The following is a 57671-nucleotide window of genomic DNA, read 5'->3' as shown; positions in this document are numbered from 1 at the left end:
ATGAGATGAAGTAAGGACTTAGGCCTTGACCATTGTTGTCAATTTAAGATTGAACCTTGAGTATCTCTTGTTTGTATCAAAGTCTAGATCCCCCCTAACCCCCCTTAATAAGGGGGGGACAAGAAATATCCTCAAAGTCCCCCTTCTTAAGGGGGATTTAGGGGGATCTAGACTTAGTGTAAAAACGAGATTTCTCAAGGCTTTTAGGCTTAAGTTGACACTCCTTGGGCATTTCCTTGTTATCAATACCAAAGAAGAAGAAAGGTGGAAAGAATGATGCAAAGTCTTAATCTCGATCAAACAATTGTTGGTTGGTCATCCATTGCTAAAATGGTTTTTGTTCCTCACACCGAACAGGAATATGAGCGTTTAGTCGAACTACTAGATAGCCTAATCGATCAAGTGGGCGAGAATGAAAGCCATCCTCTTGCTTCGATGATGGATGTTATTGGTGTTTTAATCGAAAACTATGAATCTGAATATGTTGCTGAGTTAGAAGAGGTTACGTAACCTAGTATTCCACATTGTGGATTACTAATCGAGAAAGGGATTGAAAATTTTGGCGATTTTTGGAATGGGCGATCGAATTGAGTGCGATCGGGATTTACGCACTCCGACAAAGAAACCGGGTTTTTTGCAGTTTTGCTGACTGTAGCGAAGTTTTATCGAAAAAACCCGGTTTCTGGTCACTCATATGTAAGTTCTATTCTGGAATTTGATAAACTGAGAGTAATGTTTTTTGCCGGGAGGCAAGTTTGTTATGTCTCTTGCTAAAGATTTAGAGTACACAGACGAACTACGAGAAGTAATAGTAGTTCCACCTGCTGATTTATGGAGTGATGAACCACCTTTGGAAAGTGATTTACATCGGCTGCAAATGCAGCTACTTATCGATTGTCTGGTTTGGCTGTGGCGAAGTCGCAACGATTTCTATGCCAGTGGGAACTTGACAATTTATTATAGTCCCCAACAAATTAAGTCGCAGGATTTTCGCGGGCCTGATTTTTTTGTTGTTTTGGGAACGGAACGCAAACCTCGTAAAAGTTGGGTGGTTTGGGCTGAAAATGGTCAGTATCCTAATGTAATTGTAGAAATTCTTTCTCCGAGTACGGCGGAAGTTGACAAGGGGTTGAAGAAAAAAATTTATCAGAATATTTTTCGGACACCGGAGTATTTTTGGTTTGATCCGAATGGGTTGGAGTTAGCTGGTTTTCTTTTAGTTGGTGGTCAATATCAAACGTTAGAAACTAATCCTCAAGGTTGGCTATGGAGTGAGCAGTTAGAGTTATTTTTAGGGGTGCAAAATGGTCAGTTGCGCTTTTTTATGAAGGAAGGGCAATTAGTTCAGACTCCGGCAGAAATTGCTGAAACTTTGGCGGCGCAATTGCGAGAATTAGGCATTGAACCGAATGCTTGAATGTGAGCGCTCGGGCCAGGGCGGGTTTATGATGTTGTTGGTTTCCCCCATAGATGGTTGGTAAAACCCGCCCCTACAGCCCCTGAACGTAATATTAACCCCCATTTTCCCCAAAAAAAATTTAAAGCGCGCTGACGCGCGCAAAAGGGTAAAGAGGAAAGAGAGAAAAGGGAAAAAGGGCAAAAGAGTAGAGAAGAGTCCTCGCGGGGAGACTACAGCACAGAACCAACAACCGGAGACTACGCAGAAGCCAGAGCTACGCGAAAACCGATGAATGAGTTACGATCGCCCGCCGAAAGCCCGTTACGAAAGGCACTACGGCAATTGACCGCATCGCTGTCCCAGGAGCCGCCACGCCGCACTCGGTTATTATCTGTTCCAGTTTCCCAGGAACTTCCATCAGTCGGTGCGCCACTATAATTACCATGCCACTTATCGCTGCACCATTCCCAAACATTCCCGTGCATATCGTATAAACCAAAGGAATTCGGCGGAAAACTCCCGACATCCGTTGTTTGTCCGCGATAAAGTCCCTTCGGCGCAGCACCGTAGGGATAATTGCCGTCATAATTAACTAAATCTGGCGTAATCGTATCACCAAAATAGAAAGGTGTTGTCGTTCCCGCGCGACAAGAATATTCCCATTCCGCTTCCGATGGTAAACGATAAGTCTTGCCTGTTTTTTGAGTAAGTTTGCGGCAGAATTCCACAGCCTCATCCCAACTTACTTGTTCTACAGGACGTTTCGCACCTTTGAAACGAGATGGGTTGTTTCCCATCACTGCTTGATATTGTGCTTGAGTGACTTCATATTTACCCATAAAAAAAGGGGCCACAGTAACAGTACGCTGCGGCCCTTCATCGCTATCTCGCCCTGCTTCCGTACTGGGGGAACCCATCACGAAACTGCCACCTGGAATTGCTATCATATCTATAGTGATGCCATCACCGAGATTATCTGTAAAAACCTGTACTTGTCCTTGACTTCGGTTAGCAATCTGCCCCGTTGAGTTGACTGTCACTGTTTCAAAATCAAAAGTTTTTAGGGAATTTGACGATGCTTTTGGGGCTGGAGTTTCTGGTGATGGTTTTGGAGATGCTTGAGGTGATGGACTTTCTGCTATGGGTTCTGGGGATGATTTTCGAGCCGATGATTCAGGAGATGGCGGCTCATTATCTGATGGAGGTGGAAGATTTGGTGAAGATGAAGAAGATTTGTTGTTCAACAAACTTTGACTCAGCACAGCTAATGCAAATCCTCCCCCAGCAAAACCCGCTAATTGCAATAAACCTCGCCTGGTTGTGTTAGTCGGTAACGGCCAAGTGTGCTGTGGAATCACAGGAATTGTTTTAACTTTGCTCCCGGAAGGATTCGTCGATAAAGATAAAAGTGCTTGCAAAGCTTCCCCTGCATTCTGATAACGCTGACTGAAATGGTCGCGCACCATTTTATCTAAAACATCAGCAAATCTAGCGTCAATTCTTGGCACTAAATGCCGCCAAATTACTTCCCCAGTCATCGGATCTTCCTGCAATAGTTGCGGCCCAATTCCTGTTAATGCTTGAATCCCAATCATCCCCACAGCATAGACATCGCTGCACAATTTTGGTTTTCCTTTAGCTTGTTCGCTGGGTGCATATCCGGGAGTGCCTATAGCTATTGTTGTCGTGACATTTCCATTAACATTCACAATTAATTGATTGATTTGCCTAACTGCACCAAAGTCAATCAAGACTATTTTACTATCTTGGCGACGGCGCATTAAATTCGGTGGCTTAATATCTCGATGAATGACGGCATTTGGTTGGTGTTCGTGAGGAACTGTTAAAACTTCTAAGATGTTTTTTAATAAGGTAATAACGTAGGATTCGCTTAACTTTTTTCCGGCAACAATCTCTGTCTTTAAATCATGTCCATCTATGAATTCCTGAACTAGATAGAATTCGCCATTTTCTTCAATGTGAGCAAACAAAGTCGGAATTTGCGGACATTGCTTGCCTAAATTGTACAAAACTTGTGCTTCGATATCGAACAACTTTCGGGCTAGCTGCAAAACAACGGGACGATTGTCTTTCGGTTTCAGGTGTTTGACGACGCAGTGGGGTTTTCCGGGTAAGTCTAAATCTTTGGCTAGGTAGGTGTCACCAAAGCCACCACCCGCCAAGTATTTGATTATTTGATAGCGGTTGTCGAGGATTGTATCTGTGGGAATCATGGGTTTTAGGTGGATGGGTGGAGATTAAGCTTATTTTGACACAATCCTTGTTTTAGTTTGTAGTTGCGCTGTCTTAGTCGCCCGGTTCGCAGTTGCACTGTCTTCGCTGGGGGCAATCTTTTTTACTTTATATGACTTTACTTTATATGACGCCACAGATTCCCATTATTTAATGATATGTCAAGTCTGCATAAAAATCAAGTATTCGATCGCCCATTAATACCAATTTCATGAAGTAGCGTGACATAGCTAACCCCCCCCAACCCCCCCTTGCTAAGGGGGGGCTTTGAACTGCATCTCTAGCAAATATTTATGAAAACAGATATCTGGCATTTGCTGCCAGATTCCGGCAGGGGTTTAAACCCCTGCCTCATAGCGAAAGTCCTCTCAAAGAGGACTGAAGATAAGGATTGAAAAAAGGATTGAAATAGAGATTAATCGATCGCCTTTTCAGTCGTCTTTAGACGACTTGAGCTATGAGGCGGGGGTTTAAACCCCCGACGGACTGTTGCAACAAACGCAAAAAACCGACGCGAGCGACAAATCAGTTTATTGTTCCAAAATCTCAACCAAATCTTCGATCGCAATATCGAACGCACGCGCCATCTTGTCCAAAGCTGTGTAATCTACAGTTGCCATACCTGGAGAATTAGCATAGGTGGCGATCGTGGTATATGCAATACCTGTTCTGTTGGAGACTTCCCTTAGAGTCCAACCCTTCTCTTGAGCAAATTCTCGAACTCGCAGCCTAATTCGTCCCATATTCCCAGCTAAAAATCAGCCTACTCTTCCAAAATCTCAACCAAATCTTCGATCGCAATATCAAACACGCGAGCCATTTTGTTCAAAGCCGTATAATCCACAGTTGCCAGCTTGGGAGAATGGGCATAACTTCTAACGGTACTGTAAGGAATGCCCGATCGCTCGGAAACTTCCTTTAATGTCCAACCCTTCTCTTGGGCTAGTTCTCGAACCCGCAACCGAATTAACCCCATTTTCCCGCTGACAAATCAGTTTACCGTTCCAAAACCTCAACCAAGTCTTCCACCATCACATCGAAGACTTCAGCAAGTTTCTGCAAAGCCGTATAGTCCACCGTTGCCATTTTGGGAGCTTGGGCGTATTTTTTAACCGTGCTGTAGGGAATTCCCGTTCTGTCAGAGACTTCTTTCAGCGTCCAACCCTTCTCCTCAGCTAGTTCTCGAACTCGCAACCGAATTAATCCCATTTATGCTTGACAGCAGCTATGCTCATATCTTTTAATAGATACAGATACAGCGATCGCCCTCGGACCTGAGAAATCTAGAGCGATCGCCTTTCATTCACCACCCACAAAAGTGGGAAGGATTTTCCTATGATACCAAAAGAACCGACATATCGCGATCGACTTCAACCGTGGCATCTGATTCGCCACCTCCCCAACTGTCAGCGGTTAACAGTCGCCCGCTTCACCCGCCGCCGCGATGCGGAATCTTACCTAAACGCACTGCGCCGTTTAATGCCCACAGTCCCGCATACAATTGTGTTCGTAAATGCGGTGTCTGTGTTGGATGAAAACAGCGTGCCAATTCCGATGCAATTGGCGATCGAAGTTTAATGCGATCGAACTGATATCTTGTATTTGTTGTCACATTCCGGCAGGGATTTAAATCCCTGCCTCAAAGCAAAAGTCCACTTAAGTGGACTAAAGAAAGGATTGAAAAAAAGATTGAAATAGAGATTTATCGATCGCCTTTTTCAGTCGTCTTTAGACGACTTGAGCTATGAGGCGGGGGTTTAAACCCCCGACGGACTGAGGATTGAAACAGAGATTAATCGATCGCCTTTTTCAGTCGTCTTCAGACGACTTTAGCTTTGAGGCGGGGGTTTAAACCCCCGACGGACTATGGCAATAAGTGCAAAATGTGCGATCGATTAATCTCTTACAGCATTCGCGCCAAAAAAATATTGCTAAACTGTAAATAGACTTAAGTCAAGGAGTCAAATCAATGCCATCTCCCTTTCCCGGTATGGACCCGTATTTAGAGCATCCTAACCTATGGCCTGAATTGCATCACTGGTTTATTAGTGAAATTGCCAGATTTTTATCTCCGCAACTGCGTCCTAAATATCGAGTTGCCGTAGAGTTGCGAATGTATGAAACCAGCAGCGAAAATTCAGTGCTTGTCGGTATTCCCGATGTGATTGTACAGCGTTCTCAGACATCAAATAACCCATCTACAAATGTAGCTGTTTTGTCACCTCTAGTACAACCAGTGAACGTGACACTTCCTATGCCTGAAATTATCAAGGAAGGTTATTTAGAGATAAGAGGTGTGGAAACTAAAGAAGTAGTCACAACAATCGAAATACTTTCGCCTACTAATAAACGACCGGGAAAAGGCAGGCAAATATATGAGAAAAAACGCGAAAGAATACTGGGCAGTCGCACTCATTTGATTGAGATTGATTTGCTGCGACACGGCGAACCAATGCCATTTTTTGGCAATAATATTGAGAGTCAATATCGGATTTTGGTTTGTCGGGGAAATCGCCTTCCTTCCGGTGATATGTATCCTTTTAATATTCAAAATTCAATTCCTGCTTTCCCAGTTCCTTTGCGTCCCGAAGACTCTGAACCTATTGTTGATTTACAAATGCTTTTCAATCAAGTATATGATATTGCAGGCTACGATATGGAAATAGATTATTGTCGAGAGCCAATACCAGCACTGTCTGAAACGGATGCGGCTTGGGCAGATGCTTGGTTGCGCGATCGCTGATTGCGGGAAAGTTGCTAAACTATAAATAGACTTAAGTCAAGGAGTCACATCAATGCCATCTCCCTTTCCCGGTATGGACCCGTATTTAGAGCATCCCGAACTCTGGCCAGCCCTACACCACTTGCTGATTAGTGAAATTTTTAGATTTTTATCTCCTCAACTGCGTCCTAAGTATTTAGTGTCGCTGGAAGTGAGAATCTATGAAACCGCTGACGATAATTTATCAATTGGTATTCCTGACGTAAATGTAATTCAACCAAAAACCAAGACCGAATTAATAACATCAAACGTAGCCGTTGCAGAGCCACCGACACAACCGTTAACAGTAAATATTCCCATGCCATACCAGGTTCGGGAAGGCTATTTAGAAATTAGAGAAAGGGGAAATGAAGAATTAATTACAGTTATTGAAATTCTCTCGCCTACGAATAAGCGCACAGGTAAAGGACGACAAATGTACGAGGAAAAACGAGAAGAAATTTTATCGAGCCGTACTCATTTAATAGAAATAGATTTATTGCGGCGTGGTCAAAAAATGCCAATTGTTGGCAATAACGTGGAAAGTCACTATAGCGTTTTGGTGTGTCGGGGAAATCGCCGTCCCAAAGCAGATTTGTACGCTTTTAATGTGCAGAACCAGATGCCAGCTTTTCCTCTACCATTGCGATCGGGCGATACTGAACCTATCATAAACTTGCAGGAATTATTCACTCAAATTTACGACATCGCAAGTTACGACCTCAAGATAGATTATCGCAACTGGGAAGTCATACCACCGCTGTCAGAGGCGGATACAATTTGGGCAAATGCTTGGTTGCGCGATCGCAACTTGCGCGAATAATTCAAATTACTAGCAAAATGCAAACTCAACCACTCCTGACTTGAGTTTATAGTCAACAAGCCACCCTACCCACACCGCGTCAAGGCGATCGACTTCTTTTTCAAGTCAGAACCAAAAAGTCTTAAAATATACAATAAGTCACGTATATTAAAAACAGTCGCCAATTTGCAATCATTCTTTACATATTTCAGTACAGCATACCCACCCCTAACTCTTCCTGACAGGAGAGAGCACAGTCTAGTTGGATCGAAGACAATAAACATGGCGACTTCCATGCAAGCTCGTGCAGTTTCTCTAGTCTCAGGTTTGTTCAGGTTATTTGCAGCCAGTTACGAGGAGAGTTGACCACCCGTGCTCCAACGCATCAAACAAGACTTAAAAAACGACCTGATCGCAGGTCTTTTGGTAGTGATACCCTTAGCTACCACCATCTGGCTGACAATCACTGTCGCCAGTTGGGTCATTAATTTTCTCACCAAAATTCCCAAGCAAATTAACCCTTTTGACGGCCTCAACCCGATTTTGGTGAATTTTCTCAATCTCTTGGTAGGGTTGGCTGTACCCCTGCTGAGCATTACGATTATTGGTCTGATGGCCCGTAATATCTTCGGGAAGTGGTTGTTAGACTTGGGCGAACGTCTATTACAGGCAATTCCCCTAGCAGGTTCGGTTTACAAAACCCTCAAACAACTGCTGGGAACTATCCTCAAGTCCAATGACAAATTTCGCCGTGTGGTTTTGGTAGAGTATCCCCGGCGCGGAATCTGGACTTTGGCTTTTGTGACCGGTACGATCGAGAATAATGATATTCCGCCTTATCTTTCAGGCGAAAGTCCCATCGGCATTTTCATTCCCACTACTCCCAATCCCACTACTGGATGGTACGCTATTGTCCCGGAAGCAGATGTGGTTAATCTGTCAATGTCGATCGAAGATGCGTTTAAAGTCATCATCTCCGGCGGCATAGTCAACCCCAGCAACTCAGCTATAATAACGGCCCAAAACACCAATGGGACAAAATTTGAGCCCTTGATGCCCGATGCGAGATATCATCCTGTTCCAGTGGAAGAAGAGTGAATCAACACATCAATAATCTTGCATAAAACCGGCCCAGACGGAAATCGTGACTGAGGGCGGTTTTTTTTTACAAGTTTTTCTGCTAAAGTCCAAGTCTGTACTGTGAACTAACCTCTAGCAATCTCAAGAATTCCTAAATTCCTAAACTCCCAATTCCTATTTAAAAAATATGAAAAAAGCCCGCGAAACCGCACGCGAACTCGCACTCCTCGGCATTAGCCAACTCCCAGCTAATCCAGAACTCTTAGAAGCCAAGAAACTCCAAGATGTCGTCCTCGCCGCCATCCGCACCCTGACTACGGAAGTTCAAGAATCTCTAGAAACCGCAGCCTCAGAAGTGCAACGAGGTAGCGACAAGCTGCTATCGAGCGAAATCCGCGCCTCCGATGTCGAAAGTGCTAGAGCAATGGTACGGGAAGCTGTGGAACTTACTCAAACGGCGATTAACCGTCTCGGTTCAGCTATGGAGTTTCCCGAAATCATCCAGCTAGCTAACCAGCAAGATGTCCGCAATTATGCTTTGCAAATCCTAGCAAAAGTCAGTGCGAACCGCCCGGAAATTGATGACTTGCTCAAAGAAGCCCTCGTGGACTGGCAAATCGAACGTTTGCCCAGGATCGATCGAGATATCATGAGAATTGCGATCGCGGAAATTCTATTTCTAGGCTTACCCGAACAAGTCGGTGTCAACGAAGCTGTCCAACTAGCAAAACGGTACAGTGGCGATGACGGACATCGGTTTATCAACGGAGTATTGCGCCGAGTTGTCGATCGCATTAATGCACAACCAGTTAGTCATTAGTCAGTAGTCATTAGTCAGTAGTCAGTAGTCATTAGTCAGTAGTCATTGGTCATTAGTCAGTTGATAGTTGTAAACAAATAACAAACAACAACTATCAACTGACAAATAACAAATAACAAATAAGAACAGTCAACAGTCAACAGTCAACTAACTATATTCCCCATTTTAATTTTATGGTTTTTAATTGGTTTCGTCGCCAGTACAGCGAAAGTGTATCTTCTGAACAAGAAAATATTCCCGTACAGCCCCAAGAAGAGTCACCAACAGAATCCGCGCCCGTTGAGCCTCAAACAGATGCAGCAGATCCAAGTTCCCCCGCCATAGCAGAGGATTATTTGAATTGGGCGAAAGCTGCTTATAAAAATATTCAAAAACAGCAAAAACCGGAAACACCGGAAACAGAAGTTACCCAGACACCAGCAACTGAGGTTCCAGCAGCCGAAACAGATATTGCTGAATCCGCAACGGTCGAACCAACTGATGCGATCGAACTTGAGGCTCCCATAGCACAAGTGGTGGCAGAAACATCAGAAATTTCTGCACCTGCCATTGTCGAAGCAACCGATGCTTCACCGACAGCCGAGTCGATCGCCATTCCTGAACCGATAGCTCAACAATTAGAAGTTTCAACCCAACAGGGAGAAATTCCCGAACCTGCCATTTCTGTTCCCGATCCAGAATCGATCGCATCAGAACCAAATCCCGCTGTCACAGAAGTTAGGGCCGAAACAGCAGAAGCCCTGCCCTTTTGGGCCAGAGCTCAAGCAGATCGCATGGAACGGATCGAACGGCTCAAAGAAACCGCCCTCGAAGAACCAGAGGTAATTGCAGCAGCAGCAGCCAGAGCTGCAATTATCGAAGAAATTCCTGGTTTTGCCTTTGACGAAGGCTTCCTGTGGTCCTCAGAAATCCTCGCCAGTCAAGGCCGGCGGCCAGATCAAGTATCTGTCGAAGAAATCACTTGGCTGCAAAAGCTGCGAAAAGGCTTAGAAAGAACCCGTCGTAGCTTAATTAATCGACTTAAGGCGATCGTCGGTCAAGGCCCGCTCAATCAAGACGCAGTAGCGGAAATTGAGACTTTATTGCTCCAAGCCGATGTCGGAGTCGCAGCCACAGACATTATAATCAGTCGCCTCCAAGCCAAACTCTCACAAGAAGTCCTACCCCCAGAACAGGCCCTAGCCTACCTCAAAACCATTCTGCGGGACATCCTCGATGCACCCTGTGCCCAAACTGCCGCCGGAAATCCCGCTTACAGTCTGAATTTTGCCCCCGAAAAAGACACCTTCAATATTTGGTTGATTGTCGGAGTTAATGGCGCGGGAAAAACTACGACCATCGGTAAACTTGCCCACATTGCCCAAAAATCAGGATACAAAACTCTGATAGGTGCTGCGGACACTTTCCGGGCCGCCGCCGTCGAACAAGTGAAAGTTTGGGGAGCTCGTAGCGGAGTCGAAATTATTGCCAATCCTGGAAAAAACACCGATCCGGCTGCTGTGGTGTTTGATGCGATCGCCGCGGCCCAGGCCAGAGATACAGAACTCTTGATCGTAGACACCGCAGGTCGTCTGCAAAACAAAAAAAACTTGATGGATGAACTCAGTAAAATCCGTCGCATAGTAGATAAAAAAGCTCCTGGTGCTACCGTAGAATCTCTACTGGTTTTGGATGCCACACTAGGTCAAAATGGTTTGCGACAGGCCGAAGTTTTCGCAGAGGCTGCAAAATTAAGTGGAGTAGTCTTGACAAAACTCGATGGATCTGCTAAAGGTGGTGTTGCCCTAGCAGTAGTGCAGCAATTGGGTCTGCCGATCCGGTTTATTGGAGTCGGGGAAAGCATCGAAGACCTGCGCCCGTTTTCTAGCTACGAGTTTGTGGAAGCCCTGCTGGATTTTAGATTCTAGATTTCTGATTTTTGATTGATGAGGTATCTGTAACCGTCCCAATTTTTTTGAGGCGGACAGGCAGCATAAACATCCAAAATCCTCAACCTAAAACTAAAATCGTAGGAATTACCTACAGGAACAGGGTTTTCGATCGACAAAGGCTGTGGAAAAGACTAGATTAAGTTGTCGCGCATTGAATTTGTAGGGTAATTTGAATTTAAATTCTTGTGGCTGGTGTTTCAACTAACCACCAAGATACAAATTGTTAAATGCAAAACAGATAATCTAGAAAATCATCGACAAAAAAATCTGGTTTCAGTTCTGCTTCTGTGTAAATGCTGAATCATTCTTCTTTAATTTAAAATCGAAAATCACAAATCTAAAATGACTGCTGTGCCTTTGCCTCGCCCCTCACCTCAACCTGCTGACCGCCCTTCTGGTCGCAATTCCATCGACGTGACGCCAGTCTTCGCGCTCAAAGAACTGGTGGCCCGCTTGCATCGATACCAGCATAATGTTCAAGATATGTTAAGTTCCCTGGGATTTGCCCTGCGGACTTTTAATAATCTCAATCAATTTTTGGAGTTGGTTCCTTTGGTAGCGACTCGCGTTACCGATGCCGATGGCGGAGCTTTGGTACTGTTCAAGCCCAATGGTCAAGTCAGGTTTCAGCAGTTGCACTGTCAATCAGGACGGCAGTGTCAAGATATGCGAAAAGCACTGGAAATTGCCACTAAGCAAGTGACAACAGGTGTGGGAACCGGGGCAGAGTTTATGTCGGGTAACTCCGGGCAAACTTCTAGTCTAGATATTCAAGTCAGTCGCTTTTTAGGCCCGGATGTTCACTTGTTTGGTGCACCAATTTTACTGAATAATTTGGAACGGGGACGGCTGTACGTTTTTAGCAGCGAATCCCAATATTTGTTCACGGCTGGGAGACAGAAATTAGTCCGGTTGGTGGCAGATCAAACCGCAGTTGCGATCGCCAAAGATGAGCTAAATGTTAAATTGGCAGAGAAAGAGCGTTTAGACAGAGAGTTGGAAATTGGTGCAGAAATTCAAGTGCGACTCTTACCTCGTAGTTGCCCCAAAATTCCCGGTCTAGATGTGGCCGCCCGCTGTCAAACAGCTAGCAGAGTTGGCGGAGATTATTATGATTTTATTCCCGCCGACTATGACCCCATAGGCAAGGAACAGGAGTCAGAACATACCCCATCCTTGATCGAAAATCTCAAATCAAAAATGGACAAGGGTCGCTGGAGTGTTGTCATCGGCGATGTCATGGGTAAGGGAGTACCCGCTGGTCTGTTGATGACGATGACACGGGGTATGCTGCGGGCAGAGGTTTTGAACCGCCACTCCCCTGCCAGAATTCTGCAACATTTAAACCGGGTAATGCACGCGGATTTGGAAAATTCCCACCGTTTCGTGACTCTGTTTTATTCCGAGTATGACCCGAAAACTCGGACTCTTTCTTACAGTAATGCTGCTCACCACCCGCCTTTGCTTTGGCAAGCCGCCACTAATTCTATTGAGAGGCTTGATACTCTCGAAGGGATGCTAATTGGCTTGGATGCTGATTCGCGCTACCAAGAGGCACAGGTACAATTGCAGCCTGGAGATACTATTATTTATTACACCGATGGTTTTACTGATGCTGCCAATCAAGTAGGGGAGCGGTTTGATGAGGACAATTTGACGGAGGCTTTTCAATGGGCTTGTCAAAATTATCAGGAGTCTGAGCAAATTTTGAACTATTTGTTCGATCGAGTTCACCAGTTTATCGGCATGGGCAACCAAAATGGAGACGATATGACCCTGGTGGTAATGAGAGTAACACCTGCTACAGAAGAAAATCACCATGATAGTTAATTTGATGATTGAAACAACGGTTGGATTGAGTAGCGGGATTAATTGGAACGATGCGGTGGATTTGTTAGTTTGGAAATCTCATTTAAGTTCGACTGTGATTTTGGGTCAAAGCTATGAGATTTTTAGTAATATTCAGAAGTCTTGGAACCATTTTGTCTCTAGTGGTCAAATAGCTGCTTTTGGTATAGGGCTATTTGTGGGCTGGTTCATTAAGGGAATATTCCGTTAGTAAGTCAGCCAACTTCCAAAAAATGAAGGCCCAGAAACCTGACTTCTTCCTTATTCCTTCTTTTCCCCCCTTGGGGGGGGCAGGGGGGGTGGGGGGGCTAGGGGGCGGTGATACCAAATCCTCTCTTCACCGGAATTATTAAACTCTCTCTTCTCTTCCTTCGCGTCCTTCGCGCCTTCGCGGTTAAATCATTCCGATACAACCGGAATTGATATGACTTCTTCGTTCTTCCTTCTTTATTCAAAAATGACAAAACAACAAACAACTTGGAGTCAAAGATTTGAATCGGCTCTGCACCCAGCTATCGTGCGATTCAATGCGAGTATTGGCTTTGATATTGAACTGATTGAGTACGACTTGACTGGTTCGGTAGCTCACGCTAAAATGCTGGCCAAAACCGGGATTATTTCAGATGCAGAAGGTGAACAATTAGTCAATGGTTTGGAACAGATTCGTCAGGAATACCAAAAAGGACTGTTTGTACCGGGTATTGATTCAGAAGATGTTCACTTTGCAGTAGAAAAGCGACTGACGGAAATAGTCGGTGATGCAGGCAAAAAATTGCACACGGCTCGATCGCGCAACGATCAAGCAGGTACTGATACTCGTTTGTATTTGCGCGACAAAATTGCCCAAATCCGCCAGCAGTTGCGGGAATTCCAAGGGGTTTTGCTAGATATTGCTGAGCAAAATGTGGAAACTTTAATTCCAGGTTATACGCACTTGCAGCGCGCTCAACCAATTAGCTTGGCTCATTACCTGTTAGCTTATTTTCAAATGAGCGATCGCGACTGGGAACGCCTCGGCGATGTTAGCAAACGTGTTAATATTTCGCCTCTGGGTTGCAGTGCGCTGGCGGGGACTACTTTCCCGATCGACCGGCACTATACGGCCGAACTATTGCATTTTGACAGAATTTATGATAATAGCTTAGATGGAGTTAGCGATCGAGATTTCGCCATCGAATTTCTCGCAGCCGCCAGCTTGATCATGGTACACCTGAGTCGCTTGTCAGAAGAAATGATTCTCTGGTCGTCTCACGAGTTTGGATTTATTTCACTCAAAGATAGTTGCGCTACCGGTTCGAGCATTATGCCACAGAAAAAAAATCCTGACGTGCCCGAATTGGTGCGGGGTAAGGCAGGGCGAGTTTTCGGTAACTTGCAGGCGATGCTGGTAGTGATGAAGGGACTCCCTTTAGCCTATAACAAAGACTTACAAGAAGATAAAGAAGCTTTGTTTGACACCGTGAAAACGGTACAAGCTTGTTTGGAAGCAATGACGATTTTGCTGCGGGAAGGCATCGCGTTTAACAGCGATCGCCTCGCCGCGGCCGTTACAGAAGACTTTTCCAACGCTACAGATGTAGCCGACTATCTAGCCACTAAAGGTATTCCCTTCCGGGAAGCTTATAACCTCGTGGGCAAAGTTGTCAAAACTTGTCTGTTGGGGGGCAAACTCCTCAAAGATTTGACACTTGAGGAGTGGAAAGAATTGCACCCAGCTTTTGAAACCGACATTTACAGCGCGATCGCACCTCAGCAAGTGGTAGCGGCTCGCAATAGTTACGGGGGTACCGGGTTTGAACAAGTGAGGAAATCACTGACTGCTGCGCGCGATCGGCTCAACGATTAATCTTCAGCGGCAGCCATATCTTTGTCTCTGCCGCTACCAGTCATGGCGCCCATGCCACCACCGTTGCCTCCGTCAAATCGCCTTCTCTTGTTAGAGAACATATCTTGATTTCTGCGCTTGCGAAACTTGCGGGCGTATGCTTGATTTCGTTGTGCCTTCTCTTTCTTGAGATTACGGCGTTTAGCCATTCTGACCTCACTAATAAACATTGACAGTCCCCGGTCTAAAGACACGGGGATTCTTAAGACTTTGCAGCCTGAATATCCCTATTGCTAAGGTTTCCGGGCGCAATCCTTTCGCCAAAAAAACTGGCGGTCTGCTATCCTAGCATTGCAACTAGCTCCTCGGTCGTAACTTTCCCCCAGTTGGAGGGTAGGTTTTAATGTCTTGTACTGACAATTGCAATTTTACCACGCCAAAACAAGGTGTTAACATGATTTGGCCTGATAGTCAATCAAGGCAGGATGAATCATGGAACTGCCTTTGTCTCCCTGAATTAACATCCAGGGGGTTTTCAGGCTATTCTTTATAACTGAATTCAGGAGATACATTTAACAGATAGCGTGACTTGTAGATCATAGCAGGCTATAGGCAAAACTGAAAAAAAAATCAAAAAACTCTTGACAAATACGACAAATGATAATACAACCGGGTGACTTAGCTCCTGAGTTCTGTTGGCCCGATGGTGGGAGTAATTTTATGCCTCTGGCAGATTTTCGATAGCATCAAATTATACTCTAGTTTGAGCGAGAGCTGCTACGGATTCCCCAAAAAATATGGGAAAAAAATTTAGAGACATTACTCAAACTACGTTGGCGATCGACCCTGATGGTACGATTGGAAAAGTTTAAAATTTCCGAACCCTCTTCCCAAAGCTTGTGAGTTTATGCGTCGATTGTGGCAGATTGGACAAACCGTGCTAGGACTAATATTTCGACATCCCGTCACTGGTACTGGCATTATCCCCCTATTACCTGATGGTCGAATTGTCCTAATTCGTCGGCGTGACAACGGTTGCTGGGCACTGCCGGGAGGTATGGTTGATTGGGGCGAAAATATTACGACTACAGTCCGCCGGGAATTGGCTGAAGAAACAGGGCTAGAGCTGGTAAAAATCCGCCGTTTGGTGGGGGTATACTCAGATCCCGATCGCGATCCTCGACTTCACTCTATTTGTATCGTTGTCGAAGCAGAAGTCCAGGGAACAATTCAAATTCAGGATACACTCGAAATCAGCCAAGTAGAAGCTTTTTTACCCACATCCCTACCGAGCGGCGAATTCAGCCACGATAGCGACAAGCATTTGCAGGACTATTTTCAAGGTCTGACAATTGTAAATTGAAACGAAGTGCAGCTAGATTTTAGTCAAATTTTGAATCAATTTTTATAACAACCACTCAACCTTGGATGAAGGTTCTTTTGATTAATGAATATTTAACCGGATGTACTCACAGCTACGAAATTCTCGCATCAAACTTTCTTTAGGACAAATATTCTGGCACGAAGTCGGTCAGGGGCCAAACTTGGTGTTTTTGCACGGTTCTTGGGACAACAGCAATCAGTGGCTGAAGACGATCGAATATTTATGTCCCCAGTACCACTGTTTCGCACCAGATTTACTGGGATTTGGCGATTCAGAACGCCCTAAGATGAATTATTCCATCGACCTCGAAGTAGAATGTCTCGCCCAATACTTAGACACGTTAAATCTGCAAGAGGTTTATTTGATTGGTCACTCCTTGGGTGGCTGGGTAGCCACTAGCTACGCCCTCAAATATCCCGATCGAGTCAAAGGTTTGGTGTTGTTAGCGCCCGAAGGAGTGAATGCCGGCACTAGGCGAGGACGCTGGCAGATGGCTAGGTTGCTGACGGGTACACCTCCTGTGGCTTACTGGCTGCTGCGATCGCTCTATCCCATTGCTAAGTTGTTTGGGGGTCAAAATAAGATTGAGGAACTACTCAAGTTCAGAAAACAGTTGATAGGTTCCCCAGTGGCGATGAAATTGCTATTTAGGCGGCGAGGAGCCGAAATTAAGGCAGAGTTGGTTGACGAGAAGTTGTGTGAGCTCACAGCTCCTTTATTGTTGTTACAGGAATCTCAAAATCCGGCTCCTGCTTCGTCGTCTCTGTGTCAGTCCTATGCTGCTCTGGCGACGAGGGCAGAGATTGAATTTATCAATTCTGAGAGCATAAATTTATTGGTAGAATACCCCGATCTGGTTGCTAAGTATATTCGGGAATTTGCCAAGCAGTGAAATCTCAAATCAGAAATTGATTGAGACCCCAAAAAATAGCTTCTGGGGTGTCAATTACCCTGGCGGCGGTGTCAGGAAAGGTGCTGGCGAGATATTGTAACAACAAAGTGCGATCGCCCCCTGTCAAGGCTATGTGGCTATGAGGAAACAAGCCCAGCCAATCTTCAATAAAATCATTGACGGCTGCTACCACACCGCGCACCACTCCGCTGACAATGGCGCTCTCTGTATCCCCAGCCCAGCGCCCAGTCAGATTATCTGGTAACATCACTACAGGTAAACCAGCAGTTTTCTGTCCCAGAGACCACAATTGCAACCCTAAACCCGGTAGAATAGCGCCCCCAACTAAACGCCTATTGACATCGGCTCCAGTAAATGTTAAAGCTGTACCAGCATCTATAACTAATATTGGCCAACCTAATTGGGTGCCAGCGCCCAATAAAGTCAAAGCTCTGTCAATTCCCAGCGTCGGATAGAGTCCCTCGATGGGTAACTGGTCTAAAGTAATAATTCGGCTATCAGGATAACTCTGCCAAAGTTTGGTTTGATCTGGCACTACTGAAGCCAACACTAAAGGTAATACGCCCAACTCTGGTTTGCGAAGTGACGCAAGTTCAGGATTAGTAGAAATGAGCTTTTGAGCAGATTGTTTCTGGATCGACTCGATTACTGTCTGGACTAGAACTTCTGTCATTTCATCCTGAGATAGATGCTGCACAGCCTGAATACTCAAATGTTTTGTATCCCATGTTGTTTGGAGAGTTTTGCTATTGAATAATCCCCAGTGCAAACGGGAATTGCCGATCGCCAAAGCTATTGTCATCTCCGTTTTACTATTTAATCCAGAGATAAAATTGACAGTATTTGTTTGCGGGCAGAAAATTTCAGCACTTGGGTTTGTCATCTTGATTAACAGAGTAGGCGTAAATAAAAATTGAACTAAAGATGGATTTTAGGTAGTTTTTTCAATCTAAAATCGGCGGTTAAATCTCATATACCTCTCCCATATTTTTTGTGGAACAGCCACGAAAATATTTTAAAAATAGGATTTTAAAGAGAGGGATAATGGACACCTTATATTCAACTAGCGCAGGTTGATAATTAGCAATAACTACTACAGACTGTTGGTGAAAGCGTTATTATAAGTATAATGTAAAGCGATCGTAGCTAAGCTAGAGCTGCATCCTTTATAATATTTAAGAAGAGACAACAGTCCGGGTAAGTTTGCTAAGGCTGTTGGCGGGGTAAGCATAGGTATAAAAGACCAGACTAAATAAAGATAGTTCACAAAATCTGAGTAAATATGTCTTTAAAGATACATCAAAAAAAAACCTCGCCAAAATCAACTTCCACGTTGCCTGAAGCAGACAAATGGAGACAAGAAGCAGGTCTTTCGTTACCCGAAATAGACGAACAAAAAGCCCTGATCGTGCAGATGCAGCAGCAAGTTCAATTATCAAATTTGCTGAACCAAATTAACAACGAAATTCGTAGCACTCTTGACATAGAACAAATTCTGACATCGGCGTGCCGATTGCTTGGTCAAGCGCTAAATTGCAGCCGAGCGAGTATTTTAGTCAAAGAATCAAATACAGACAAAACCTTGATTACACGAGGAGAATACAACGCGGGAGACTATCCCATACAGTTAGGTATGAAAGTACCCGTGGTTGGCAACCCGCACTTGGAAGCGATTATATCTCAACAAGAGTCCCTAGCCGTAACCAAGTTTATCGATTTTCCAGGATTGAACGAACGCAGTAGAAAAATTGCCATAGATTTAGAGATTAAGTCTATGCTGGCAGTAGCTACTCGTTACCAAGGAGAAGTGAATGGAGTAATTGGGCTGCACCAGTGCGATCGGGAACGCGAATGGACGGATTGGGAACGACAGTTGTTAGAAGGGGTGGCTTCCCAATTGGCGATCGCCATCAATCAAGCTAAATTGTATAGCCAAACCCTGCGCCAAGCCGAACAGGAATCGCTGTTGCGGCTGATCGGCAACCAAATTCGTAGTACCCTAGACCTCAATACCATCCTCGACACAGCAGTCAGAGAAGTCCGTCAACTTTTACAGTGCGATCGGGTAATTATCTATCAATTTCAAGACAACTGGCGGGGAAAAGTAGTTGTTGAAGACATGAGTGTTCCTTGGCCTTCAATTTTAGGAGATATGGGAGCAGACAAGTGTTTTAAGGGGGATTATGCAGATTTTTACCAACAAGGACGAGTCAGAGCAATCAATGATGTGTTTAATGCCAATTTAGAGCCTTGTCACATAGATTTTTTAGATAGCTTGCAGGTAAAAGCGAATCTAATAGTACCAATTGTCACATCCCGAAATCCCGAAAAATCACCCAAAAATTCCCTAAACTTCGATCCAGAATTACCCGGTAGGCTGTGGGGCTTGCTAATTGCTCACGAGTGTGGCGATATTCGGAATTGGGAGCAGCAAGAAATGGAGTTACTGTCGCAGATAGCGGACCAAATGGCGATCGCCATTCAGCAAGCCGAACTCTACAGCCAAGTCCAAGAAGCAGCCGTAAAATCGCAAGCTCAAACCCAACAGTTGCAGGCTACATTAGAAGAACTGCGATCGACTCAACAGCAATTAATTCAAAGTGAAAAAATGTCCGGTTTGGGGCAAATGGTGGCAGGTATTGCCCACGAAATTAACAACGCCAATAATTTTATTCACGCTAATTTGTTTCACACCCAAGAATACGTCAAAACCTTAACAGAAGCCCTGGAATTCTGTGGCAAAGCTTGCCCTGAAGCGGGAGATGCGATCGCCCAAATCAATGAAGAACTAGAACTAGATTACATTCGCCAAGACTTTCCACCCTTGCTCAATTCAATGATAGAAGGCAGCAACCGGATTCGGTCAATCGTGACAACACTACGGAGTTTTTCTCGCTTAGACCACTCCGAATTTAAAGCTGTGGATTTGAATGAAGGTTTAGAAAATAGTTTGTTGATGCTGCAAAACAAAGTAAAATCAGAGATAAAAATCAATAAACTCTACGGCAAATTACCAACCGTTAAATGTCATGCAGCTCAAATCAATCAAGTATTTTATAATTTGATTGACAATGCTTTAGATGCCATAAATTCCACTAAAAAACCAGGAGAATTAACAATTTATACCCAGGTCAAGGAAACTGGGTGGGTAACAATCTCTATCAGCGACAATGGCCCCGGCATTCCTGCGGAAATTCAGCACAAAATTTTCGATCCATTTTTTACTACTAAACCTGTAGGAAAAGGCACTGGTTTGGGACTATCAGTATGTTACCAAGTGATTGTTCAAGCTCACGGTGGCAAGATTAACTGTGTCAGTAAAGTTGGTGAAGGAACCGAATTAATTGTGGAGTTACCCATCGCAAATCAGAAAGGTTAAATTCCTAAAAATCTTCTGGAACAAACCGGGAGAGCGCCACCCAAAGCCGCACCAAAGCCCCTAGAGTTGATTACCAAACCCTCACACCAGGGCTATCAGGCCGCATTGGTCAGATTTTGACATTCGGCAAAATTTCCGGATCAAAGTTATTGATGATGAAAGTTAGGTATCTCTATTAGACATCTCCCATAATTATTGTGGAATAGGCTGGATAGCCTGTTCGACCCAGGCTTTTTGGGAGAAGTCTATTAAGTATGTGCAAGTAATTACCTACAACATTTCAACAGGGGCAATTAAGCCTTCAAATGCTTATTGGGCAAGCATTTTGGTTGTAAAAGCATAGTTAATTAATTTACGTACACGTACTTAGAGAGAATTTTTTGGGGCAGTAACTGACAACTATAAAGAAAGCCCAAATTAGGGTTTTCAGTGACTGCTAATGCTTAATTACTCATCCTCAAAATAGAAACTATGGCTACTTCCTTGACTGGTACTTTGGGTCAAACCAATAATTACAGCAGCGTCAATGACCTAATCGCAAAATGGCCGACTATCGCCCGGAATCTAGGCATCAAACTATCTGGGGTAGCTTTTGATGGCGTGGAAACAGACTATCTAAATCCTACTGAAATCAGCAACCTCACCTTGGCAACTAACGAAAACCCTAAAAGCTGGTTAAGTTACGGCAATAGTGCTGGTATTGGTGTCGCATCTTCTTATAGTGGTTGGTTCACAGACCCCAATAAAATTCGGGCGGAGATCAACTATGACCCCAACACCAATCAATCTCAAGCCCTGAAGGTGAAATGGGCAGATAACCAAGATATCAGTAGCGCCACGATCGACCTCAGTGCATTGAGTCCCAAAACAAGTCCAGGACTAGGCGATCAAGGTAATGAAGTTGGTTTGCTGCAAATCTTCAATAATGGAGTTTTGGTACCGGCTACCAATTTTACTATTAGTCGCCTCAACGCTCCGATCGCATCAAAACCCCTCTCTGTGTCTTCAAATGGAGTGACTTTCACGGGCGATCGTACCGATGGCACTTTCCAATTCAAGGTACAATCAAATTCCACTAGCGTCGCTTTTGACGAACTGCGGTTCTCCGCCAAAGCCTACGATAGCCCCACCGCCGCCTACCAAGCCACCACCTTCAAAGACGATAGTTCCGACTACCTAGTGCGGAGTATTCAATATCAAGGCCTCAATGTAACACCAACTCCAACTCCGACTCCGACTCCGACTCCAACCCCTGCAAATATCTTCCAGTTTCAGCAATCAAGTTACACAGTGAATGAAGGTGGCGTAGCGACGATTAACGTTACTCGCACAGGTGGTACGGGGGCTGCATCGATTAACTACGCTACTGTTGACGGTTCGGCAAATGCTGGTGGGACAGCAGCCGATTACACTGCGGCGGCGGGGACGTTGAATTTTGCTGCGGGGCAAAATATCGCTAATTTCACGGTGGCTGCTCTGAGCGACATGATTTTGGAATCGCCCGAAACAGTGAATTTGGTGCTTAGCGGTGGGAATGTCGGCAGCAATCCGTCGATTTTGACGATTAATAATGTGGTGCCAACTCCGACGCCAACCCCTCCAAGTATCTTCCAGTTTCAGCAATCAAGTTACACCGTGAATGAAGGCGGTGTGGCGACGATTAATGTGACTCGCACAGGTGGTACGGGAGCTGCATCGATTAACTACGCTACTGTTGACGGTTCGGCAAGTGGTGTCGGGACTGCACCCGATTACACTGTAGCGGCGGGGGCGTTGAATTTTGCTCCAGGGCAAAATATCGCTAGTTTTACGGTTACTGCTCTGAGCGACATGATTTTGGAAGGGCCGGAAACAGTGAATTTGGTGCTTAGCGGTGGGAATGTCGGCAGCAATCCGTCGATTTTGACAATTAATAATGTGGTCCCAACTCCCACACCGACACCAACACCGACCCCAACACCGACACCCGGTCAAAGCACGTTTTTCTTCAGTGCGGCTACTTACAGCGTCAACGAAGGTAACACTGCGCCGATTACAATTAATCGCAGTGGCGACCTTTCAGCACCAGCGACGATCGTGTTCCGTACAGGTGACGGTACTGCTCTAGCTACGGGTTCTATTCCTGATTACAATAGTGTGGCTCAAGCGGTCAATTTTGCGCCCGGACAAGCTAGCGCCCAAGTTCCGGTTCAAACTTTATTTGATAGTCTCACAGAGCCCAATGAGACAGTGAATTTGTTCTTGAGCGGCGGCAGTTTGGCAAGTCCGTCAGCAGCGGTTTTGAGTATTATTGATACTACTGCTGTGCCTCCGACTTTCTTCTCCTACGGTTCGTCTTCTGGTCCTATTGCTGATAGTAGTTTTGGAAGTTTTACGATTAACCGGAGTGGCAATACTGCGGTTTCGGCTTCGATCGACTTTTTGATTGCTGCCCCTGGTGGCGCTCAACCTGTCAACAACGCAGACTTCAATATTTTCGGTCAATATATTCCGACTGCTTCTGGAGGGACGGTGAACTTTAATCCCGGTCAAACTACCGTTAGTCTGACGATTACCAATAATCCAGGTTTGACTGCTGGGGTGGTGAATTTAGGCTTTGGCGCAGGTCCGATCGGCGCTCCGGCATCGACTGCAATTACTCTGCTTTAACGCTGTTAGGAGGGCAAAGATCGCGAACCCTTTCAAGGTCGTACTCTTAGATGCTACACCCGTTATTCGAGTACGACCTTGAACCCTTGTATCTTGAAAGAAGTAGATTGCGATTTACCCTTGGGTGGGGGCGGGTTTTTGAGATTGTCAGTTTTTGGCAATTATTGTTGGTAAAACCCGCCCTTACAATTCTCGAATCGAAGCGATATAGTGTGGGGATTCCCGTCTGGTCAGCTAAAATCGATTCGATCGACATCAGTTTTAAAATGTTTAACTGATTGATAGGAAATTTGATAAAATTTTACAAAAAAAACGTGCAAGAATGTAAGTAATAAGGTAAGAATCACTGACTAGGAGGCACGCCATGGTAGCGCTGACTGAACGAGTCCAACGCAGATTGACGGTGGAAAAAGTCGAAATTGCCCCTGACACAACGGCAATTCGATGCTTGGACTGGGATAGAGACCGCTTTGATATTGAATTCGGACTCAAAAACGGTACCACTTATAACTCATTCATCATTCGCGGCGAAAAGACAGCCCTCGTCGATACCTCTCACGAGAAATTTCGCCAACAATATTTAGACACTCTCACGGGGGAAATCGACCCGAAACAGATTGACTATATAATTATCAGCCATACCGAGCCAGACCATAGTGGCTTGGTTAAAGACGTGCTAGCTTTAGCACCCCAAGCCATTGTCGTCGGTGCAAAAGTAGCAATTCAATTTTTAGAAAACCTGATACACCAGCCCTTTGAGCGACTGATAGTCAAAAATGGTGAGAAACTAGATTTAGGAAACGGCCACATTATCGAATTCGTATCGGCACCGAATTTGCACTGGCCCGATACTATTTTCAGCTACGACGCTAAAAGTCAAGTGCTGTTCACCTGCGATGCTTTCGGGATGCACTACTGTTCCGACAGTACCTACGATGACGATTTAACAGCAGTAGAAGAAGATTACCACTTTTATTATGAGTGCTTGATGGCTCCCAATGCTCGATCGGTCTTGAGTGCCATGAAGCGGATGGCAGAATTGGGAGAAATTGGTACTGTTGCGACTGGTCACGGTCCCCTACTGCGCTACAACGTATTAGAACTAACCGGGCGCTACAAAAAGTGGAGCCAAGAACAGACCAAGACAGAAACCACAGTAGCAGTATTTTACACATCCGACTACGGATTTAGCGATCGCCTCAGCCAAGCCATCGCCCACGGAATCACCAAAACCGGTGTAGCCGTAGAAATGATGGATTTAAAAATCGCCGACTTACAAGAAGTACGCGAACTCGTCGGTACAGCCGCCGGGATTGTAATTTGTTCCCCACCAAGTACCGGCCCTGCTGGGGCGAATGCCGAAGCGGCCATCAACACAATTTTAGTAGCAGCCAACAACAAACAATCCTTCGGTTTGTGCGAATCCGGTGGCGGAGACGACTCATCAATTTATCCCCTACGAAACAAGTTCAAAGAATTGGGTTTAAAAGAGATATTTCCCAATATTTTGATTAAAGAAACGCCCACCGAAGCAATTTATCAACTGTGCGACGAAGCCGGCACCGACTTGGGACAGTGGCTGACGCGGGACAAAGCCGTCAAACAGATGAAATCTCTTGACAGCGACCTCGATAAAGCCTTGGGAAAAATCAGCGGCGGACTGTATATCATCACCACTCAAAAAGGCGATATTAGCGGTGCGATGCTAGCTTCTTGGGTGACACAAGCCAGCTTTAAACCCCTAGGTTTAACCATAGCAGTTGCCAAAGATCGGGCGATCGAATCAATGATGCACGCCGGAGACAAATTCGTGCTAAACGTGCTAGAAGAAGGCAAGTATCAAACCTTAATGAAGCACTTCTTAAAACGTTTTCCACCAGGTGCCGATCGATTTGCCGGAGTAAAAACCCAAGCCGCAAACAACGGTTCTCCCATTCTGACAGAAGCCTTAGCCTACATGGAATGCCAAGTAGTCAGCCGGATGGAACTTTCCGACCATCACATAGTATATGCCACAGTAGATAGCGGCCGCGTATCCAATCCCGACGCACTCCCCGCAGTGCACCACCGCAAAGTCGGCAATCACTACTAGGAAGGAAGAAGTCACCCCCCCCCTGCCCCCCCCAAGGGGGGAAGGAAGAAGGAAGAAGGAAGAAGGAAGAAGGAAGAAGAAATTAGCTGGCTAAACATCTTTTGTTTTTTTCCCTCTCTTCTTTCTTCCTCTGCGTTCTCTGCGCCCTCTGCGGTTAAAGAAAAAAAATCTAATTCAGAAAATCAATAGCATTGCTGTAGCAAAATTAATAGAAATAGGTGCAATCAATGACTAACACTTTAATTTCCAGAGAAACATCAGAAATCAAACCCCGCGATGTACAATTTTTTCAGATTGCAGCAGATACAGCAGCAGTACGATCGCGAACTTGGGACAGACTAAAATTTGAAGTAGAATATTCCCTGCAAAGGGGAACAACAGCCAATAGCTACATCATTCAAGCTGAAAAAACAGCCTTATTAGACCCGCCGGGAGAATCTTTCACTCAAAACTATCTCGATTGTTTGCAACAAAGGCTAGACCTAAAAAAAGTAGATTACGTAATTTTAGGACATTTTAATGCTAACAGAGCGGTAACAATTAAAGCTCTGTTAGAATTATCACCTCAAATAGCTTTTGTGTGTACAAATCCAGCCGCCATCGCTCTGCGAGCATCCTTTCCCGAACAAGAATTAAACATTTTAGTAGTCCGAGGGGAAGAAAGACTAAACTTAGGAAAAGGTCACGAACTAAGATTTATTGCCACTCCTACTCCCCGCTGGCCAGATGAACTTTGCACTTACGATCCGCAGACTAGAGTCGTGTTTACTGACAAATTCTTTGGCGCTCATGTTTGTGGCGATCAAGTATTCGATGAAGGGTGGAGTGTTTACAGCGAAGACAGACGTTATTATTATGATTCCCTCCACGCATCCCAGGCGAAACAAGTTCTGGCGGCAATGGATAAGTTGGCGGATTTCTCCACAGCATTTTATGCTCCCGGTCACGGCCCGCTAGTGCGTTATGGCCTCCACGAACTCACCAATTTGTATCGGGAATGGAGCCAACAACAAAACTCGAAAGACTTGACAGTTGCGTTAATTTATGCTTCTGCTTATGGCAATACGGCAACTTTAGCCCAGGCGATCGCCAAAGGAATTACTAAAGCCGGCGTGGCGGTGGAAACCATCAACTGTGAATTTTCCGAACCGGGAGAAATTCAACAGGCGATCGAAAAATGCGCGGGATTTATCATCGGAACTCCCACCCTAGCCGGACACGCACCGACGCAAATTCAAACGGCTTTGGGAATTGTTTTGTCTACAGCAACCAAGAGTAAGCTGGCTGGTGTTTTCGGTTCCTTTGGCTGGAGTGGAGAGGCGATCGACTTAGTAGAAAGCAAGTTGAAAGATGCCGGATATCGCATCGGATTTGAACCGATTCGAGCCAAATTTAAGCCGACGGCGGCGACGATTCACGAGTGCAAAGAAGCGGGAACAGATTTTGCTCAAGCTTTGATTAAATCGCAAAAATTGCGGGCGCCAAAATCACAATTGACGGGGGGTAGCGATCGCACGGAACAAGCAGTAGGAAGACTGGTTGGTTCTCTGTGCGTACTCTCGGCCAAGCGTGGGGAGGTCAGCAGCGCCATGCTTGCATCGTGGGTATCACAAGCCACCTTTAGTCCTCCTGGGTTGACTATTGCGGTGGCGAAGGATCGGGCGATCGAAGCTTTGATGTATGCCGGCGATAAATTTGTGCTGAATATCTTAGCAGAAGGGCGACAGTTGCGGAGGCATTTCATGAAAAACTTTGCTCCTGGAGAAGACAGATTTGCCGGAGTCGAAACAATTGAAGCTAGCAATGATTGTCCAGTATTAACTGATGCTCTGGCTTATCTAGAATGTGAGGTGGTGAGTCGGATGGAATGCGGCGATCATTGGGTAGTTTATGCAAAAGTCGAAAACGGTCATTTGTTAAATAATGACGGGGTGACAGCAGTCCATTACCGCAAATCAGGTAGTCATTATTAACTGATTCGGTAATTTATTTTAGGTAGGCATCCTTGCCTGCCTTTGAGAGGCTGTTAAAGGCTCCTAGTCATTATGATTGAACCGCGAAGGCGCGTAGGACGCGAAGGGAGAGAAGAGAGAGTTTAATTCAGGACGATGAAGAGAGGATTTTATATCATTCGCCCCAGCAGAAGTTCTGATTCATTCCCTCCTTAAAAAGTTCTGATTCATTCCCTCCTTAAAAAGTTCTGATTCATTCCCCCCGGCAGAAGTTCTGATTCATTCCCCCCTTGGGGGGGGTTCTTCTTCCTTCTGCCATAACTTATTTCAAAGGATGGTGATCCGCAAGAATTTTTTCAACTCTAGCCTCATCAATTCTCGCAGTCAATCTAGTAGCCTCATTGTTATCCCGAATCGTTTTTGCTAAAGTAAAAGAAGAACCAACCGAGAAAGTCAAACCCATACCCACAAAACTTTTTACCCACACATCAACTGGCAAGTAAATGATACCGACCGCCGTGGTAGAAGTAGCGAGAATAAAGGAAATCCAACACTGTAAAATCCAAGCATTAGTATCTTTTTGACGTAAAATTTGTTGTGCCATAATCTCTCCGGTTTAAATATATCTTTCGGTGGATTAACTTCAAGAATAGAGAGTATAGAAGAAGCAATCGGGAGAGATAGGGACAGTTTGGATAAGTGCACAGAGCGATCGGAGTTTTCACTAAAAAGGCGATCGATACCAATAGGGTTTCAGCCTCAAGTAGTCAGGATGGGAGTAGACAGTTGGTAAACTGGACTAATTAGATGGATGGAGTTAGATTAATTGTGTTAATTACTAGCGTCCGAGTCTATGCTTTGCTGCTGTACTTGTTGTAGCAAAGCTTGATAACGTTGTCGCTCTTGTTCGAGTTGTGCGATCGCTTCATCCGCACGTTGCCGTTCCCGTTCAGCTTGAGATTGAGCAAATTCCTTCTCCTGACATTCCTGTTCCCTGAGTTGATCCATTTCCACAGGAGTGAGAAACTTCCGACCATCTGGACGATAAATTTCTAGAGTATTTTCTGTCAGTTGAAAACGAATTTGCAACAGCGGACTAACCCAGCCATTCATCTCTGCGATCGGTTCAAACCAATCTTCATCGCGAACAAACCCACTCAATTCGATATTGTCTGGGTCGTAAATGTAATATTCTTGAACTCCATAGCGCTGATAAAACAGGAGTTTTGCTGCCATCTTTCCGGGACGGTTCCCAGGGGATAAGATTTCAAAAGCGACTTGAGGAGGAATGTTATCTTCTTTCCACTGCTGGTAAGAACCTCTGTCACCTTTTGGTCTACCAAAGACTACCATTGCATCCGGTGCTTGGCGAATTTTGTTATTTCCTTGAACGGGATACCAAAGTAAATCTCCGGCGACGAAGACATCTAGGATGTTGGCAAACAAGATTTCTAGATTTTCTTTAATAGTGACAATCCATCGGAATTGTTTGGTATTGTCTGACATTGGTTCTCCGTCGCTGTCTGGGTAGATAATTTCTGATACAGTTTCGGCCGATAGTTTTTGTACCATGCTGTTTGATGGTTGTGGTGCTGATTTTAGTATAGCTTATGAGGGTTGGAAGGGTTTGGGGGGCGATCGCTTTTTGACCAGTTAACACTTTTATTTTGCATTTTCTAGCAGCCTTCGCCTGGCTTGCACCCACCACCCCCTGGAGCATGGGCTCCTAACCCAAAATCTCCCGCCTCAAACCACTCTGCTTTAATTAACGACCACCAATCAGCAGTTAGCCCTTTTAAAATATAATCATAAGGAAGCCAACCATAACCTTTCTGACCCCATTCTGTTCCCCAAGAGTTTCTGATTAGGAATGCTCCTATTGTTGGCTTTTCTGTGCCATTGGAATGCTTGATTTCTTTGTAGTTATTGTAGCCAACTGCCAAAACCGTATGCCCTCCTATGACTTGATCTTTTTTACTGGGGTAGGGAATACAGCCACTACTGATGTTCTCTTTATTGTAAATGGAACTGTAGACCGTAAATCCGAATATACAGGGAAAATCCGCTGCTAAAACTGCTTGAATTTGAAAGAGCAGAATTTCTTTGGTAAGATCGGGGCGATCGAGGCGGAAATATTTAAGTGTTTTATAGCTTTGGGCATAGGAATAGCAGAATGCTGGCGGATCTTCATCAAACTTATCCGCCTCATAAGACCAGTATTTTTCTGGGGGAACCCCGAATGCTACCATTGTTTTCATAGTTTCCCGCACAGATGCTCCCACATCGCCCGTAGAGTTCATTAAATTTCGCGCTACTTTATAGAGAAATAGTGGAGAAATACTGGTATATTCGTCTTTAGCTTTTCTGGCAAAGTATTCTAATAGTGCCGCCGCCGCAAAAGCTGTACATGAGTTAAGAGAACCTTGGTTTCTAATTGGAGAACACCAGGAAGATAAGTCCATGACGCTAGGTAGAATAGCGTAGGGTTTAAGATATTCTTCTGCTAACTTCTTCCTATATTTTTCATACCATTTTCTGTTAACTAAAAGTTCTAACTTTGTGAGGGGAATGATGTTTTCAATATCTGTTGAAGCCAATTGCCTTTTTGTATCTTTCTTTTGCTTCTTGCAATCTTCATTATCTTCCTGATCTTTTTCAATTTCAAACAAGTATAGTGACGAAAATGAGTTTAAAAGTTCTTGGTTTGGGGTGAGGTTATATTTGTCTATATATCCTTGAACAATTACTTTAATCACTTTATAAAAAGTTATTATTTTTAATTTTTCTTGGTCGGCCTGATCTGACTTTTCTCGCTCTTCTAGTTCTATCTTTAGGCGTTCTGCTACTTTTAAAATAGCTCCTTTAACAGAGGAGTTTTCTAGCTCTTGAGCAAAGTTTTTAAAGTTGAATTTGTTTAATTCTGTTTTTAAAGCAGATTCTAGGTCTTCGTGAGTAGCAAAAGGCGAGAGCAGTTCAGTTATTGCAGATACGAGTGGCTCAACTACATAAAATTCTTGTTTGAACATTTCAAAAAACTTAGACTGACTTGAATCTTTTTGATTTGCTGGTTCTGTTTCTTTAAATTCTAACATTTCTGGAAAGAACAAAGCTATTTCCTTATGGTCTTGGGGAACCGTATTAAAAGATATCCACCAGGATTTAAGAGTATCAAAAATAATCTTAAATGTACTATCTTTTATCCAAATAGGAATAGGTAGCAAGTCAGCTAAAGGAGTATTTTGATCTGGCTGTGAATAGTTGATATCGCCAAGAAAATTACCGATCGCAGTATAAGTTTCTACTCCGACTACACCATCTAGTCTAATATTAACTTGTTTTTGGAATGCCTCAACAATTTTTTGCGTATTCTTATCAAACTCTTCACTATGTAGCCATTTCCAATATTCTGACTGATTTTTAAAGAAGTCCATCGGCTTAAAATCAGAAAGCCTGGGATGAGAACTCAGCAAATGAAAGTAATACTTTAACTGTCTAATTTGGGCGCTTGGGTCAATACCTAACTTCAAACTTTTGCTATAAACTTTGACTTTGACAAATTTAACTTCCCCAAATACTTGATTCTCTAGAGCTGTTTTTAAACTTTCCAGAGGTAATTGCCCCGATAATTGTTGCAGAGTTTCAATTAATTCAATCAAGTTTTCTGCAATATCTTCAATCGATTTAGTAACTTCGTTTCTTCTGAGATTACCACTTTTTTTAACTTCCTCATTATCCAAGAGATAATCTCTTTTATCTGGATAGTCTGGTACCCATCCCAATCCTTGCTTTCTCCAGTCCTTTGCTTGGTTGTTTGCTGTTTCTTTCGTGTCCATTGTTACCTCGATGTTTTTATTGAATTAACTTGAGTAAAAGTGATCAGGGCTTACTTGCAAATATTTGGCGGAGCTTGGGGATTAGTCTGGAAATAGCCGTGTAAATGTTTGCACCCTCGTTCTAGCAAACCCTCCAGAGTTAAATTTTCTAACTCCCGCCATATAATTATAGTACCATCTGAACTGCCAGAGATCAGGATTGTACTATTTTTGGGATTATAGCTAATACTATTGACCGCACCGCTATGACCCTTGAGAGTCGTGATGAGAGTCCCGTCTAAGTTCCACAGTTTAATGGTGCGATCATCACTAGCAGTAGCAATTGTACTACAGTCAGGACTGAAACGAACGCTCGTCACTTGCTCGCTATGACCAATTATATTTTTTAACAGTTTACCGTTGAGATTCCATAGTTTTACAGTTTTGTCTTCACTAGCAGTAGCAATCAGGTTTTTTTGGGGATGAAAACTTATATCCAGAACTGCTGCATCATGTCCTTCTAAAGTGGCTTTTTGTTTTCCTTTTAGATCCCAAACCTTTCCCCTATAATCTTCACTAGCAGTAGCGATATAGTCACCATTAGGACTAAAAATAACAGTCCATATTGCTGCCTTTTTATGAGCAGTAAATTTATTTTCGCTACCGTCTAGATTTAGTAATTTTACAATGCCTTGACTATCAGCAAAAGCTAGTAAGGGATTGTTTGCATTCGGATTAAAGTTAACGCTACTAGAACTTTCTAAAGGACTTTGCCTAGGTATAGTCTTTTCCAGTTGGTATTTTTCTTTTTGCCAAGTCCAAAGCTTGACAGTATCATCACGACTGCTGCTAGCAATTTTATTGCCATTCGGCGGGCTGAACTCTACGCTATTAACTTGCTGGGTATGTCCGATTAAAGATTGTTGCCAGTTGCCATTTTTATCCCAAATTTGTATTGCGTTATCTTGACCAGCACTAGCAAATTTTTGACCGTCAGGACTAAAGCTTACATAAAATACTTTCTGGCTATCAGCTTTGAGACGAGTCACTAAAGGCAGTTTAACTTGCCAAAGTCTTACTGTAGTATCGCCACTAGCTGAAGCCAGAATATCTCCCTTCTTGTTAAAGCTAACGCTTTTTACTCGGCTGGTATGACCGCTAAGAGTTTCTATTTTTTTTGTTTCTTTTTCGTTTTGCTCCCAAAGCTGCACTTGACCGTCTAAGTTTGCAGTGGCAATTGTTTTTTTGTTTATTTTTTTATCGGGACTAAAACTTACACTGGTAAATCCGCTTTCTCCCTTTATGGTTAAGTTACTGAGAGGAGTACCGTTTAATTTCCAAAATTTGACTATCTTATCTTGGCTAGCTGTAGCAATCATTTGACCATCAGGACTAAAACTTACACTATCAACTTTAGTGCCGTGTTTCAAAATTATTGGATTTTGTAGAAGTTTTGGTGTTAACTTCCAAAGTTTGACTGTACCATCTAGACTGGCAGTAGCTAAGATATTTCCTTGTTTATTAAATTTCAAGTCGAAAACTATTTTCTGATGAATTTGAAATGGTTTGCCTATCTGTTTCCCATTAGTCGAGTTCCAGAAAGTGACTTTACCACTATTATCGCCTGTGGCAATCATGTCATTGGAGATGAAGGTAACGCTATAAACTAAATCGTCATGCGGCAAGGTGTATTTCAAAGTGCCGTCTTGATTCCAAAGTTTTACAGTTTTGTCGAAACTAGCACTAGCAATTATTTTGCTGTCAGGACTAAAAGTTACAGAAGAAACTGGATCACCGTGCTGGAATTTTTCCTGTAAGACAATAGATTTTTTTTGATTTTCTTCGATCTTCCAGAGTTTTATAGTTTTGTCGAAACTAGCACTAGCAAGCATTGTACCGTCGGGGCTGAAACTGACGCTCTGGACAACAGTATTATGAGCTTGGATGCGATCGCGCTCTCTTACCCAGTAAACTGCTTGTGTTAGAGTTTCCATTACTTGTTCGCGCACTTCTTTATTACCAGGAACCCAACCTATCTGTTTTAACCTAGTAGCTGCTTTTAAAGCTTCAACCAAAGGGTCGAGAGAATTTCGATTTAGAATAAATTTGGCTTCTGATGCTTGACTCAGGGCGATAATTTGACCTCTTTCTGCGTTAATCCAGGCTGTTCCCGCAAGTATAGTCAATCCTGTCATGGTAATTAGGGATGCGATCGCTAACTGAGTCCGCTGTTTTTGTACTCGGACTTTTTCAGATTCAGCGTCAGCTCTAGCGCTTTGATTTTTAGAGTTTTCTGCTTCGGCATCAGCTCTTTTTTGAGCTTCTCTCGCTCTTTCCGTCTGAGCTATAGTTTTAGCTATTTCCTCTTCAGCTCTTGCTGCTTCGACTTTAGCGTTAGCTTCGGCAAGTTCTCGCAGTTGCCGCTCTTGCTCTACTTTTTCTTGAATTTGCCGATCGCGCCTACCCACACTTTTTACCAAAAACTCCCTATCATCCCCAGTCAAATTCGGCAGCACCCTCTTCTCCCACTCCTCAACCTCCGCCAATCGCGCCCCCGTCAGCAGCGCCTCATCCGACTTAGCATAAGTTTCCTTCCACTCCCGACAAGCTGTCTCTAAGCGCCGACTAATCCGAATATTTTCCAGATCCTCTTCAATCCAACCACTCACTAATTTCCACTGACACAACAAAGCTTCATGCGCCACTTCCACCGTATTTTCATCAGTAATAATCAAACGCTGCTGCGCCCCAGCCAACAACCCAATTACTCGCTCCAACTGCTCAGTAGAATCTGCGATGTCCTTTACTCTACCCCAATCAACCCGCCGGCGCGTTACCTCCGTACCCTCACCCAACTGCACCAACTCCATAAATAGTTTGCGAACAAAAAAGCGATCGCCATCACTCAGACTTTGGTAGATCACATTAGCTCGATTTTCCAAAGCTCCCTGAACACCGCCAATTTCTTCATAGCCCTTTCTCGTCAGTAACGGCTCTGGAAATTCCGGTTTTTCAATACAAACTCGCCACAACTCCTTCAAAGCATATTGCAACAAAGGTAACGCACCCGGTTGACCTGCCACATCCTGAGCAATTTGCGATACCAACCCCCGCTCAAATTTTACCCCATGCAATTCAGCCGGTGTCTCGATCGCCTCTGGCAACTCCTCCATCCCTAGCGACTTCACAATATAAGTGCTAGGCGGAATATGATTGATCAAATTTAAAACATCTGGATAATTAGTACAACGAATTAAAAAATCCCCACGAATTGCAATAATCATCCGACTATTTCGCCCAGAATCATTCATCTCCTCCGCAATCAAACGGATAAAACTCCGTCGCTCAGCCTCATCTTCACAAAGCGTAAATACCTCCTCAAACTGATCTATAAAAATTACAAGCGGCTCATTCAGCTCTCGATACCGAGCTAAAACATCCACCAATTTTCCCAGGGGATGCTTCCCCGGAGTAAAAGATTCAACAGGCCAATGACTACTACCAGGAATTCTATCCCGACTTAACTGTGGCAACAAACCCGCTTTAATTAAAGAAGATTTCCCCGAACCAGAATAACCAATAACAGGAATAAAACGACTATTGGTTAAGTGAGTAATCAGTATCTTAACTGCTTCCTCCCGCCCACCAAAATACTTTTCTTGTTCAGCTTCAAAAGCAGAAAGTCCCAAATAGGGATTATTGCGATCAAAACTAATTTCAGTAGCCGAAGTCTCTAGTTGCGGATACGCTACCAGAGTAATGCAGCGGCCCCAGCCCATGCGAATCGGTTCTTGCACGAAACGCTTAAGTTCCCCGCTGATATAATCGAACAAACGATCGCCGCTGACTCGACGATTTCGGCAAGCATTTTCTGATGCCAGTCCCTTAAGCACAGCACCTGTAAAATAACTGTTTGGTTCACCTTTAAAGGATTTGGCAGTCTCAAATGTTCGGCAAGCTGCCATTAAGTAGTAATCTCTTTGTGTACTGAAAGCCGTCAGAGTTCGCTGCACAAGCTGGCTTTCTAGAAAATATCCACTATGACAGCAGTCCAACAACATTACTAAACTGCTCAAATCGGATTGCTGAATTAAATCGTTGAGACTTGCCAGAGAAATGCCGTATTTATAATCAATAACTTGGTTCCCAGCCATTTCCACCTGACAGTCCGAAGTTGCTAAAACTCCCTTTTGCTGTCCCAATGTATCGGAGAAGGTAAAGCCGTGGCCAGCAAAATAAATCAAAGCTTCATTTTTTGGAGCTCTATCTAACAGTAAAGTTCTCAGTTCTTGACCGACTTCAGCCGCTGTAACTGCCTTATCTGCGCTGATTTCAAAACAATTTTTTTCGGCATTCCATCGTGCCGGCAATCGCTTCACCTCAAAACCGCCATACTGCTCTAATACTTGTGCCAAAATCTCCGCATCACTAGCCGCTTTCGGGAGACGAGACATTTGTGAGCTTTGATACTGAGTAATACCAATAACCAGGGCATAACGAGCCATTTAGTTTCACCTAAATTTAAAAATACTGGCTTAATTGACAAACACCCTGAACCGCTGTTTTCCTTTAAACGCTATAATAACTAAACTTTCCGGAAGCAAGCTCGATCTTTAAGTAAAATCTACATAAACTTAACAAAAGGTAACATTATGTCCGAATTACAGCGTTTCGCTTTTAAAGAAAAGGGTGAAGTGTACGAAGTCGTAATTGACCAAGCTGCAACCTCACAGGACGATAGTCCTTATGACGAAGAGAGGGACGTGCGAAGTGATGCGCTTAACCGGATGCAGCAAGCTCGCCTGCTCATTCGCAATTATGCTATGTATGCTGTCACAGCTTTTAAAGATTTCGGTGCGGCTGAGATTGAAGAAGTAACACTCAAATTTTCTATCAAAATGGGTGGCAAAACTGGCATTCCTTACATTACGGAAGGTTCAGCGGAAAGCAACTTAGAAATTGAGGTAAAGTGCAAGTTTCCTAAATCTGCTCCAAGCGAAAAGTCTTAAACCGTTCTTAAGCCTTAATTCCAGCTAAGTAAACCCACCTAACAAAAAAGAATAGGCACTTTCTCTTAGTCCGCCTCGGCGGACTTCGTTTGTCTATTTCAATGTCAAAAAGTTTCAATCGCCGAGTGATGCTTTTTTAGGGAGCATTCTCAAAAGTTCTCTGTGGTTTTTGCAGGACGTTACTTTACCAGACTGGTGTACCTTAGCGATGAAAGGTGCTTGATTCCCGCGAATAAATCGTTGCATATTTTCTAAGGCATTTACAAAAGCTTGTGCGACTACAACTCCAGAAACATCGCCGTCCACAAATGCAAAAAGCCTGACATTGCCTTGAGCCACGGCTAATAACTCCAAACGACGGCTAGCGATTCTCTTGTCTTTTGTTAATACCACCCAATTGCGCTCTCCAACTATCCTCAGCCAATCCTCATCATTGATATCTTGACTAAAATAATCGTCTTGAATTTCTACTTTAGCCCCCACATTTCGTAGTGAATCTGCCAGTTTTTTTCCTAAACATCTGTCTATGAAAAATATCTCATTCATGATGCCAACAGCGGAAGTTCGCAGCGAATACCTTCCTCAATTTGGAGCCGATCGCAATTGTAGTCTTCGGCAAGTTCATCGATGGAATCCCCAGCTTTGTAACGTTCCGCCAGCATAGCTGTGGGAATGCCAGTTCCAGCTAAAACTGGGCGGCCAAAGGAGATTCTGGGGTCAATCATCACTGTTTTAGGTTCGTCGGCACCTGGTAGCTTCGTGAAAGGGTAGAGTTTGAGGGGTAATCCAGCTTCATCTCGTACAATGCGATCGAAATAAGTTGCTAGAATCTGCCTCGCTTCCTGTTCCCTGTCGGATGCTGCAAGCTTCTGTCCGAATCTCTCAAACAAAAGAGCTATTCCCTCGATTTGAAACTCAATTCCACCGTATAATTGAGGAGTCGAAAGATGATCGTTGATGTAGTCGAGTTCAGTGCTAAGTTGTTTTCGGGAGAAGCCAGTAGCCTTAAAAATGGCAATCAAGACATGAGCCTCTACCAAATTTGTGAAAGAAAGTAGTGTAGTTTTGGACTGGGGAAGCAGTTCAAAATTGTTGGAGTGAGCTAACTTAATCAGTGGTTCAAAGAAGCGCTTTTCCGCTTTTGTTTTCGAGAACCAGCCACCAACCCAATCTCGCAACCTATCCTTCCGCAGCCTGAGATATTGCGCTGCTTGAGGGATAGAATATATAGGAATGTCGCGCGGATCGAAGTTTTTAGTATCAAGCATATAGCAATCCTAAATCATTTGTGAGTTTCTTACTCCCTCCCCTTGGTAAGGGGAGGGTTGGGGTGGGGTAAAAATTTTACGACTCATTTAGTATCAAGCATAGCAGTTGTCCTAATCCTAAATACTTATATATTTGCACAGTTCGCGGGCGATCGCAAAAATCTCTCTCTTCCATACCCCGATACCCGACTTCTTCAAGAAATCGGGTATCTAAAGCACTACGAATTACTTATTTTTCTGCTGAGTCTTAGCTTGTTCGATCGCAATTTCCTTCACAGCTTGGAACGAATTCAAATTCGACGCACCCTCAATCGCCTTCACCGCCAAATCTTGCACCTGTTTCAAAGCAGAATCAAGCTGTTTCGACAAACTAGCAATCCGAGACTCTTGATTTTGAATAGTCTGCAACATACCTTGAATTTGCAGTTCATAATTTTGCTTTTGTCCTTCCAAATCTTTAGCAAACAAATCCGCCTTCACTTTAGCTTGATAATTGCCGATGTTCCGACCATTATCTTTACCATTCTTGATATTAGCTTCCAGTTCTTTCGGAAAAGCTTCCACCTTTGCTTTCACCTCAGCATAAAGTTTTTCCCGTTCCGCAATAGATTTCTCCCGTTCCGCCCACTGTTTCTCTTGTTCCTGCTTAAACTCCTCGATTTCTTTGTACAGCGTTTGTTGGCGCTGTTCATATTCTTCAACATCCAGATTGCGCTGAAGATTCAAATCATAATAATACAACTCTTCATCCCGATCGCGAGTTTTTTGATCGCCATCATTGCGTTCTTGAACTGCTACTTTTTGCAGTTGTTGCTCTTTCTCCCAAGCTTGTCGCCGTGACAGCAAATCCTGTTCAATAGTTTCACGCTGTTCGCTGATTTCTGATACAAATGTTTTCGCACTTTCTTCATATTGTTGGATTAAATTATCCAGCGTATCTTCCGCAACATCTTCTAAACTGTGCAACTCTTGCAGTTGTTGAACTTCCTCACCAACAGTTCCCCGCAATTCCTCCAGTTTAGACGCTTCCGTTGTCAGTTTTTCAGACAGTTCGCTGACAGCACCACCAAAGCCAAATTGCAGTAAGATTAAATTGTCGATCGTAGACTGCATTTTTTGTTGATTTTGAACTAAAGTCATTGGTTTACTTACCTCCACAATTGTTTTTTCTGTAACTGCTACTTGTTTTTGTGAAACATTTGCTGATTGGCTGCTACTAACCTGCTTCAGTTGCAATTCCAAAGCAGTCTTGGCTTCTGCTGCTTCCTTGTACGCTTCCAAAATTTCAGCCTTGGTACTCTTGTCATTTACTTTCTTGTTCACAACTTTCCATCTCCTAATAGTTGGGCAATTTTTGTTTGATGTAAGTTCAAATTCTTAGTCCGCGGAGGCGGACTTTGTTTGTGTAGAAGCGGTTTCAACCGCCGAGTTTAAACCGCAGAATAACTTTAAGCTTTAGTAGCAAAAGCTTTCATTGCCAAATCTTGCGCTTGCTTCATCGTAGCTTGCAGTTGCGCCGAAATTTCAGCAATCTGTTCAGTTTGTCGCTCAATTGTCTGCTGCAAAGATTGTACTTTCAATTCATATCCCTGCTTAGTTCCTTCCCATTCTTTGTCCACTAAATCTGCCTTGACTTTAGCTTCGCGAGAAACTTCTTGAATAGCTTCCTCCTTAGCTTTAGTATTAGCCTGTTTCAGTTCTTCTTCAAATCCGGCTGCTTTAGTTTGATTCTTGGCAAACTCAGCTTGATTATCCGTGAGGAATTTTTCGCGTTCTGTCCAATTCTTATCTTTTTCGCGAGTAGATTGTTGCAGTTCCCGTTCTAATTTGCGTTTTGTTTCTTCATATTCGTCAGTTTCAACTTTGCGGGTACGTTCTAATTCGTAGCGATAATCAGCCGTTTCCTGTTCGCGTTCTTTGATTGTCAGTGCAGTTGTTTCTTGGACTGTAGTGTCAAACTCTTGTTGTTCTTTTTCCCAGACTTTGCGTTTTTGGATCGTGTCTTTTTCGATGACTTCGCGCTGACTCGCGGCACTTTGCTCTAAGGCTGTTATTTTCTCTTGGTGTTCTTGAGTTAAAATGTAGAGGGCATCTGCTACAACTCGAATTTGCTGCAATTGTTGCAATTGTGCTGTTTCTATTTCAATGCCGCGCTTTAATTCGTCTAATTTTGATGATTCAGCGCTCAGTTTTTCCGAAAGTCCGTTGATGATGCTGCCAAAATCTAATTGTAAGTCGGCTAAACCTTTGACAATACTGTCAATTGTGTAGGTGGAAGCGACTTCGAGGAGTTGTTTGTTTTTGGCTTTCTCGGCTTCTTGTTCTTTGGTTTCTACTTTGGATTCGATCTTTTTATTTTCAGCTAAAATTTGCTGAAAGTTTTGCAAAATTTTGGCTTTGCTATCTTTCGCAGTTCCTAGTGTCATAATCCTTATTTCTCCTGATTGGTGTAATTTGTTGATTTTTTGGGGGAAGGGTTCTAGTTATCCTAACTTGCGGATTTGGGTAAGGATGGTTTTGTATTTCAGGACGGGATTGAGTTTTTGTTCTGGATTGTTACCTACTAGAATTTGGAGGATTTTCTGACATCGATCGCACCGATGTTCTTGCCCGCATTCGCACTCGTCTATTATACTCAAGAGTGTGCTTTTTAGCAATTGATTTTGCGCCAACAAAGCTTGGTAATTTTGCTGGACTGATTCGGTAACTAAAGTCATGTGTTGGAAAGTTTCTGTGAGACTTTCGATATCGTTGACTGCATCTGCTCGGATTTGATCTATCAGCTCTAATTTGTCTTTCAAACGGCTTTCCAGCACGTTGGATGGGTTTTGTCGGTTCGTTAGTTTTTGCATTTTATCCAATGGTTAACAGTTATTGTAAAGGCGCGATTTAATCGCGCCTTTACAACAGAGTTAGAACAAGTCAGCAGTTGATTTATCTTCGGCTGGTGGCAGCGACATCGCGCCGTTAGAATTCAAAGTGATAGCATCACTTTCGCCGCTAGCATGAGCGGCCATCAAACAGGCAACTTCCTGGGGAGGAAGATTATCCAAACAGATCATTTGCCGCGTTCCTTCCAAATCGATCATGCGAGATTGATTGCTCATGTCGGACAAAACTGCGGCGGCTTGGTCGATAATTTCCCAGTCTTTGCGTTCTATCCAAGACCATTTCAAGCTGTAGTAATTGATGGGTTTTACTACTCCGCTATCGTCTGGTTTCTGACCGGAATGTTTGGTAAATTCGGGAATGAAAATACCTGTAGCTGGCTCGATTCCACGAGATTGCACAGACGCAACTAAGCGGTTGAAATCGTTCAGACTGCGGTTTTTGATGTATGTCGTCATGACAACTCCTTGGGGCAATTCACCACTTTCTGCGACAAACCAGAGTTGACCCCAAAGTGTATGGGAAGTTTGACCTAAACTGCCGAAGAGTTTGGAGAATTTGAGAATTGTCATGGAGCATTTGCTACCATAATCGGTGTCGCCGATTGTCCATTGACCACTTTGACAGTTGTTGCGGACGGCGATCGGGATTTCTGGTACTAGCAAAGCGTTGCTAGGTTTAGCACCAAATACTGAAAATGTTGGTCTTTCTTGTATTTTAGTCATTGTCTTTCCCTTTAATTATTGTTAGCTAGTTGTTGCTTGTTAGTGGGTAAATGGATATAGCAATAAAGGTTATTTGCCAGTGCAGCGATGCCCAACGCCCAATGCCCAATGCCCAATTCCCAATTCCCAATGCCCAATGCCCAATTACCTAATGAGATGTTTTGCTTTTTGTGGTTCTGGATAGGTGTATTCAAGCATCGCCTCTTGTTGAGCTTTAATAATCCGCAGCGCGGTGACTAAATGCTCTAACATTTCTAAGTGCTCTGGGGTGAAGTGGATGCTGAAGCCTTCGCCATCTCTTGCGTAGCCGGGACAAACAAGTGAGGCTGAGCTTTGTTCTTCGTTGGCTGCGATGTATAGCCAGTCGTCGTCTTCGAGCTTGTAATGGGTATCTGTCCAGGTTCTCAGCATTGGTTGTCTGTTCCTCCTTGTTTGCTCAATACAGTCCTGGCGAGGGGTCAAAAACCCGGTTTCTGCGTGAATATTTGTCGGAGAATCGAGGATTTTTGGCAGAAACCGGGTTTTTTGGTCTTAGCCCTGTAAAAGCGTTTTGCCCGATCGCGCTTCCGACTTTTTTGACAATCCACAAGCTGTATATAGCGTGTGTTGTCGGCGGTTTAGCCATTTCAACTCTACCTGTGTAGCTAAAATGTTGATTAAACCGTCAACTAAACCTAGTCTAGCGTATGTTGATTTTCCCGTCAAGTATTTTGTTGAATTTTTAATCAAAACAGGCTAGAATGCTTGACAGGAGGCAAAAAACCGTGGAACAGACACTTGAACAGACCTTTGGGAAACTCATCCGTCAAGCTCGCAAGGACAAAGGATACTCACAACGTGAGCTAGCAGCTATGCTGAGTGTGGATTTTACTTATTTGTCGAAGTTGGAGAACGATCGCGCGGATTATGCGCCCAAAGAGGAGGTAATTCGATCGCTAGCAAGGAATCTTGACATCAATGAAGAGGAACTAATTTTCTTAGCCGGGAGACTACCTCAGCAGTACGAAGCGCTGCTGAAGCAGAATCCGAAGGAAATGCAGGCTCTTTTCCGCCGGATGCAAGAAAATCCAGAGTGGCTCAAAAAATCATTCCAATCCTAAGAGAGGGCTTTCAAAGTGAGTATTTTTAAGCCGTATTGCTTCTATCCCAAAGAATCGATCGAGTGTTTGGCAAATGACATTTTGATGCGGATGCAAAAAACGCAAAATTTTGCTCCGAAATGGCCAATTGATGCGACAACTGTTGCTGATTTTCTGGATTTGGGAGTGGTTTGGGAGTTAATTGAGCCGGATGAAGAAGGTGCGATCGCGGCGAGGATTTTGCCACAGCAGCGGTTAATTGAAATCAACGAACAGATTTTGGAAAAACCGCCTGGGTTCATCGAATCGACGATCGCCCACGAAATTGGACACTGGGTGCTGCACATCAATCAGGATGAAGCTGACGGTGTTGTCAAACAGTTGGAGTTAAATCTGGAAAATGGGGAAAACACGTCGCAGGATGTGGAGGAACCGTTTGTGTGTCGGGGTGCGAGTGCTGATACTAAGGTTGCATCGATCGAATGGCAAGCACAATATTTTGCCAGTTGTTTGTTGATGCCACGAGGTATTTTGGAGGAGAAAAGGCAGGGACGGGATTTAACTAAATGGTCGCATTTATACAAAATGAGAGATGAATTGGGAGTGAGTATTTCCAATTTGACTAATCGTTTGCAAGAGTTTGGTTGGATTTATATTCCGAAGGGAACTCGCGAGATTTATGCTGGGAAAGATGCAGCGAATGGACAGCAGCGATTGTTTGGTTGATGTTTTTTACGTTTGTTTTGGAATGATTTAACCACAGAGAGCGCAGAGGGCACAGAGAAGAAGAGAGAGGACTAATATGAACGCCATGCTAACCGAATTTACCCTCGCCAACTTCAAAAGTTACAGTACAAGTCGATTGCCCCTTGGATCGCTAACCGTACTAATAGGAGCCAATGCCGCAGGCAAAAGTAACGCCCTTGAAGGTTTGCGCTTTCTGTCATGGCTAGCACAAGGTCAAAAACTCTCTAGCATTCAATATGCCGTGAATAGTGCCGATCGTGTTGTACGCGGTCGAGTAAATGATTTGTGCCATCGGGGAGAGTCAAATTTTACCATCGGTTGCCGTTTGGACTCAACAGAATGGAACCAACTAGATATCACCCTGAGTGAAGTTTTTATCTGGTCACTAGACAGTGATATCAAATCCGGTAACATCGGAATTATTCATCTCTCTTATCTCCCTCTGTGTTCTCTGCGTTCTCTGTGGTTAAATCATTCCGATGCAGCCGGAAACGATATGACTTACTGAACTATCACCACATCCCATAAATTTATCAGAGAGAATTCCCTTCAAAAATGAGTTCTGAGTTTCGGATTCCAAGTTTAGTAAAAAACTCAAACCTCAAAACTCAAAACTCAAAATTCTCTCAAGCTAAATGTATCCAAACGCTATCAATTACCGACCCCGGCGAGGAACCATCGTCTCGATATTGATATTAGCCAGAGGAACGCGCTGTGGAGCAGTAGCAGGCATTGGCATATTGCGAGCCATACCCAGGTAATTTGCCGGATCTCCAGCTCTGAGCTGCTTCTCTTGAGGCACAAAACGGCGTACAGAGCTCTGCCAAATGATTTGTGGGAAGCCAAGCTGCGAGCGGTGGTACTCACCGTAGCGAGGAGTCTTCAAGTTAAAGGGTGTCTCCCCTGCAACTCGCTGAGGCAAGATGCGGCGCTGCTGATAAGGCACTGTATCGTAGCCGAACTTATTCAGGTACTCATCGCTATTGAGCAAGTCGTCAATAAAGCCTTGAGGCCCTTTATTCGCTACCACTATCGACCAAGCAATCTTTTCGCGCTCGCTGTAAACATCCCGGCCCAAAATCCGCTGAACGCACATTTCGACAAAGCGGTAGTTGCTGTTAGTTTGATAATTCCGTTCCAAGAAAGGGAACGAAGTAGCCAAACCGCGAATAAAATCCCGCACTGTAATTTGGCCGAACTTGAGTTGCGACTCCAAAGACTTTTGGCGGTTACTCTTAAGGATTTGGTGTTCGCTGTAAATCTGGCGATATCCAGCCCAAATCAAATTTTCCATGTCCCCGGACGAGAGCACATTTTCAGTTGTGAAAATTCTGGGCTGCTCGTCGCCTCCGACTTCATAGCCAGCTACGCGCTGGTTTTGGCTCTTAGGAGCGTAGTTCAACAAAGGAAGCGCCACGTTATAATCTCCGTTATCTCAAATTTTCACAAATAGCTGATACTGCGATCGGCCAGCTTGACACTCTCAGGGCTGAAGCCACTGAGATTCTTGGTTCACTGATATACCTTTAAACTGTCCATCCTTTCGGCAATATTTAAACCTAAAATCCGTTCAATTGAACCAAGTTTTGAGCCTAATTTAAACAGCCTTAGAGGGCTTATCTCCCCAAGCGTTAGAGAATCACTTCTCTTGTTTCCGTGTGCCCCACGGTACACCTAATTAAATAGATTAGGGGATTCTCGCAGCCTAAATCTGATTTTCCTGAATTTTTGCAACAATCTGTAATATTGTTGACGGTTGACGGTTGTCAGTTGGCTGTTGGCTACCAACAACCAAATTACCAGCCCAAGGCTGAGTAGAACTCGGTAGTGACTGGCTCAGCCTCTGCTGCTGGCTTCGCGGCCTCGGCATCGGGTTCCACGCGAACTTCTGTACAAAAAGTGGAAGTGCTGAAACCGCCAAAGCGCTTTACCGTACTTGTCCGCATCCGCACATTGGGACCTGCGAACCAGAAACGCTCGATCGAACTCATCGTCTCGTATTCGGTAATCAGCATCAGCCCATCCTCATCATCCATCTCAAAACGACCAGCCACCGGCACAATTTCCGCATAGCCACGTTCCCGCAACATCAAACCTTGGCGCGGATTTTCAGGATCGGGGACGATCGCGAACACCGTAGAGCCTTTATGATTCTCATCATCCTTATCCCAGGCCATGGAGCCGTGCCAAGTCACAAAAGCGCCTCCGGCAGCCCGACTGGGGTCAATTTCGTGCATCTGACAAATCTCGGCTACTCGCGTGTCATCGGCACCAAGGGCCGTCACCTCAATATTGGAATCCCCAATCTCCGTTTGGCGGAAAGGGAGGTGGTGAGTGCTGCGCTGCGATCGCCACTTCCCTGCACTGCTGTGAAAAAACTCCATTGCATCCATCATAAATAGCTCCTTTGGCTTAGTCTTCGCGGTTTGTACGTTTTTTTATGATAAAGCTCCCCCCACTTAGATGTACTTTTATGGCACAAATTAGTAGCAAAATGTGCACCTTGGACAGATTGTCAAGTTAATGTTATGATAGTTTACAATGTAGGAACAAAAGAAATCCAGCGAAACGTGATTTCGATATATCTGATTTCGATTTATCTCATGTAGCAAAGTGGAGGAGCGATTTATGGATATGCCTATAAGTCTGAGCATGGAACAGCAGTTCAAACTGCAAGTGTTGCGAGAACAAGTCAAAACCTTAAGTCAAAATGAAGCTCAGGAATACCTGCTAGAGGTGATGCGGCAAAATATGGTCAAAGAAAACCTATTAAAGTTTTGGATGAAGAAAGGCTGATCGAGTTGGCTGAAGCAGAAGTCGGGAATTTGCCGCAGGATTCCCACAACTCCCGACTTCTGGAATTTCTCCTAGAATACCCAAAAATCTGGCGCAGAACAGGCTGTTTGCCCTGTTCTACAGTAATTATGGGAGATGTCTCATATTTAACTTTTGATAACTTGTCGCATTTTTTCCCAGTGCGATCGATATTGTGCGATCGCCCTATCCTCAAAAGGCAGTAGAAACTCGCTTCGATCCAGAATCTTGGCATCGGGTAATAGTACAGGATTAGTCCGAACCTCCCCAGGCAAATTCTCCGGTTTCATCCCCACAACAATCGGCGAACTAACTTTACTCAGCAAAGATAATTGAGGCGCAACAGAAGGTTGCCAACAAAAATTAATCCATTTTGCTACTAATGGTACTGGATTTCCCGACGCTGGTTCTACCCACAAATCTGTCCAAAGTGCAGTGCCCGCCAGGGGAACTACTACGGCTAGATCTTTTTGAGTTGCCAGCAGTGGTAGGATGTCTGCTGATGAACCAACGGCTAACCAAGTATCACCTAAAATCAAAGGTTGCAGGTAAGCATCGGAACTATAAAATTTAACTTGCTGATGTAATTTTGCGAGTTCTTTTTTGAGGTTAGAAACTTTATCTAAATCCTGGGTATTGTAGGATTTACCTAACTTTTTTAAAGTTAAACCAATGACTTCTCTGGCATTGTTCGGTAGAGAAAGGCGATCGCGCAATTCCTCACGCCAGAGGTCTTTCCAATCTGTAGGAGTCCATCCCAAAGCCTTAAATTTGTCAGTGCGGTAGGCAATTACAGTGCTTCCCCACCGATAAGGTGTGGCCCAAATTTTACCTTTAGGGTCTAACTGACCCTGATTATTTCGTCTTACCAGTGTTCGCCATCTTTCGGGGATTTGTGGCCAGTTAGAAAATTTCTGGGGATCGATCGGTCTAATTAATTCTTGCCTAATTGCCAAAGTCAGCCAGTAATCTCCCAGCATCACTAAGTCAGCTTGATTTTTGGTTTGGGGACTCCGTTTCCAGTCTTGCAATAGGGCGAACAATTCTGTTAATTGCGTTGACTGCGTTACCTGCAAAACTGAAGAGGGTTTTGAATCGAGGCTAAACTTGCTGACGAGTTGGGCCGGAATCGCATTTTTGAGCGATCGAATTTTGAGACTAGGCTTCGACTCACACGCAGCAGCCAATTGAGTTAAAGTTAGGGTAGCTGTCCCCAATAGCAAAGACCTTCGTTTCACTTTTGAATGCGCTTTTCTAAATATTTACCGATGGTTTTGTGTTCTGTGGCCGGAGAAATAATCGTTGGTCGAGTCCGGTACTCGGAGGCGATGTGTGTTATTTCTTCCTCAAACACAGAGCCATTGTACTCGGTTTTTTCACACAAAGTTGCAGCCTGGGCTGCTTAAAATTCTCTTTTCCAGGGCGTAATCGTCCCCAAGCCCCCGTGGCCCTCACTTTGGCGATCGCAAACATGAGGTACAGCAACCCAGGGGCAATTTACTTTTACGAAGGGGAACACCACTAATTGACGCCACGGATAGATTGACGCTCTGGTCGATCGCAGACCATATTTTTTATTTAAAAACGGATGAATCTGGAGGAAGACACCCAATGGATGAAGGGTAAAATTTCAAATTGAGGAACAAATACCTATCAATTTTGCTGAAATGTATCGCCTCAATCTACCCTCATGATTTATATCACAAGAGTTGGCTCAAAAATTAAATAATTTGGTGATAAATCACATTTATGTAATGATTTGCCTAAGATATAAACATATAAGTTAAGATACACAGGACTGATTTATGGAAGCGCTTCGTCAACAAGTTTCACTATTGACTGAACAAGTCAATGCCCTCTACAAACTCATAGAAAATCTCAATCAAAATTTATTGGAGTCAGCTAACCAAACTAAGCTGACCCAGCAACAGAACAACCAGCGATCGAGCCTCGAAGGCCGTGAATCGCTCTCTGCCTATCCCGCCTACAGCAATCTGGATGCGATGCTAGATCACAAAGACATCCTATTGGATGACAGTTACTTTGACAAGAATTCTCAAAACCTGGAAAAAGAACTGACAACCGATATTCAAATCCAGCGCCTAACCGCCCAGCTCACAGCAGCTTACAATCGCATTGCCGCCCTGGAGGAACAGTTGCTGTCAAAAAGAATACACTCACAAAAATAGATAATTTTCATTGAAAAATGATAGTAAATATCGGGAAAAAGTTCCTCAGCAAATATAGCCACTCCCAGCAGGAATTTAGTTATTTGATAAGCGCGAGGCTAAAACTTCAACAGCTTCTAGAAGTTGAGATGGAGTCCAATTTGCCATGATGTTAGATGCGATCGCACACGCTCCAGCACCGACACCTTCTTTGACATATCCGCGATCGTAAGCTTGAAGTTGGGGATAAGTAGAACCTGCAAAACTTAGCTGTGCCGCCAACAAAGGTACACCGCCTACTTCATTAGCGAGTCCTACCGTGTCCCCTGTAGGGTCTTGAGCCACCCAGCCAGTGGTCCCCACCACCACTCGTTCGGGACACCATACAAGAGCATATTCGCGGGCGATCGCCTCCATCAAAGCATAGACAGCCAGCATTTGAGTGCCACCAGCCAGCATGACGCCACAAGTCCGACTCGCCGCGATCGCCATTGCCGCCGTCGCTATCTGCATGGGATCTCCCACCGCAGCCACCAATTCCAGAGGAGATATTTTCCCCCCCATTTTCCAGCCCACCATTTCAAGTCCCGTAGTCACTGCGGCGAATTTTTGAGCATGATTGCACTGAGGGTGACTGCTATTAACTTTCCCCGCCGCCGCTATACCCAAGCCCATTAATACAGCCAAAGCCGTAGTCGTACCGCCAACCACGCACTCCCCTAAAATCACGTAGCTATCATGGGTGGTAGCAGCTAATTTAGCTCCCCACATTAATCCTTGTGCCAGCAAATGTTCCACTGTTTTGAGTGCTAAAGCCTTCCCAGATGTCAGACATTTGGCCCTTTGCCCCCCTAAATCTATGGTAGGTACGGGAGGAAGCAAGGGCAAACCAGCGTTAAATAGGTAAAGGGGAATTTCCAAAGCCTCGACTACAGCGCGAGATATCAGTACCGGCGATGCGCCTGCTTCTAGGGGTGGCAAGGGATATTGGGGCTGAATTTGGGGGCCGTTATACAAAAATTCTGCATCTGCTAAACAGGTAAATTGGCGATCGTGGGGAGTTGCGCCGGCTGCGGAAATACCGGGAATTAAGCCAGTATCAGTAAATCCTAAAATGCAGGCAAATAGGGGTTTTTTCCCCCCATAGGATTCCACCCACCTGTTGCCCTGTTGAATTTCTGTATAAATATCAATCATCATTAGTTATTAGTTATTGGGTCTTCAATAACTATTCTTCGTAATCAATCAAAACTTGTACCCAGCGTGGTGGTCGGGGGATGGGATTTCCTAAACGATCTAACAACAGCAAAGCTACTAAATGTACTACGAATAAATAGATAATATTATTAACTAAAATCATCCCGGCCGCGATCGCCTGAATCGTGTTCAAACTCGGCACGCTCAGCCAACCTAGTTTCACAAATACCCATTCCACCATCTCTGCTACTTGGGCGGTGACATAAACCCAGAGGTCTTGGCCCACCAAGGCTGACAGCAGCCAAAACCGAAAAAAGAAGCCAAAAGTCCCAATTAGCGCGCCCAAACTAATCGAAACAGACCAACTGGTTTTGCGCCTCCACAGTCCTCCGAGGGCAACTCCCATGATCCCAAAAGGTATGACATATAAAATGCTGCGGGTCGGACCCATCAGTACCGATAGTAACAAACCCGAAACTAAAGCCGCCATCCAAGCGGCCCGCTGACCCCAGCGCAGGTAGACTAGGGCAATGGGCACTGGAAAGAAGACTCGCAGCAAAGGTCCCAGTGGAAAGTAGTAATTTACTAGCCAAATCAAGCTAGCGGTACTTGCTAAAAATGCCGTTTCTACCAGCCTCAAAGGTGTTGCGTTTCTGTTTGAGGTTGGGTCTGGATTTGGGCGATCGGCGGACAAAGCTGAAATAGCTGGGTTCTGCGGGTCGTTATTTGTATTAGGCGAACTGCTCAAATTTGATGCAGAATCTGCTGAGAAAAAATCACTCATCCGATTTTAGATTTGATATTTTAAATTTTAACTTTCACGGGACTAGAAACCAGTTTTTTTGAGTCGATAAATCCTAGCCCAAATTGATATTTATCCCTAACTTCTGGTTTCTGGTCATCAGTGTGATTTGAGATTAAATTTCTCAGCTAAACAATCACCACGATTATTTTTAGACCTTGGGTTCCTGAATCACAAAAACCGAGCAAGATGCGTGGTGAACGACATAATTGCTGACGCTACCGAGGAAAGCTTCCGCGATCCCCGTGCGCCCACGCCGCCCCAAGATGATTAAATCTGCGCCCCAATTTTGGGAATACTCACAGATACAATGGCCTGTATCGCCATCTATTTGGGAGTCAAATTCCACCTTCACTCCTTGATTTGCTGCTGCGTCGCAGTAATTTTTCAGCAAACTCTCCCCTTGTTTGACTTCTTTTTCTAGCAACAAACGTTGAGTTTGATAAGCCTGATCCATTAATTGTACATTCATGCCCAAATCTACCGGAATTGGTACGGCAGACTCGCCCAAGGAGTTGACGGTGACGCAATGAAATAGCATCACAGCAGCTTGATTAGCCTTAGCTAATTCTAAAGTTTCGTTGAACACGCGGTGGCTCAATTCAGAGTCATCTAAGGCCGCAAAGATTTTATGAAAACTCATTGATTAACCTCCGATGGTAATTAATAAACAGCGACAAGGGAGAGAATGCCTTCGACTTTAGTTCACAATCTCTCTCACTTCTACACTAACAGCCGTTCTAGGGCGTGCAAGTCTGGAATACACAAAATGTCGCGTTCGCGCTGAATAGTTCCTTTTTTTTCCAACTTGCTCAGCACCCGCGTTACTGTTTCCCTCGCTAGACCGCTGAGACTGCTCAATTCTCTGTGTGGGAGGTTGGGAATTTCTGTACCTCCTGTGGACATGATTTTCCCTTGTCCTTCTGCCAAAAATAATAGAATGTCTGCTACTCGCGAGGTACTGTCGGACTCTCGCAAGCGGAGACGACGATTAACTTGTCGCAGCCTGCGGGCCATCAGTTGAGCGAGCCGAATCCCTGCTAGCGGCTCGGTGTGAATGAGTTGCACAAAATCCTGGGATGGCATATTACCGATCAGTGTCGGAGCTAGGGTAATGACATCTGTCGATCGCGGTGTTTCTTCGATCGCAGCCATTTCACCGAATAGCTCTCCTTTGCCTAAAATATTGAGCGTTACTTCTTTTCCGTCTAAGTTGTAGGTGCGAATTTTAACCCAACCATCCAATATAAAATACACAGATGTACCCCAGTCATTTTCCAACAAAATCACTTGATTTGAAGGATGGCTGCGGGTAACAATGTGGACAGTTGCTCTCTCAATTACAGGATCGGGTAAGCCTAAAAAGAAAGGAGTGGATACTATCAATTGATTGATATTTGACTGCGGATCTCGGGTGTTAAAGCGGTCTTCCATGAGGCCATCATTTTAATTTATGCGTTCGAGCTGTGCTGGGCAGTTAAAAATAGCTTGCAGCCGAGTCATTGGATTTAAGAAACTACAAACAAGAATCTAAAATTAGCAGTTTTACCTCTAAATTTTTGCTCAAAAAGGTCAAAAAATGGAATTAATAGCCTAAATCTCGGATTGGGAGCTAGAAGCTAAAAAATATACCACAATTTTTGATACCAACATCTGTCACCGAAGTTTAGCTACATAATTGTAGCAGCCTAGTCCGAGAGTCAGAGGATGTGACTACCTTTGTCAAGCAGCTAGCGAGAGATAGTCTAACACTCCGCTGAGAGCTTTGTTGTCAGGAGACCCCAGCAGTCTATTGGTACAGTCCGCTAATATGTCATGCCAGTAACAAAATAGGATTTTCTACTGGCGAGCAACTCTCCCAGGTCAGCATCAATGGAAGATTCGGGGGAATAGTAGCCTCAAGGTTGGCGATCGATCTTGCGAGACTGGCGAGTTGTCTTAGCAACCTATCAGAGAACCCCCAAAACATTGTACCATTAATGTCTAGCCATAGATAAAGATAAAAAGCTATCATCAATTCTTACCGATCGCAAGGCAAAACATAGATAGTAGTTGGCAAGAAGTAAAAAGAACCCTACAGATGGTCGGGCCCAAAAATACTACACCCGAAACAGGGGGATTGCATCCTGATTAATCTATGTATTTGAACATGACTCTCCCATGACTTCAGCCTTTTTTTGGTAAAGTTTTTCGCAAGCCGCATTCTTAGAGGTTCCGCCCTTGAATTCTCAGAAGTACAAAATTCAAGCACTAATTGCTGAGATTGACGAGGTACTCAGCAAACCCGTACCCCGATTACCTTGGACGGGTTCGCTCGATCTCGTGCACCAGCGTCAACTTTTAGAGCGAGTTCGCACCTATCTGGTTTCCCCAGACTCAAAGCTAATGGTGCCAGACAAACCAGCCAACAGTCCCCAGATACGCCCGCAACCAGTTCCAGTACCCAAAGTGCCACTGGCGACAAATCAACACTCAACCACAGAGCAAATCTTGCAAGCAGTCACCGGAGAAATCAGCCATTTGCGAGAAAAGCTGACTGGTCCACTGCAAGAAGACATAGAAGCTCTCCGTCAACAACAGCAGGCTCTGGTTCAAGAAATCAAGGAGCTGGAAGTCAGACGTCAGCAGCAACAATCCTTAGCTCAGCAACAAGCCCACCAACAGCAAATCATTTCGGAATTTTTGCAAGCAGTCACCAGCCGCTTGCAAGAAACCTGGCTCGGCAATTTACCCCCAAGCCCCCAAGCAACTACCTCGGACTCCCTGGAGGTGCATCCACAAGCCCCAGGAGAATCATCGGTGCCGACATCGGCCGACAGGTTGGAACAACTGCAACAATTCGAGACAGAAGCCGATCGCAGGCTCATGAGACTTGATTCTACAATGCACATTGTATTCGAGGCTTTGCAAGCAAATTTGGAAAGCTATCAAGCATCTTTGTCCCAAGGAATCGAAAAAATGCACGGTTTCGGTCAACAGAGCGAGATGATGTTTACCGCTTTCGTCAGCCACTTGGCCCAGGAGTTAGGCCGAGAAGCATCATCCTATCTACAGCAGCCCATCGACTTGTCCTACCTCGGAAATGCCACCTTCACCAGCGAGATACTACCAAACACCTCTCAAACCCAGTTAGCTACCGAAACTCCCAGAGCAGAAATGGCGATCATCGCAGATGGGAGTAGTAGCAACCAACTCGCAGAACAAGAAAGACTACCCTATGCGGGAACAGAAATTTCTTCCCAATTCGGACAATTGAAACGCGATCGTACTTCCATAGGCATTTCGCTCCCGGATTTGGAAGAAAACTTGTTCGGTTCCGGGCCCCAAGTCGATCGACCAACAACTCCATTTCCAGAGGCTCAATCCGAACCATCATCGGCAAAAACTGATGAAGAAGTTGAGGATGTTTATGCTAATTTATTTCTCGCAGCCGAAGTCGCAGAACTAGACCTGGAAAACTTCGTTATAGAAAATACCGCAACTGCTAGCGAAAGTAAATTAATCCCCTCTGAAAATCAGCCAGTAGTTACCAGTGAATCACCACTAGATAGTCAGGGATTAGATTTGTTTGGGGAACTAGAATTTGAGGATTCCTCTGCATCAAATCAGCCAGTAGTTACCAGTGAATCACCACTAGATAGTCAGGGATTAGATTTGTTTGGGGAACTAGAATTTGAGGATTCCTCTGCATCAAATCAGCCAGTAGTTACCAGTGAATCACCACTAGATAGTCAGGGATTAGATTTGTTTGGGGAACTAGAATTTGAGGATTCCTCTGCATCAAATTCCAGCTTGTCAGGAAATGAGGAAGCGCTAAATGCGACGAACGAGTTGTTTCAAAATCTCTTGCATGAAGATGAATCAGCTACTGAGGCTGGGGATCAAACCCGATCGACATCTGAGCTACCACGGGCTTTGAGAAGCAAGAGAGAAAGTAGTTCCACATCCCAAAGCGCGCCAACTAATTTAGAACCCAGTAATGTCGCCCCTGAAGATTTTTATATCCAAGCTTCACCGGACGAAAACTTGCTCCCCATCGAGTCCTTGGAGGAAGAAGATGTGGATCGCTCCCTGAACTTGGACAGCGATATTCTGGAACAATTGGAGTCGGACCTTTACAGTCTCGAAGGATTAGAAAATACTAGCCCCAGGCTATCCCCAGACTCCACAACAGTCAACTCAGGTTTCTTTGCCGATGCTGAGGCTAACACAGCAAACCCTTTTCCAGAAATGGCAGAGGCAGAACTAGGCACCCTAGAAGATTTGTTCCCAGATATCTTGGAAGAATCATCGGAGGATGAAATTTTTACTTTAGAAGACGATCTGGATTCTGATTTATTGACTCAAGAGGAAGCAGCGAATGTCAGTCTAGACAATATTTTGGCTAGTTTGACCCAAACAGAAGAAAATCCGATTAATTCTGCCAATCCTTCCCCAGAAACTAGCAGATTGCGGTCTCATCCTCCAAAAAGTCAAAAAAAAAACCTAATTTCGATCGAGAGTAAAAAAGCAGCATCAGTTCCCAATTCTGTTGCAAGCTCCATCGCTCCTTCATTCCCCGAATCTCCAACTTCATCGCCCCAGCGCCCCAATTCTCACTGGTATTTAAGCATTGACTTCGGTACCTGCGGGCTTTCGGCGGCTTTGGTCGATCAGCAAAACCATCAGTTGTACCCAATTTACTGGGAGAAACAAACCTCAAAAACATCGCCTAATGATGCTTATGAGCCTGTTACCACTTGTCGCATTCCCTCAGTTGCTGTTTTGGCAAAAACAGCAACTGAGGGTCTAGGACAGCAAATAATGGTCAAGTCAGTGGGCGATCGACCACCGACTTTACTGGTTGGGGAGTTGTTGCTGCAAAATTTCAAACTACCCTTGAAGGTGGGCATTCCCTATCTGCGGGAAACAGGAGTTGTCTATGAGCCTCTGTTGCAGTTTTTCCAGGAGCAGGCTATTTCTATCGCTTTGCCCCTCAACGGTTTGCGGGCGCTGTTGACTACTTTAAATCCCAGCTTGCAGGGGCAGAATGATGATTTGTCAATGCCTAATTTAATCTGTCGAGCTTCGGGATTGGAGAAGGAAACTCTGGATGAAGCGCTGCAAAACTTACAGGGCGTAATTTTGGGGAGTCCGGCCCATTGGTCCGATGCTTATCGGTTTAATCTGCGGGAGGCGGTTTTGGGTGCGGGACTGGTGGCCGCAGGTGAGCAAATTTTTGTGGTGGAAGATGCGATCGCCACTTTGCTTTCTGCGGTAACTCCTGTGACAAATGCCTATTTTGGGCAGTCGGAAACCGGCGAATTGATGAGTGAGGAAAATCCCGAATCTAACCGACAGTTAGTGCTTCATGCTTCGTCTTTTAGCGGGGGAACTTTGATTATAAATGCGGGGGCGACGACAGTAGAATTGGGTTTAGTTGATTTGCCGGAAAATAGTCAACATTTAAGTTATACTGATTTTGCTTGCCAAAGTTTTGCTTTTGCTGGCAATGCTTTCGATCAAGATATTATTTGTCGGTTATTAGCTAAAAATGAAACCTTTGGAATGTCGCTGGATTTACCTCGTCCCGGACATCCAGATTTACCCAGTCGTTATCAATTGCAGCAGGGGTTACAAAGTTCCACTTTTGGTCTGCAATTGTTGGAAGCAGCCAGACATTTAAAGGTGATTTTGCAGCATCAAGAAAGCTTTGTTTTGGATATTGGCGAACAACGTTGGAATGTGCGACGGCAGGATTTGGAAAGTCAGGTTTTAGTGCCTTTTGTGCAGCAGTTAAACCGCGAATTGAATGTTTTGTTGAGTCGTGTCGGAATGTCGCCAGTGGGCATAAATCAGGCTATTTGTGCTGGGGGAATGGGCGCTTGGCCGGCGATCGCCCGTTGGCTGCGACAGAAACTCCCCAATGCGATCGTAGTTCAATACCCAGAATTTGAAGATGTGAAAATCAGTCGCGTTGCTTGCGGATTGGGGAGTGTAGCTGTTTATCCTCAAATTTTAGATGCTTCGAGGCACCAATACGGCAACTTTTTTATCCTGTGGGAATTAATGCAGGTGCTGGGGGAAGCAGCTATGAAGTTTGAGCAAATTTTGCAGTTATTGGAACGCCGTGGCGTGAACACTCGTACCTGTGAGTCCCGGATTTTGGGGATTTTGGCTGGAAATTGGACTGCGGGACTTTTGCCCGATCGCACCGATTTAATGTTGTTAGCGCCGGATTCTCAACAAAATCCTGATTGGGAGGCGATGGGGGCCGCACCGCTGTTCTTTCAAGATGGCGATTCCCTACGGGATAGCTGCGCTTCACGGACCTATAGTTTGAATATCCCACAGGCTTCTATAGTGCGGGAATATTTGACCAAACTCGCCTCTAGCAGTCAGCAAAAAATCTTAGAACCCCTCACAATTGCTTGGGGTGTTCGGACAAATAGTTAATAGATTCCCCATGCTCTATTCCCATTCAATGCAGGAGTAATCGATGTTGTTAGAATTAGCGATCGGCGATGCTTATGGTGCCGGTTTTGAATTTGCCCCGGAGCAGACAATTGAATTGTACAATAATCTCCACGGCTACCTCAAGCATCCCTTCCACGATATCTCACCGGGATGCTACACCGATGATACTCAGATGAGTTTAGCAATTGCTGAAGCGATCGTTAGCCAAGAACCTTGGACACCGGAACTTTTAGCCCGCAAATTCATTGCAGCTTTTCATCGCGATCGCCGACTTGGTTATTCCCGTAAGTTTTACAATTTTTTACTGCAAGTTCAAGACGAAACAGAATTCTTAGCCAAAATTAACTCCGCTAGCGATCGAAGTGGAGCCGCGATGCGAGCTACCCCAATTGGCATTTTTCCTAGTATTGAAAAAGTCATCGAAAATGCTACCATTCAAGCAGCAATTACCCACAATACTGCCGATGGCATTAATGCAGCTAGAGCCGCTGCTTTGATGTCCCATTACTTTATTTATCAGCTAGGTTTCAAGCAGGATTTGGGCAATTTTCTCGAAACACACATAGCTGGTCAATGGTCAATCCCTTGGCAAGGAAAAGTTACATTAACAGGTGTAGTTTGTGTCAGAGCAGCTATTACTGCTGTGATGCGAAATGATAGTATGAGCCAACTGCTCCAAGATTGCATTGCCTTTTCTGGAGATGTAGATACAGTAGCAAGTATTGCTTTAGCCGCTGGTTCTTGTAGCAGGGAAATTGCCCAAGACCTTCCCGACAATCTGGTGCAAGGATTAGAAAATCTATATTACGGTCGAGATTATATCAGAGAACTGGACCAACAATTAATGAATTGTATTGTTAAGTAAAGTGACCGCAAAAATGTTAACTTAAAAGCTTCCTGATTCCTGATTCCTGAATTTCCCCCCTTGGGGGGGGGCAGGGGGGGGTGACTTCTTCCTTCTTCCTGAATTTCCCCCCTTGGGGGGCAGGGGGGGGTAATATCGTTTCCGGTTGTATCGGAATGATTAAACCACAGAGAACACAGAGGACACAGAGAAAGAGAAGAGAGAAATCATAATTCCGATGTCAACGGATTTGATATAACTTCTTCCTTCTTCCTTCTATCTTCTTCCTTCTTCCTTCTTCCTTCTATCTTCTTCCTTCTTCCTTCTTCCTTCTTCCTTCTTCCTTCTTCCTTCTTCCTTCAAAATTTATGAATTTGCCTAATTTAATTACTTTTTCTAGATTGCTGGGAGTGCCTTTTCTCCTGTACGGTTTATACGATCCAAGCGTGCCAAGTCGCTGGATTTGTGTAGCAATTTTTGTGGTGGCGGCGGCTACGGATTGGCTGGATGGCTATTTGGCTCGGAAACTCAATCAAATTACAGATTTGGGGAAGTTTCTCGATCCTTTGGTGGATAAATTGTTAGTGTTAGCGCCACTTTTAGTTTTGATTGAGTTGGGTAGAGTCCCAGCTTGGGGTGTGTTTCTAATTTTGGCAAGGGAGTTGACAATCGCTGGGTGGCGTGTTAATAAAACTAAAATTTCTGGTGCTAATATCTGGGGTAAGCTGAAAACAGTCAGTCAAATTGTGGCGATCGCGCTTTTAATTGCTCCC

General features: G+C 44.4%; 52 protein-coding genes (1 of these 52 running past the window's edge). 27 read left to right on the top strand and 25 right to left on the bottom strand.

The window, feature by feature from the left end; all coding sequences use genetic code 11:
* From AAFP11_RS14490 to AAFP11_RS14480, 3 genes are all read left to right on the top strand, one after another.
* Positions 1-14, top strand: partial view of a UbiD family decarboxylase gene (locus tag AAFP11_RS14490; RefSeq protein ID WP_341737698.1) — the end only. The gene continues 1495 nt to the left of window position 1, outside the view; only the last 14 of its 1509 coding nucleotides appear in the window; the start codon falls outside the window, past its left edge; the stop codon is at positions 12-14.
* 259 nt (positions 15-273) lie between these two features.
* Positions 274-510 (top strand): hypothetical protein, encoded by a 237-nt coding sequence (locus AAFP11_RS14485; RefSeq protein WP_341737718.1) that lies wholly within the window; start codon positions 274-276, stop codon positions 508-510.
* A 250-nt stretch (positions 511-760) separates the two neighbouring features.
* Positions 761-1417, top strand: a complete 657-nt coding sequence (locus AAFP11_RS14480; protein WP_341737697.1) for a Uma2 family endonuclease — start codon at positions 761-763, stop codon at positions 1415-1417.
* A 239-nt stretch (positions 1418-1656) separates the two neighbouring features.
* On the opposite strand, the gene AAFP11_RS14475 is transcribed toward AAFP11_RS14480, so the two are convergent.
* The 4 genes from AAFP11_RS14475 to AAFP11_RS14460 all read right to left on the bottom strand — a co-directional run bounded on the left by AAFP11_RS14475 (position 1657) and on the right by AAFP11_RS14460 (position 4861).
* On the bottom strand, positions 1657-3633 hold the full coding sequence (locus tag AAFP11_RS14475; RefSeq protein ID WP_341737696.1) for a bifunctional serine/threonine-protein kinase/formylglycine-generating enzyme family protein: 1977 nt from the start codon (positions 3631-3633) through the stop codon (positions 1657-1659).
* A gap of 549 nt (positions 3634-4182) precedes the next feature.
* Complete coding sequence (locus tag AAFP11_RS14470; protein ID WP_341737695.1) at positions 4183-4395, bottom strand: helix-turn-helix transcriptional regulator; 213 nt, start codon at positions 4393-4395, stop codon at positions 4183-4185.
* 20 nt (positions 4396-4415) lie between these two features.
* On the bottom strand, positions 4416-4628 hold the full coding sequence (locus AAFP11_RS14465) for a helix-turn-helix transcriptional regulator (RefSeq protein WP_333102249.1): 213 nt from the start codon (positions 4626-4628) through the stop codon (positions 4416-4418).
* Between the two features lie 20 nt (positions 4629-4648).
* Positions 4649-4861 carry a helix-turn-helix transcriptional regulator gene (locus tag AAFP11_RS14460; RefSeq protein ID WP_194063647.1) on the bottom strand — a complete coding sequence of 71 codons (213 nt, stop codon included), beginning with the start codon at positions 4859-4861 and terminating at the stop codon, positions 4649-4651.
* 126 nt (positions 4862-4987) lie between these two features.
* Between AAFP11_RS14460 and AAFP11_RS14455 the strand changes: the two genes are divergently transcribed.
* The 9 genes from AAFP11_RS14455 (at position 4988) to argH (ending at position 14740) form a co-directional block, all read left to right on the top strand.
* Entirely contained in the window at positions 4988-5230 is a 243-nt protein-coding gene (locus AAFP11_RS14455; RefSeq protein ID WP_341737694.1) for a hypothetical protein, read from the top strand.
* A 391-nt stretch (positions 5231-5621) separates the two neighbouring features.
* Entirely contained in the window at positions 5622-6395 is a 774-nt protein-coding gene (locus tag AAFP11_RS14450; RefSeq protein ID WP_341737693.1) for a DUF4058 family protein, read from the top strand.
* A gap of 52 nt (positions 6396-6447) precedes the next feature.
* Complete coding sequence (locus AAFP11_RS14445; protein ID WP_341737692.1) at positions 6448-7236, top strand: DUF4058 family protein; 789 nt, start codon at positions 6448-6450, stop codon at positions 7234-7236.
* A 351-nt stretch (positions 7237-7587) separates the two neighbouring features.
* Positions 7588-8313, top strand: a complete 726-nt coding sequence (locus tag AAFP11_RS14440) for a DUF502 domain-containing protein (protein WP_341737691.1) — start codon at positions 7588-7590, stop codon at positions 8311-8313.
* 169 nt (positions 8314-8482) lie between these two features.
* Positions 8483-9115, top strand: coding sequence for a transcription antitermination factor NusB (gene nusB, locus AAFP11_RS14435; RefSeq protein WP_341737690.1), 633 nt, complete (start codon positions 8483-8485; stop codon positions 9113-9115).
* A 173-nt stretch (positions 9116-9288) separates the two neighbouring features.
* Complete coding sequence (ftsY, locus tag AAFP11_RS14430) at positions 9289-11022, top strand: signal recognition particle-docking protein FtsY (protein ID WP_341737689.1); 1734 nt, start codon at positions 9289-9291, stop codon at positions 11020-11022.
* A gap of 366 nt (positions 11023-11388) precedes the next feature.
* Positions 11389-12876, top strand: a complete 1488-nt coding sequence (locus AAFP11_RS14425) for a PP2C family protein-serine/threonine phosphatase (RefSeq protein ID WP_341737688.1) — start codon at positions 11389-11391, stop codon at positions 12874-12876.
* Positions 12866-13105, top strand: coding sequence for a hypothetical protein (locus AAFP11_RS14420; protein WP_341737687.1), 240 nt, complete (start codon positions 12866-12868; stop codon positions 13103-13105). Before AAFP11_RS14425 ends, AAFP11_RS14420 begins: the two co-directional genes overlap by 11 nt.
* A 246-nt stretch (positions 13106-13351) precedes the next feature.
* On the top strand, positions 13352-14740 hold the full coding sequence (gene argH, locus AAFP11_RS14415) for an argininosuccinate lyase (RefSeq protein ID WP_341737686.1): 1389 nt from the start codon (positions 13352-13354) through the stop codon (positions 14738-14740).
* Here the strand turns inward: argH and AAFP11_RS14410 are convergent.
* Entirely contained in the window at positions 14737-14928 is a 192-nt protein-coding gene (locus AAFP11_RS14410) for a hypothetical protein (RefSeq protein ID WP_341735043.1), read from the bottom strand. The genes argH and AAFP11_RS14410 overlap by 4 nt on opposite strands.
* A 698-nt stretch (positions 14929-15626) precedes the next feature.
* Here AAFP11_RS14410 and AAFP11_RS14405 point away from each other — a divergent pair.
* Complete coding sequence (locus AAFP11_RS14405) at positions 15627-16082, top strand: NUDIX hydrolase (RefSeq protein ID WP_341737685.1); 456 nt, start codon at positions 15627-15629, stop codon at positions 16080-16082.
* A gap of 100 nt (positions 16083-16182) precedes the next feature.
* Positions 16183-16995, top strand: a complete 813-nt coding sequence (locus AAFP11_RS14400) for an alpha/beta hydrolase (protein WP_341737684.1) — start codon at positions 16183-16185, stop codon at positions 16993-16995.
* Between the two features lie 4 nt (positions 16996-16999).
* Here the strand turns inward: AAFP11_RS14400 and AAFP11_RS14395 are convergent, their stop codons facing one another.
* Positions 17000-17818 (bottom strand): pantothenate kinase, encoded by an 819-nt coding sequence (locus AAFP11_RS14395; RefSeq protein ID WP_341737683.1) that lies wholly within the window; start codon positions 17816-17818, stop codon positions 17000-17002.
* A 480-nt stretch (positions 17819-18298) separates the two neighbouring features.
* Between AAFP11_RS14395 and AAFP11_RS14390 the strand changes: the two genes are divergently transcribed.
* From AAFP11_RS14390 to AAFP11_RS14375, 4 genes are all read left to right on the top strand, one after another.
* Positions 18299-20395 (top strand): GAF domain-containing protein, encoded by a 2097-nt coding sequence (locus AAFP11_RS14390; protein WP_341737682.1) that lies wholly within the window; start codon positions 18299-18301, stop codon positions 20393-20395.
* 471 nt (positions 20396-20866) lie between these two features.
* Positions 20867-23044 carry a Calx-beta domain-containing protein gene (locus tag AAFP11_RS14385; RefSeq protein WP_341737681.1) on the top strand — a complete coding sequence of 726 codons (2178 nt, stop codon included), beginning with the start codon at positions 20867-20869 and terminating at the stop codon, positions 23042-23044.
* Positions 23045-23408: 364 nt separating this feature from the next.
* Complete coding sequence (locus AAFP11_RS14380) at positions 23409-25136, top strand: diflavin flavoprotein (RefSeq protein ID WP_341737680.1); 1728 nt, start codon at positions 23409-23411, stop codon at positions 25134-25136.
* A gap of 227 nt (positions 25137-25363) precedes the next feature.
* A complete protein-coding gene (locus AAFP11_RS14375) occupies positions 25364-27109 on the top strand; it encodes a diflavin flavoprotein (protein WP_341737679.1) in 1746 nt (581 codons plus the stop codon).
* 301 nt (positions 27110-27410) lie between these two features.
* On the opposite strand, the gene AAFP11_RS14370 is transcribed toward AAFP11_RS14375, so the two are convergent.
* The 4 genes from AAFP11_RS14370 to AAFP11_RS14355 form a co-directional block, all read right to left on the bottom strand.
* Positions 27411-27692, bottom strand: coding sequence for a YiaA/YiaB family inner membrane protein (locus tag AAFP11_RS14370; RefSeq protein ID WP_341737678.1), 282 nt, complete (start codon positions 27690-27692; stop codon positions 27411-27413).
* A gap of 227 nt (positions 27693-27919) precedes the next feature.
* Positions 27920-28660, bottom strand: a complete 741-nt coding sequence (locus AAFP11_RS14365) for a Uma2 family endonuclease (RefSeq protein WP_341737677.1) — start codon at positions 28658-28660, stop codon at positions 27920-27922.
* 104 nt (positions 28661-28764) lie between these two features.
* Positions 28765-30921 carry a C1 family peptidase gene (locus AAFP11_RS14360; RefSeq protein ID WP_341737676.1) on the bottom strand — a complete coding sequence of 719 codons (2157 nt, stop codon included), beginning with the start codon at positions 30919-30921 and terminating at the stop codon, positions 28765-28767.
* Between the two features lie 50 nt (positions 30922-30971).
* Positions 30972-35405, bottom strand: a complete 4434-nt coding sequence (locus tag AAFP11_RS14355; protein ID WP_341737675.1) for a caspase family protein — start codon at positions 35403-35405, stop codon at positions 30972-30974.
* Positions 35406-35552: 147 nt separating this feature from the next.
* On the opposite strand from AAFP11_RS14355, the gene AAFP11_RS14350 reads away from it, so the two are divergent.
* Positions 35553-35909, top strand: a complete 357-nt coding sequence (locus tag AAFP11_RS14350) for a CU044_2847 family protein (protein ID WP_341737674.1) — start codon at positions 35553-35555, stop codon at positions 35907-35909.
* A 114-nt stretch (positions 35910-36023) separates the two neighbouring features.
* Here the strand turns inward: AAFP11_RS14350 and AAFP11_RS14345 are convergent, their stop codons facing one another.
* From AAFP11_RS14345 to AAFP11_RS14315, 7 genes are all read right to left on the bottom strand, one after another.
* Complete coding sequence (locus AAFP11_RS14345) at positions 36024-36455, bottom strand: Mut7-C RNAse domain-containing protein (RefSeq protein ID WP_341737673.1); 432 nt, start codon at positions 36453-36455, stop codon at positions 36024-36026.
* The gene (locus tag AAFP11_RS14340; RefSeq protein ID WP_341737672.1) at positions 36452-37177 is read right to left on the bottom strand and encodes a DUF433 domain-containing protein; all 726 of its coding nucleotides are present in this window, start codon (positions 37175-37177) and stop codon (positions 36452-36454) included. Before AAFP11_RS14340 ends, AAFP11_RS14345 begins: the two co-directional genes overlap by 4 nt.
* Positions 37178-37402: 225 nt before the next feature.
* Positions 37403-38500 carry a hypothetical protein gene (locus AAFP11_RS14335; protein ID WP_341737671.1) on the bottom strand — a complete coding sequence of 366 codons (1098 nt, stop codon included), beginning with the start codon at positions 38498-38500 and terminating at the stop codon, positions 37403-37405.
* A gap of 125 nt (positions 38501-38625) precedes the next feature.
* Positions 38626-39603, bottom strand: coding sequence for a hypothetical protein (locus AAFP11_RS14330; protein WP_341737670.1), 978 nt, complete (start codon positions 39601-39603; stop codon positions 38626-38628).
* Positions 39604-39660: 57 nt separating this feature from the next.
* Positions 39661-40029: a hypothetical protein gene (locus tag AAFP11_RS14325; protein ID WP_341737669.1), complete on the bottom strand. Its 369-nt coding sequence runs from the start codon at positions 40027-40029 to the stop codon at positions 39661-39663.
* Between the two features lie 60 nt (positions 40030-40089).
* On the bottom strand, positions 40090-40791 hold the full coding sequence (locus tag AAFP11_RS14320; RefSeq protein ID WP_341737668.1) for a hypothetical protein: 702 nt from the start codon (positions 40789-40791) through the stop codon (positions 40090-40092).
* Positions 40792-40935: 144 nt separating this feature from the next.
* Entirely contained in the window at positions 40936-41202 is a 267-nt protein-coding gene (locus tag AAFP11_RS14315) for a hypothetical protein (protein ID WP_096829010.1), read from the bottom strand.
* Between the two features lie 329 nt (positions 41203-41531).
* Here AAFP11_RS14315 and AAFP11_RS14310 point away from each other — a divergent pair, with 329 nt between their 5' ends.
* The 3 genes from AAFP11_RS14310 to AAFP11_RS14300 all read left to right on the top strand — a co-directional run bounded on the left by AAFP11_RS14310 (position 41532) and on the right by AAFP11_RS14300 (position 43125).
* A complete protein-coding gene (locus AAFP11_RS14310) occupies positions 41532-41891 on the top strand; it encodes a helix-turn-helix transcriptional regulator (protein ID WP_341737667.1) in 360 nt (119 codons plus the stop codon).
* A gap of 15 nt (positions 41892-41906) precedes the next feature.
* A complete protein-coding gene (locus tag AAFP11_RS14305; protein ID WP_341737666.1) occupies positions 41907-42596 on the top strand; it encodes an ImmA/IrrE family metallo-endopeptidase in 690 nt (229 codons plus the stop codon).
* Positions 42597-42672: 76 nt separating this feature from the next.
* Entirely contained in the window at positions 42673-43125 is a 453-nt protein-coding gene (locus AAFP11_RS14300) for an AAA family ATPase (RefSeq protein WP_341737665.1), read from the top strand.
* Positions 43126-43272: 147 nt separating this feature from the next.
* Here the strand turns inward: AAFP11_RS14300 and AAFP11_RS14295 are convergent, their stop codons facing one another.
* On the bottom strand, positions 43273-44034 hold the full coding sequence (locus tag AAFP11_RS14295) for a phycobilisome rod-core linker polypeptide (protein ID WP_341737664.1): 762 nt from the start codon (positions 44032-44034) through the stop codon (positions 43273-43275).
* A gap of 379 nt (positions 44035-44413) precedes the next feature.
* Positions 44414-45010 carry a phycobiliprotein lyase gene (locus AAFP11_RS14290; protein ID WP_341737717.1) on the bottom strand — a complete coding sequence of 199 codons (597 nt, stop codon included), beginning with the start codon at positions 45008-45010 and terminating at the stop codon, positions 44414-44416.
* Between the two features lie 235 nt (positions 45011-45245).
* Between AAFP11_RS14290 and AAFP11_RS14285 the strand changes: the two genes are divergently transcribed.
* Positions 45246-45413: an NblA/ycf18 family protein gene (locus AAFP11_RS14285; protein WP_340525620.1), complete on the top strand. Its 168-nt coding sequence runs from the start codon at positions 45246-45248 to the stop codon at positions 45411-45413.
* Between the two features lie 146 nt (positions 45414-45559).
* Here the strand turns inward: AAFP11_RS14285 and AAFP11_RS14280 are convergent, their stop codons facing one another.
* Entirely contained in the window at positions 45560-46669 is a 1110-nt protein-coding gene (locus AAFP11_RS14280; protein WP_341737663.1) for an extracellular solute-binding protein, read from the bottom strand.
* Positions 46666-46815: a phycobiliprotein lyase gene (locus tag AAFP11_RS14275; protein WP_341737662.1), complete on the bottom strand. Its 150-nt coding sequence runs from the start codon at positions 46813-46815 to the stop codon at positions 46666-46668. Before AAFP11_RS14275 ends, AAFP11_RS14280 begins: the two co-directional genes overlap by 4 nt.
* Positions 46816-47236: 421 nt before the next feature.
* On the opposite strand from AAFP11_RS14275, the gene AAFP11_RS14270 reads away from it, so the two are divergent.
* Positions 47237-47620 carry a hypothetical protein gene (locus AAFP11_RS14270; RefSeq protein ID WP_341737661.1) on the top strand — a complete coding sequence of 128 codons (384 nt, stop codon included), beginning with the start codon at positions 47237-47239 and terminating at the stop codon, positions 47618-47620.
* A 75-nt stretch (positions 47621-47695) separates the two neighbouring features.
* Here the strand turns inward: AAFP11_RS14270 and cobT are convergent, their stop codons facing one another.
* The 4 genes from cobT to AAFP11_RS14250 form a co-directional block, all read right to left on the bottom strand.
* A complete protein-coding gene (cobT, locus tag AAFP11_RS14265; RefSeq protein ID WP_341737716.1) occupies positions 47696-48796 on the bottom strand; it encodes a nicotinate mononucleotide-dependent phosphoribosyltransferase CobT in 1101 nt (366 codons plus the stop codon).
* A gap of 31 nt (positions 48797-48827) precedes the next feature.
* Positions 48828-49580, bottom strand: a complete 753-nt coding sequence (locus tag AAFP11_RS14260; protein WP_341737660.1) for a DUF2232 domain-containing protein — start codon at positions 49578-49580, stop codon at positions 48828-48830.
* A 169-nt stretch (positions 49581-49749) separates the two neighbouring features.
* On the bottom strand, positions 49750-50241 hold the full coding sequence (locus tag AAFP11_RS14255) for a universal stress protein (RefSeq protein WP_341737659.1): 492 nt from the start codon (positions 50239-50241) through the stop codon (positions 49750-49752).
* Positions 50242-50321: 80 nt separating this feature from the next.
* Positions 50322-51032, bottom strand: a complete 711-nt coding sequence (locus AAFP11_RS14250; protein WP_340525437.1) for a Crp/Fnr family transcriptional regulator — start codon at positions 51030-51032, stop codon at positions 50322-50324.
* Between the two features lie 786 nt (positions 51033-51818).
* Between AAFP11_RS14250 and AAFP11_RS14245 the strand changes: the two genes are divergently transcribed.
* The 3 genes from AAFP11_RS14245 to pgsA all read left to right on the top strand — a co-directional run.
* The gene (locus AAFP11_RS14245; RefSeq protein WP_341737658.1) at positions 51819-56033 is read left to right on the top strand and encodes a hypothetical protein; all 4215 of its coding nucleotides are present in this window, start codon (positions 51819-51821) and stop codon (positions 56031-56033) included.
* Between the two features lie 43 nt (positions 56034-56076).
* Entirely contained in the window at positions 56077-56919 is an 843-nt protein-coding gene (locus AAFP11_RS14240; protein ID WP_341737657.1) for an ADP-ribosylglycohydrolase family protein, read from the top strand.
* A 347-nt stretch (positions 56920-57266) separates the two neighbouring features.
* The coding region (pgsA, locus tag AAFP11_RS14235; RefSeq protein ID WP_341737656.1) for a CDP-diacylglycerol--glycerol-3-phosphate 3-phosphatidyltransferase at positions 57267-57671 on the top strand (405 nt) is incomplete at its 3' end.

The sequence above is a fragment of the Microcoleus sp. CAWBG640 genome (assembly GCF_020883015.1).
Classification (GTDB): domain Bacteria; phylum Cyanobacteriota; class Cyanobacteriia; order Cyanobacteriales; family Microcoleaceae; genus Microcoleus; species Microcoleus anatoxicus.
This window is presented reverse-complemented; position numbering and strand designations above follow the sequence as displayed.

Bases quoted from the DNA above. Each gene is read 5' to 3' on its own strand.
- AAFP11_RS14260 (WP_341737660.1), bottom strand. From the start codon at position 49,580: ATGAGTGATTTTTTCTCAGCAGATTCTGCATCAAATTTGAGCAGTTCG.
- AAFP11_RS14410 (WP_341735043.1), bottom strand. From the start codon at position 14,928: ATGGCTAAACGCCGTAATCTCAAGAAAGAGAAGGCACAACGAAATCAA.
- AAFP11_RS14290 (WP_341737717.1), bottom strand. From the start codon at position 45,010: ATGGATGCAATGGAGTTTTTTCACAGCAGTGCAGGGAAGTGGCGATCG.
- AAFP11_RS14395 (WP_341737683.1), bottom strand. From the start codon at position 17,818: ATGACAATAGCTTTGGCGATCGGCAATTCCCGTTTGCACTGGGGATTA.
- AAFP11_RS14340 (WP_341737672.1), bottom strand. From the start codon at position 37,177: ATGCTTGATACTAAAAACTTCGATCCGCGCGACATTCCTATATATTCT.
- AAFP11_RS14365 (WP_341737677.1), bottom strand. From the start codon at position 28,660: ATGGTACAAAAACTATCGGCCGAAACTGTATCAGAAATTATCTACCCA.
- AAFP11_RS14270 (WP_341737661.1), top strand. From the start codon at position 47,237: ATGGAAGCGCTTCGTCAACAAGTTTCACTATTGACTGAACAAGTCAAT.
- AAFP11_RS14375 (WP_341737679.1), top strand. From the start codon at position 25,364: ATGACTAACACTTTAATTTCCAGAGAAACATCAGAAATCAAACCCCGC.
- AAFP11_RS14355 (WP_341737675.1), bottom strand. From the start codon at position 35,405: ATGGCTCGTTATGCCCTGGTTATTGGTATTACTCAGTATCAAAGCTCA.
- AAFP11_RS14425 (WP_341737688.1), top strand. From the start codon at position 11,389: ATGACTGCTGTGCCTTTGCCTCGCCCCTCACCTCAACCTGCTGACCGC.
- AAFP11_RS14360 (WP_341737676.1), bottom strand. From the start codon at position 30,921: ATGGACACGAAAGAAACAGCAAACAACCAAGCAAAGGACTGGAGAAAG.
- argH (WP_341737686.1), top strand. From the start codon at position 13,352: ATGACAAAACAACAAACAACTTGGAGTCAAAGATTTGAATCGGCTCTG.
- AAFP11_RS14480 (WP_341737697.1), top strand. From the start codon at position 761: ATGTCTCTTGCTAAAGATTTAGAGTACACAGACGAACTACGAGAAGTA.
- AAFP11_RS14380 (WP_341737680.1), top strand. From the start codon at position 23,409: ATGGTAGCGCTGACTGAACGAGTCCAACGCAGATTGACGGTGGAAAAA.
- AAFP11_RS14455 (WP_341737694.1), top strand. From the start codon at position 4,988: ATGATACCAAAAGAACCGACATATCGCGATCGACTTCAACCGTGGCAT.
- AAFP11_RS14250 (WP_340525437.1), bottom strand. From the start codon at position 51,032: ATGGAAGACCGCTTTAACACCCGAGATCCGCAGTCAAATATCAATCAA.
- nusB (WP_341737690.1), top strand. From the start codon at position 8,483: ATGAAAAAAGCCCGCGAAACCGCACGCGAACTCGCACTCCTCGGCATT.
- AAFP11_RS14460 (WP_194063647.1), bottom strand. From the start codon at position 4,861: ATGGGATTAATTCGGTTGCGAGTTCGAGAACTAGCTGAGGAGAAGGGT.
- AAFP11_RS14300 (WP_341737665.1), top strand. From the start codon at position 42,673: ATGAACGCCATGCTAACCGAATTTACCCTCGCCAACTTCAAAAGTTAC.
- AAFP11_RS14465 (WP_333102249.1), bottom strand. From the start codon at position 4,628: ATGGGGTTAATTCGGTTGCGGGTTCGAGAACTAGCCCAAGAGAAGGGT.
- AAFP11_RS14400 (WP_341737684.1), top strand. From the start codon at position 16,183: ATGTACTCACAGCTACGAAATTCTCGCATCAAACTTTCTTTAGGACAA.
- AAFP11_RS14450 (WP_341737693.1), top strand. From the start codon at position 5,622: ATGCCATCTCCCTTTCCCGGTATGGACCCGTATTTAGAGCATCCTAAC.
- ftsY (WP_341737689.1), top strand. From the start codon at position 9,289: ATGGTTTTTAATTGGTTTCGTCGCCAGTACAGCGAAAGTGTATCTTCT.
- AAFP11_RS14370 (WP_341737678.1), bottom strand. From the start codon at position 27,692: ATGGCACAACAAATTTTACGTCAAAAAGATACTAATGCTTGGATTTTA.
- AAFP11_RS14470 (WP_341737695.1), bottom strand. From the start codon at position 4,395: ATGGGACGAATTAGGCTGCGAGTTCGAGAATTTGCTCAAGAGAAGGGT.
- AAFP11_RS14390 (WP_341737682.1), top strand. From the start codon at position 18,299: ATGTCTTTAAAGATACATCAAAAAAAAACCTCGCCAAAATCAACTTCC.
- AAFP11_RS14255 (WP_341737659.1), bottom strand. From the start codon at position 50,241: ATGAGTTTTCATAAAATCTTTGCGGCCTTAGATGACTCTGAATTGAGC.
- AAFP11_RS14240 (WP_341737657.1), top strand. From the start codon at position 56,077: ATGTTGTTAGAATTAGCGATCGGCGATGCTTATGGTGCCGGTTTTGAA.
- AAFP11_RS14330 (WP_341737670.1), bottom strand. From the start codon at position 39,603: ATGACACTAGGAACTGCGAAAGATAGCAAAGCCAAAATTTTGCAAAAC.
- AAFP11_RS14475 (WP_341737696.1), bottom strand. From the start codon at position 3,633: ATGATTCCCACAGATACAATCCTCGACAACCGCTATCAAATAATCAAA.
- AAFP11_RS14320 (WP_341737668.1), bottom strand. From the start codon at position 40,791: ATGACTAAAATACAAGAAAGACCAACATTTTCAGTATTTGGTGCTAAA.
- AAFP11_RS14345 (WP_341737673.1), bottom strand. From the start codon at position 36,455: ATGAATGAGATATTTTTCATAGACAGATGTTTAGGAAAAAAACTGGCA.
- AAFP11_RS14350 (WP_341737674.1), top strand. From the start codon at position 35,553: ATGTCCGAATTACAGCGTTTCGCTTTTAAAGAAAAGGGTGAAGTGTAC.
- cobT (WP_341737716.1), bottom strand. From the start codon at position 48,796: ATGATTGATATTTATACAGAAATTCAACAGGGCAACAGGTGGGTGGAA.
- AAFP11_RS14420 (WP_341737687.1), top strand. From the start codon at position 12,866: ATGATAGTTAATTTGATGATTGAAACAACGGTTGGATTGAGTAGCGGG.
- AAFP11_RS14315 (WP_096829010.1), bottom strand. From the start codon at position 41,202: ATGCTGAGAACCTGGACAGATACCCATTACAAGCTCGAAGACGACGAC.
- AAFP11_RS14285 (WP_340525620.1), top strand. From the start codon at position 45,246: ATGGATATGCCTATAAGTCTGAGCATGGAACAGCAGTTCAAACTGCAA.
- AAFP11_RS14405 (WP_341737685.1), top strand. From the start codon at position 15,627: ATGCGTCGATTGTGGCAGATTGGACAAACCGTGCTAGGACTAATATTT.
- AAFP11_RS14485 (WP_341737718.1), top strand. From the start codon at position 274: ATGATGCAAAGTCTTAATCTCGATCAAACAATTGTTGGTTGGTCATCC.
- AAFP11_RS14445 (WP_341737692.1), top strand. From the start codon at position 6,448: ATGCCATCTCCCTTTCCCGGTATGGACCCGTATTTAGAGCATCCCGAA.
- AAFP11_RS14325 (WP_341737669.1), bottom strand. From the start codon at position 40,029: ATGCAAAAACTAACGAACCGACAAAACCCATCCAACGTGCTGGAAAGC.
- AAFP11_RS14385 (WP_341737681.1), top strand. From the start codon at position 20,867: ATGGCTACTTCCTTGACTGGTACTTTGGGTCAAACCAATAATTACAGC.
- AAFP11_RS14310 (WP_341737667.1), top strand. From the start codon at position 41,532: ATGCTTGACAGGAGGCAAAAAACCGTGGAACAGACACTTGAACAGACC.